This window comes from Thauera sp. ZXT1-4 (genome assembly GCF_052598215.2).
Genome location: NZ_JBQWSN020000009.1, coordinates 57,130 through 113,942 on the forward strand (window position 1 = coordinate 57,130; position 56,813 = coordinate 113,942).

General features: G+C 66.9%; 49 protein-coding genes and 1 riboswitch (2 of these 50 only partly in view). Of the genes, 28 read left to right on the top strand and 21 right to left on the bottom strand.

Annotation, left to right across the window (positions count from 1 at the left end; translation table 11 throughout):
* Positions 1 to 355: the 5' end (the start) of a penicillin-binding protein 1A gene (locus ACUH78_RS09170; protein ID WP_418364316.1), read on the bottom strand. Its footprint begins 2,063 nt before the window's first position; 355 of the gene's 2,418 nt are visible here — the first part of the coding sequence; it begins with the start codon at positions 353 to 355; its stop codon lies off the left edge, out of view.
* A 189-nt stretch (positions 356 to 544) separates the two neighbouring features.
* Between ACUH78_RS09170 and ACUH78_RS09175 the strand changes: the two genes are divergently transcribed.
* The 10 genes from ACUH78_RS09175 to ACUH78_RS09220 all read left to right on the top strand — a co-directional run bounded on the left by ACUH78_RS09175 (position 545) and on the right by ACUH78_RS09220 (position 10,356).
* On the top strand, positions 545 to 1,621 hold the full coding sequence (locus ACUH78_RS09175; RefSeq protein WP_445333286.1) for a pilus assembly protein PilM: 1,077 nt from the start codon (positions 545 to 547) through the stop codon (positions 1,619 to 1,621).
* A complete protein-coding gene (locus ACUH78_RS09180; RefSeq protein ID WP_418364314.1) occupies positions 1,618 to 2,211 on the top strand; it encodes a PilN domain-containing protein in 594 nt (197 codons plus the stop codon). Before ACUH78_RS09175 ends, ACUH78_RS09180 begins: the two co-directional genes overlap by 4 nt.
* Complete coding sequence (locus ACUH78_RS09185) at positions 2,208 to 2,888, top strand: type IV pilus inner membrane component PilO (RefSeq protein ID WP_445333287.1); 681 nt, start codon at positions 2,208 to 2,210, stop codon at positions 2,886 to 2,888. The genes ACUH78_RS09180 and ACUH78_RS09185 overlap by 4 nt, the downstream gene beginning before the upstream one ends.
* A complete protein-coding gene (locus ACUH78_RS09190) occupies positions 2,888 to 3,409 on the top strand; it encodes a pilus assembly protein PilP (protein WP_445333288.1) in 522 nt (173 codons plus the stop codon). The genes ACUH78_RS09185 and ACUH78_RS09190 overlap by 1 nt, the downstream gene beginning before the upstream one ends.
* Entirely contained in the window at positions 3,406 to 5,574 is a 2,169-nt protein-coding gene (locus tag ACUH78_RS09195) for a type IV pilus secretin PilQ (RefSeq protein WP_445333289.1), read from the top strand. Before ACUH78_RS09190 ends, ACUH78_RS09195 begins: the two co-directional genes overlap by 4 nt.
* An 88-nt stretch (positions 5,575 to 5,662) precedes the next feature.
* On the top strand, positions 5,663 to 6,193 hold the full coding sequence (locus tag ACUH78_RS09200; protein ID WP_445333290.1) for a shikimate kinase: 531 nt from the start codon (positions 5,663 to 5,665) through the stop codon (positions 6,191 to 6,193).
* Positions 6,181 to 7,263 (top strand): 3-dehydroquinate synthase, encoded by a 1,083-nt coding sequence (aroB, locus tag ACUH78_RS09205; protein WP_445333291.1) that lies wholly within the window; start codon positions 6,181 to 6,183, stop codon positions 7,261 to 7,263. The genes ACUH78_RS09200 and aroB overlap by 13 nt, the downstream gene beginning before the upstream one ends.
* 36 nt (positions 7,264 to 7,299) lie before the next feature.
* On the top strand, positions 7,300 to 8,424 hold the full coding sequence (locus tag ACUH78_RS09210) for a deoxyguanosinetriphosphate triphosphohydrolase (RefSeq protein ID WP_445333292.1): 1,125 nt from the start codon (positions 7,300 to 7,302) through the stop codon (positions 8,422 to 8,424).
* 66 nt (positions 8,425 to 8,490) lie between these two features.
* The gene (ampD, locus tag ACUH78_RS09215; protein WP_445333293.1) at positions 8,491 to 9,054 is read left to right on the top strand and encodes a 1,6-anhydro-N-acetylmuramyl-L-alanine amidase AmpD; all 564 of its coding nucleotides are present in this window, start codon (positions 8,491 to 8,493) and stop codon (positions 9,052 to 9,054) included.
* 456 nt (positions 9,055 to 9,510) lie between these two features.
* A complete protein-coding gene (locus tag ACUH78_RS09220; RefSeq protein ID WP_445333294.1) occupies positions 9,511 to 10,356 on the top strand; it encodes a transglycosylase SLT domain-containing protein in 846 nt (281 codons plus the stop codon).
* 91 nt (positions 10,357 to 10,447) lie between these two features.
* On the opposite strand, the gene ACUH78_RS09225 is transcribed toward ACUH78_RS09220, so the two are convergent.
* Positions 10,448 to 11,623, bottom strand: coding sequence for a pyridoxal phosphate-dependent aminotransferase (locus ACUH78_RS09225; protein WP_445333295.1), 1,176 nt, complete (start codon positions 11,621 to 11,623; stop codon positions 10,448 to 10,450).
* A 100-nt stretch (positions 11,624 to 11,723) separates the two neighbouring features.
* Positions 11,724 to 13,571, bottom strand: a complete 1,848-nt coding sequence (locus ACUH78_RS09230; RefSeq protein WP_418364304.1) for a phosphoenolpyruvate carboxykinase (GTP) — start codon at positions 13,569 to 13,571, stop codon at positions 11,724 to 11,726.
* 441 nt (positions 13,572 to 14,012) lie between these two features.
* Here ACUH78_RS09230 and ACUH78_RS09235 point away from each other — a divergent pair, with 441 nt between their 5' ends.
* The 3 genes from ACUH78_RS09235 (at position 14,013) to pbpG (ending at position 18,770) form a co-directional block, all read left to right on the top strand.
* Positions 14,013 to 16,286: an NADP-dependent malic enzyme gene (locus ACUH78_RS09235; RefSeq protein WP_445333296.1), complete on the top strand. Its 2,274-nt coding sequence runs from the start codon at positions 14,013 to 14,015 to the stop codon at positions 16,284 to 16,286.
* 100 nt (positions 16,287 to 16,386) lie between these two features.
* The gene (locus tag ACUH78_RS09240; RefSeq protein WP_418364372.1) at positions 16,387 to 17,526 is read left to right on the top strand and encodes a patatin-like phospholipase family protein; all 1,140 of its coding nucleotides are present in this window, start codon (positions 16,387 to 16,389) and stop codon (positions 17,524 to 17,526) included.
* A gap of 164 nt (positions 17,527 to 17,690) precedes the next feature.
* A complete protein-coding gene (gene pbpG, locus ACUH78_RS09245) occupies positions 17,691 to 18,770 on the top strand; it encodes a D-alanyl-D-alanine endopeptidase (RefSeq protein ID WP_418364302.1) in 1,080 nt (359 codons plus the stop codon).
* Between the two features lie 18 nt (positions 18,771 to 18,788).
* On the opposite strand, the gene ACUH78_RS09250 is transcribed toward pbpG, so the two are convergent.
* Positions 18,789 to 19,520: an IclR family transcriptional regulator gene (locus tag ACUH78_RS09250; RefSeq protein WP_418364371.1), complete on the bottom strand. Its 732-nt coding sequence runs from the start codon at positions 19,518 to 19,520 to the stop codon at positions 18,789 to 18,791.
* Positions 19,521 to 19,862: 342 nt separating this feature from the next.
* On the opposite strand from ACUH78_RS09250, the gene ACUH78_RS09255 reads away from it, so the two are divergent.
* The 7 genes from ACUH78_RS09255 to ACUH78_RS09285 all read left to right on the top strand — a co-directional run bounded on the left by ACUH78_RS09255 (position 19,863) and on the right by ACUH78_RS09285 (position 27,068).
* Positions 19,863 to 22,724 (top strand): monovalent cation/H+ antiporter subunit A, encoded by a 2,862-nt coding sequence (locus ACUH78_RS09255; RefSeq protein WP_445333297.1) that lies wholly within the window; start codon positions 19,863 to 19,865, stop codon positions 22,722 to 22,724.
* Positions 22,724 to 23,158, top strand: coding sequence for a Na+/H+ antiporter subunit C (locus ACUH78_RS09260; protein ID WP_435750254.1), 435 nt, complete (start codon positions 22,724 to 22,726; stop codon positions 23,156 to 23,158). The genes ACUH78_RS09255 and ACUH78_RS09260 overlap by 1 nt, the downstream gene beginning before the upstream one ends.
* Positions 23,155 to 24,678: a monovalent cation/H+ antiporter subunit D gene (locus ACUH78_RS09265; RefSeq protein WP_418364300.1), complete on the top strand. Its 1,524-nt coding sequence runs from the start codon at positions 23,155 to 23,157 to the stop codon at positions 24,676 to 24,678. The genes ACUH78_RS09260 and ACUH78_RS09265 overlap by 4 nt, the downstream gene beginning before the upstream one ends.
* Complete coding sequence (locus ACUH78_RS09270) at positions 24,678 to 25,205, top strand: Na+/H+ antiporter subunit E (protein ID WP_445333298.1); 528 nt, start codon at positions 24,678 to 24,680, stop codon at positions 25,203 to 25,205. The genes ACUH78_RS09265 and ACUH78_RS09270 overlap by 1 nt, the downstream gene beginning before the upstream one ends.
* Entirely contained in the window at positions 25,202 to 25,471 is a 270-nt protein-coding gene (locus tag ACUH78_RS09275; RefSeq protein WP_418364298.1) for a K+/H+ antiporter subunit F, read from the top strand. The genes ACUH78_RS09270 and ACUH78_RS09275 overlap by 4 nt, the downstream gene beginning before the upstream one ends.
* Positions 25,472 to 25,481: 10 nt before the next feature.
* Complete coding sequence (locus ACUH78_RS09280) at positions 25,482 to 25,895, top strand: Na+/H+ antiporter subunit G (protein ID WP_445333299.1); 414 nt, start codon at positions 25,482 to 25,484, stop codon at positions 25,893 to 25,895.
* Between the two features lie 84 nt (positions 25,896 to 25,979).
* Complete coding sequence (locus ACUH78_RS09285) at positions 25,980 to 27,068, top strand: pseudouridine synthase (protein ID WP_445333300.1); 1,089 nt, start codon at positions 25,980 to 25,982, stop codon at positions 27,066 to 27,068.
* Between the two features lie 5 nt (positions 27,069 to 27,073).
* Here ACUH78_RS09285 and mnhG read toward each other — a convergent pair whose 3' ends face one another.
* From mnhG to ACUH78_RS09355, 14 genes are all read right to left on the bottom strand, one after another.
* Positions 27,074 to 27,466 (bottom strand): monovalent cation/H(+) antiporter subunit G, encoded by a 393-nt coding sequence (gene mnhG / locus ACUH78_RS09290; protein WP_445333301.1) that lies wholly within the window; start codon positions 27,464 to 27,466, stop codon positions 27,074 to 27,076.
* Positions 27,463 to 27,831 carry an MrpF/PhaF family protein gene (locus ACUH78_RS09295; protein ID WP_435750256.1) on the bottom strand — a complete coding sequence of 123 codons (369 nt, stop codon included), beginning with the start codon at positions 27,829 to 27,831 and terminating at the stop codon, positions 27,463 to 27,465. The genes mnhG and ACUH78_RS09295 overlap by 4 nt, the downstream gene beginning before the upstream one ends.
* Complete coding sequence (locus ACUH78_RS09300; RefSeq protein WP_435750257.1) at positions 27,828 to 28,367, bottom strand: Na+/H+ antiporter subunit E; 540 nt, start codon at positions 28,365 to 28,367, stop codon at positions 27,828 to 27,830. Before ACUH78_RS09300 ends, ACUH78_RS09295 begins: the two co-directional genes overlap by 4 nt.
* Before the next feature lie 2 nt (positions 28,368 to 28,369).
* Complete coding sequence (locus ACUH78_RS09305; protein ID WP_435750258.1) at positions 28,370 to 29,863, bottom strand: proton-conducting transporter transmembrane domain-containing protein; 1,494 nt, start codon at positions 29,861 to 29,863, stop codon at positions 28,370 to 28,372.
* Complete coding sequence (locus ACUH78_RS09310) at positions 29,860 to 30,270, bottom strand: sodium:proton antiporter (RefSeq protein ID WP_435750259.1); 411 nt, start codon at positions 30,268 to 30,270, stop codon at positions 29,860 to 29,862. Before ACUH78_RS09310 ends, ACUH78_RS09305 begins: the two co-directional genes overlap by 4 nt.
* Position 30,271: 1 nt before the next feature.
* Entirely contained in the window at positions 30,272 to 32,998 is a 2,727-nt protein-coding gene (gene mbhE, locus ACUH78_RS09315; protein ID WP_435750260.1) for a hydrogen gas-evolving membrane-bound hydrogenase subunit E, read from the bottom strand.
* Positions 32,999 to 33,178: 180 nt separating this feature from the next.
* A complete protein-coding gene (locus tag ACUH78_RS09320; protein WP_418364289.1) occupies positions 33,179 to 33,391 on the bottom strand; it encodes a hypothetical protein in 213 nt (70 codons plus the stop codon).
* Positions 33,392 to 33,578: 187 nt separating this feature from the next.
* Entirely contained in the window at positions 33,579 to 34,778 is a 1,200-nt protein-coding gene (locus ACUH78_RS09325; protein ID WP_418364288.1) for an ABC transporter permease, read from the bottom strand.
* A gap of 11 nt (positions 34,779 to 34,789) precedes the next feature.
* Positions 34,790 to 35,998 (bottom strand): ABC transporter permease, encoded by a 1,209-nt coding sequence (locus ACUH78_RS09330; RefSeq protein WP_445333302.1) that lies wholly within the window; start codon positions 35,996 to 35,998, stop codon positions 34,790 to 34,792.
* Positions 35,995 to 36,714 carry an ABC transporter ATP-binding protein gene (locus ACUH78_RS09335; protein ID WP_418364286.1) on the bottom strand — a complete coding sequence of 240 codons (720 nt, stop codon included), beginning with the start codon at positions 36,712 to 36,714 and terminating at the stop codon, positions 35,995 to 35,997. Before ACUH78_RS09335 ends, ACUH78_RS09330 begins: the two co-directional genes overlap by 4 nt.
* A 25-nt stretch (positions 36,715 to 36,739) precedes the next feature.
* Entirely contained in the window at positions 36,740 to 37,888 is a 1,149-nt protein-coding gene (locus ACUH78_RS09340; RefSeq protein WP_445333303.1) for an efflux RND transporter periplasmic adaptor subunit, read from the bottom strand.
* A gap of 13 nt (positions 37,889 to 37,901) precedes the next feature.
* Positions 37,902 to 38,792 (bottom strand): restriction endonuclease, encoded by an 891-nt coding sequence (locus ACUH78_RS09345; protein ID WP_445333304.1) that lies wholly within the window; start codon positions 38,790 to 38,792, stop codon positions 37,902 to 37,904.
* A gap of 12 nt (positions 38,793 to 38,804) precedes the next feature.
* Positions 38,805 to 38,948: a hypothetical protein gene (locus tag ACUH78_RS09350; protein WP_445333305.1), complete on the bottom strand. Its 144-nt coding sequence runs from the start codon at positions 38,946 to 38,948 to the stop codon at positions 38,805 to 38,807.
* A gap of 273 nt (positions 38,949 to 39,221) precedes the next feature.
* Positions 39,222 to 40,955, bottom strand: a complete 1,734-nt coding sequence (locus ACUH78_RS09355) for a glutamine--tRNA ligase/YqeY domain fusion protein (RefSeq protein WP_445333306.1) — start codon at positions 40,953 to 40,955, stop codon at positions 39,222 to 39,224.
* Between the two features lie 157 nt (positions 40,956 to 41,112).
* On the opposite strand from ACUH78_RS09355, the gene crcB reads away from it, so the two are divergent.
* Both crcB and ACUH78_RS09365 read left to right on the top strand, forming a co-directional pair.
* Positions 41,113 to 41,496, top strand: a complete 384-nt coding sequence (gene crcB, locus ACUH78_RS09360; RefSeq protein WP_418364283.1) for a fluoride efflux transporter CrcB — start codon at positions 41,113 to 41,115, stop codon at positions 41,494 to 41,496.
* Positions 41,497 to 41,607: 111 nt separating this feature from the next.
* Positions 41,608 to 42,273 (top strand): YiaD family glycine zipper/OmpA-like lipoprotein, encoded by a 666-nt coding sequence (locus tag ACUH78_RS09365; RefSeq protein WP_418364282.1) that lies wholly within the window; start codon positions 41,608 to 41,610, stop codon positions 42,271 to 42,273.
* A 130-nt stretch (positions 42,274 to 42,403) separates the two neighbouring features.
* On the opposite strand, the gene ACUH78_RS09370 is transcribed toward ACUH78_RS09365, so the two are convergent.
* The 3 genes from ACUH78_RS09370 to thiD all read right to left on the bottom strand — a co-directional run bounded on the left by ACUH78_RS09370 (position 42,404) and on the right by thiD (position 48,757).
* Positions 42,404 to 45,706, bottom strand: a complete 3,303-nt coding sequence (locus ACUH78_RS09370) for a DEAD/DEAH box helicase (RefSeq protein WP_418364281.1) — start codon at positions 45,704 to 45,706, stop codon at positions 42,404 to 42,406.
* Between the two features lie 143 nt (positions 45,707 to 45,849).
* The gene (gene thiC, locus ACUH78_RS09375; protein WP_445333307.1) at positions 45,850 to 47,781 is read right to left on the bottom strand and encodes a phosphomethylpyrimidine synthase ThiC; all 1,932 of its coding nucleotides are present in this window, start codon (positions 47,779 to 47,781) and stop codon (positions 45,850 to 45,852) included.
* An 82-nt stretch (positions 47,782 to 47,863) separates the two neighbouring features.
* A complete protein-coding gene (gene thiD, locus ACUH78_RS09380; RefSeq protein WP_445333308.1) occupies positions 47,864 to 48,757 on the bottom strand; it encodes a bifunctional hydroxymethylpyrimidine kinase/phosphomethylpyrimidine kinase in 894 nt (297 codons plus the stop codon).
* Positions 48,751 to 48,846, bottom strand: a riboswitch (TPP riboswitch). Its footprint overlaps the gene before it by 7 nt.
* Before the next feature lie 66 nt (positions 48,847 to 48,912).
* Between thiD and ACUH78_RS09385 the strand changes: the two genes are divergently transcribed.
* The 6 genes from ACUH78_RS09385 to ACUH78_RS09410 all read left to right on the top strand — a co-directional run.
* Positions 48,913 to 50,730, top strand: coding sequence for a carbonic anhydrase (locus tag ACUH78_RS09385; RefSeq protein WP_445333309.1), 1,818 nt, complete (start codon positions 48,913 to 48,915; stop codon positions 50,728 to 50,730).
* A gap of 192 nt (positions 50,731 to 50,922) precedes the next feature.
* The gene (locus tag ACUH78_RS09390; RefSeq protein WP_418364277.1) at positions 50,923 to 51,930 is read left to right on the top strand and encodes an efflux RND transporter periplasmic adaptor subunit; all 1,008 of its coding nucleotides are present in this window, start codon (positions 50,923 to 50,925) and stop codon (positions 51,928 to 51,930) included.
* Positions 51,927 to 55,151, top strand: coding sequence for an efflux RND transporter permease subunit (locus tag ACUH78_RS09395; protein ID WP_445333310.1), 3,225 nt, complete (start codon positions 51,927 to 51,929; stop codon positions 55,149 to 55,151). Before ACUH78_RS09390 ends, ACUH78_RS09395 begins: the two co-directional genes overlap by 4 nt.
* A gap of 65 nt (positions 55,152 to 55,216) precedes the next feature.
* On the top strand, positions 55,217 to 55,870 hold the full coding sequence (locus ACUH78_RS09400) for a protein-L-isoaspartate O-methyltransferase family protein (protein ID WP_418364275.1): 654 nt from the start codon (positions 55,217 to 55,219) through the stop codon (positions 55,868 to 55,870).
* 7 nt (positions 55,871 to 55,877) lie between these two features.
* A complete protein-coding gene (locus tag ACUH78_RS09405; RefSeq protein ID WP_445333311.1) occupies positions 55,878 to 56,201 on the top strand; it encodes a rhodanese-like domain-containing protein in 324 nt (107 codons plus the stop codon).
* 33 nt (positions 56,202 to 56,234) lie between these two features.
* Positions 56,235 to 56,813 carry the beginning of a TolC family outer membrane protein gene (locus ACUH78_RS09410; RefSeq protein WP_445333312.1) on the top strand. It continues 726 nt past the right edge of the window, so only the first 579 of its 1,305 coding nucleotides appear in the window; the start codon lies at positions 56,235 to 56,237; its stop codon lies beyond the right edge, outside the window.

Genomic DNA, 56,813 nt, shown 5'->3' on the forward strand with positions numbered 1-56,813 from the left:
AGGCACCCTGTCCCCGTCCACCGCTGGAGAGGTTCGCGAGCGCTGCGCGCGCCAATCCTACCGGGTCTATGCCGCTGTGCTCGTAGAAGCGTTCATCCTCTGCTGCCAGAATCGCGTGCTTGAGGTGGGAAGGAACCTCGGCGATGCGCACTACGTCACGCCGTTCTTCACCGAACTCGCCGATGAGGTGGCCATCCGCCGTATATACTCGCAGCGGAATGCGAGGACGATAGTCCGTAAGCGAGTCAAGTGCCGGCAGGTTCGGCCAGGCGAGCGTGGCCATCGCGGCAAGGGTGGCGAGGCCGAGGATGACAAGCGCAATCAGCGCTGCGATCGGATACAGGACCCAGCGCATGGGCAGTCCAGAAGTGGTTTCGAACGGGTGGGCATTATACGGGATGCGGGCGCGGCGCCATCGGGCCGCCTTGTTAGCAGGCGTTAAGCGTGAACAAGTTCCCTTTACAGCGCGGGGGACTTGGCGTTAGCATGCGAGAGCATGACTGAGCAATAGCGCGTAACATAAAGAAATGTAAGGACTTTCTTTGTGATTGACCTCCCCTTTTTGAAGTCGGCGACGCGTCAACTCGCCGGACTCGACATCTCTTCTTCATCCGTCAAGCTCGTCGAGCTTTCCGGGGGAGACAAGGGCGCTTACAAAGTCGAGCGATATGCCATCGAGCCTCTGCCGCGCGATGCGGTGGTGGATGGCAACATCGCCAGCCTCGAACCTGTAACGGAAGCCATCAAGCGCGCTCTCCGGCGATTTGGCGGTGGCGTGAAGAACGTTGCGGTGGCGCTGCCCTCCTCGTCGGTCATCACGAAGAAAGTCATCCTTCCGGCGGGTATGCGCGAAACCGAGATGGAGTTCGCAGTCGAGGGCGAAGCAAATCAGTACATTCCCTTCGCGCTGGACGAGGTTAACCTGGATTTTCAGGAGATCGGCCCCGCGGCGAGCAGCCCTGGTGATGTCGAGGTGCTGATCGCCGCCTCGCGCAAGGACAAGGTCGAGGACCGAGTCGCCGTGGCACAGGCTGCCGGGCTCAAGGCGGTGATCGTCGATGTCGAGTCGCTCGCCACCGAATCCGCACTGGAGCTCGTTTCGGCCCAGCTTCCGCAGCGGGGGCGTGACCAGGTGATCGCGCTGGTCGACGTCGGCGCGACGGTTCTGACCGTAACCATGTTCCGCAACGGGCAGTCGATCTACTCGCGGGAGCAGGCGTTCGGCGGAAACCAACTCACGCAGGACATCTCTCGTCAGTACGGGATGAGCTTCGAGGAGGCCGAAGCCGCCAAGCGCACCGGGTCGCTGCCGGACAACTACGCACGCGATCTCATGCGGCCGTTCATGGACAGCCTTGCGCTTGAGGTGTCTCGGGCACTGCAGTTCTTCTTCACATCGACGCCCTATAACCAGGTCGACCATGTGGTGCTTGCCGGAGGCTGTGCGGTGATGCCCGGCCTCGGTGAAATCGTCGGCGCGCGCACCCAGGTTGACACGATCATCGCCAATCCGTTTGCCAGCATGACGCTCGGGAGCAAGCTGCGGCCGAAGGCCCTGCTTGCCGATGCGCCGTCCCTGATGGTCGCCTGCGGCCTGGCGCTGAGGAGGTTCGACGCATGATCCGCATCAACCTTCTTCCGCATCGCGCCGAGAAGCGCCGCTTGCGGAAACAGCAGTTCCTCGTTTTGTTCGTGCTGTCGATCCTCCTGGGCGCCCTGATTGGCTTCGGCGTGCGCGCAGTATATGTCGGCCAGATCGAAGCTCAGGAGGCGCGCAACACCCAACTCAAGACCGAGATCGCAAAGCTGGATCGTGAGATTGCTGAAATACGCCGGCTTGGCGAGCAGATCGATGCCTTGCTCGCACGCAAGCAGGTCATCGAATCCCTGCAGAGCGTGCGCGCCGAGACGGTTCATCTTTTCAACGAGCTCGCGCAGCGCATGCCTGAGGGCGTCTATCTGAAATCGATCAAGCAGAGCGGAAAGCGGGTGACGCTTCAGGGCTACGCCCAATCGAACGCGCGCGTGTCGCATTTGATGCGCAACGTGGAGGCTTCGCCCTTCCTTGAACTGCCGATCCTGATCGAAGCCAAGGCAAGCACGGTCGATTCCCGTCGTGTAAGCGAATTCACGCTAGGCATCGGCATCCGTCAGCCGCAGGCCGAAGAAACGGCCGCCGGGGCGGTTGTAGCCAAGGGAGCTGCCAGATGAGCGCAACCCGAACGACGGCAAACAAAGGCCGGGGCATCGACCTTCAGCGTCTGGCGCAGGATTTTCGCGGGCTGGATCCGAATGATCCCGGCCTCTGGCCGGCTGCGCCGCAGGTGGCTGTTTACCTGGCGGTGCTGGTGCTGACCGTGGCGGCTTTCTGGTGGTTCGACTGGCAGGACCAGGCGTTGACACTGGAGGCCCGTCGTGCGGAAGAGACCCAGCTCCGCGATAGCTGGGTGGCAAAGAAGCGTCAGGCAGTCAATCTTGAAGAATATCGTCGCCAGTTGGAGGAGATCGACCGCCAGTTCGGTGCGCTGCTGAAGCAGTTGCCTAACCGGGCCGAAATGGACTCCCTGCTGTCGGATATCAACCAGGCCGGCTTGGGGCGCGGCCTGCAGTTCGAGCTGTTCAAGCCAGGCGCGGACGTGGTGAAGGAGTTCTACGCCGAGATGCCGATCGAAGTGCGCCTCTCGGGTGGCTACCATGACCTCGGCGAGTTCGTGTCGGACGTGGCGAGCATGCCGCGTGTCGTGACCCTCAACGACGTCGGGCTCACGGCGGACAAGGACGGCATCCTGAAGATGGATGCCAAGGCGACGACCTATCGTTACCTGGACGAAGAAGAACTCGCCCGGCAGCGCCAGGCGGCGCAGGCAGCGAAGAAGGGGAACAAGTAATGAAGGCCTTCCTCATTCTCGGCGCTTGCGCCTTGCTTGCCGGCTGCGCGGGGGGCAATCAGGATGATCTTCAGGCCTGGATGGCTGGCCAGGCGAAGAACCTGCGCGGACAGGTGAAGCCCACGCCCGAACTGAAGCCGTTTCCGGTGGTGGCTTATGCGGGTGCGCAGGGCGATGATCCTTTCCGGGCGGCACGCATGGAGCCGGACCGGACGGCTTCGTCCGGTGCGCTCGGTCCCGACATGGATCGCCGTCGGGAGCCCCTCGAATCCTATCCGCTGGAGTCGTTGCATATGGTCGGCGTGCTCATGCAGGGTGTCACCATCCACGCCTTGATCAGCGTGAACAATGCGCTTCACCAGGTGAAGGTCGGAAACTACATGGGACAGAATTTCGGCGTGGTGACGAAGATTACCGAGCACGAGTTGAGCTTGCGCGAACTCGTGGAAGACGCTTACGGAGACTGGGTGGAGCGCACAAGCACGCTGACACTGCAGGAGCGGCAGGAGGCCGGAAAATGAAACATCGAATCGGAACGCTGCTGCTGGCAGCCGCTTTTGCCGGAATCGCTCCGGCGCCTGGCGTCCTTGCGCAGGAAGTCGGGCAGGCCCAGGTGCTCGCCAACCAGATCGAAGGATTCGAGGTGGCCGAGCAGGGTGGCACGGTGTACGTGCGCATGACGCTGCGTGAGCCGCTCTCCGCGCCGCCGCCGAGCTTCTCGGTTGCCAATCCTGCACGAATCGCTTTCGATTTCTCCGGAACGGGGAATGCGCTCGGACGTAGTACACAAAGTATCGAGCAGGGTGACCTGCGCAGCGCGAACATTGTTCAGGTCGGGGACCGGACCCGGGTGGTGCTGAACCTCGTGAAGATGAATCCCTACGAAGCGAGGATTCAGGGTCGTGACCTGATCATCGCGATCTCCCCTGCAGCTGCGCAGGCGGTTCGCAGCACGGTGGTCAGCGAGTCTCAGGGTAATTTCGCAGGCCCCGGCAGCGCCCTGACGAGCGGCCTCGCAGTGCGCGACATCAACTTCCGGCGAGGCACGGAAGGAGAGGGGCGCGTCATCGTCGATCTGTCCGCTTCCGACGCGGGCGTCGACATTCGTCGTCAGGGTGCGAATCTGGTCGTGGATTTCCTGAAGACGTCGTTGCCTGAGCATCTTCGTCGTCGCTCGGACGTCACTGATTTCGCGACTCCAGTAAGTGCGATGACTGCCCAGCAGGTCGGCGACCGCGTGCGACTGACCGTTTCGCCAAACGGCTTGTGGCAGCACAACGCCTATCAGAGCGAGAATCGGTTCGTGCTTGAAGTCAAGCGTGTGGTCGAGGACCCAACCAAGCTTGGGCGGGGGCGGAACGAATTCCAGGGCGAGAAGCTGTCACTGAATTTCCAGGATGTGGACGTTCGCTCCGTACTGCAGGTCATTGCTGATTTCACCGACTTCAACATCATCACGTCGGACTCCGTGCAGGGCAATGTCACCCTGCGCTTGAAGGATGTGCCCTGGGATCAGGCGCTGGACATCATCCTCAACGCCAAGCAGCTCGGTTATCGGAAGTCCGGAAACGTGATCTGGGTTGCTCCGGATGTGGAACTGCGCGAGCGGGACAAGGCGGAACTTGAGGCTTCCGCACTCAGGGCTGATCTTGAGCCGCTTCAGACGGAGAACATCCAGGTCAATTATCACAAGTCCAAAGATGTCGCTGCCTTGCTCGAAAGCAACACTGACAGCACGAAGGGCTTCCTCTCCAAGAGGGGTAAGGTTTCCTTCGATGAACGAAGCAATATGGTTTTCGTCACCGACATCTCTTCACGGCTTGAAGCCGCGCGGCGGCTTGTCCAGGAGATTGACCGAGCACCACAACAGGTTCTGATCGAGGCACGAATCGTTGAGGCGAACAAGACCTTCGCGCGCGATCTCGGGGTCCGCCTCGGCTTTGGCAGTCGCGGTACGGCCTCGCTCGGTAATGGCGCGAAGGTCGGCTTTGGGTTGTCCGAGTTCGCTGCCATCAAGGATGGAAAGATCGATACCTCCAGCGATTCCTTGGTTACAACCATGATTCAACGCGTCGGTGAATCGGCCACGTCGGGTAACGGTATAGACAAGACGCCTTATGGCGCACTCAGCATGACCCTGTTCAACAGCGGGCTCACCCGCTTCCTGAATCTTGAGTTGCAGGCGCTTGAGTCCGATGGGCGAGGAAGGGTCGTTTCCAGCCCGCGAGTCCTGACTGCCAACCAAGGCAACGCGACCATCAAGCAGGGGGCCAAGGTGCCTATTCGTGACTGCTCAGGAACGGGGGCAGATCGTGAATGCGACGTGAATTACGTCGACGCGCTTCTCAAGCTTGATGTTGTTCCTTCCATCACGCCGGACGGTCGAGTCCAGCTCACGGTCCGGATCAACAAGGACAGACCTGATTTCAGCTTCACGGTGGATGGGGTTCCGCTGATCGAGACCAAGGAAGCCGTCACGACCATCACTGTCGAAAACGGTGGAACCGTGTTGCTGGGCGGCGTCTATGAGGAAGTGTCGACGGAAGGCGTTGATCGAGTCCCCGTGCTGGGCGACGTACCCGTGCTGGGCGCATTGTTCCGCACGAAATCGGTTGTCGCCGACAGAAAAGAGTTGTTGGTCTTCATCACGCCGAGGCTTGTTTCGGGTTCGCTAACATTGCGCTGAGTCAGGTGTGCTCCTGTTAGAATCGGCGGGGCGGGCATCCCGAAAGGGTGCCCGCCCCTTTTTCATCTGGATTTCCGGCGAGTCACGCGTGAGCTGTCTGATACTGATCGGCATGATGGGTGCCGGCAAGACCACGGTCGGCAAGGAGTTGGCGCGGCGGCGAAAGATACGCTTCGCCGACTGCGACCATGAGATTGTCGCGCGCACGGGCGTGAGCATTCCGACCATCTTCGAAATCGAGGGTGAGGCCGGCTTTCGCCGTCGCGAAACGCAGATGATCGATGAACTGACCCACGCGTCCGACATCGTCATCGCAACCGGCGGCGGTGTCGTGATTGCAGCGGAGAACCGTGCGCTGATGCGCGAGCGCGGCGTGGTGATCTATCTCAATGTGGCGCCGCAGATCCTTTTCGAGCGCACCCGGCACGACCGCAACCGTCCCTTGCTTCAGGTCGAGAATCCGCGTCAGCGCATCGAGGAACTCCATCGCCAGCGCGACCCGCTGTACCGCGAGGTCGCGCACATCATCGTCGACGGCGGGCGTACCAACCCGGGCGCCATGGTGCGCGCCATCGAGGAGGCGCTGCGCAAACACGAGGTCAGACCATGCACTCCCTGAATGTCGCACTCGGCGACCGTGCTTACGCCATCCACATCGGGCGTGGCCTGCTGGAGCAGGCAGGGCGGATCCTGCCTTGCCTGAAAACGCAGCGTGTTGCCATCGTCACCAACGACGTGGTCGGGCCGCTGTATCTCGAGCGTCTGCGCAGTGCGCTAGAAAATGCAGGGGTGGCGGTGTCGACGGTGGTGCTGCCCGATGGCGAGGCGCATAAGGATTGGCAGACGCTCAATCGGATCTTCGACATGTTGCTTGCCGAGCGCTGCGAACGTTCGACCACGTTGATCGCGCTCGGTGGCGGTGTGGTGGGCGACATGGGGGGCTTCGCTGCCGCATGCTACCAGCGCGGCATGCCCTTCATCCAGATCCCGACCACGCTGCTGGCCCAGGTGGACTCCTCGGTCGGCGGCAAAACCGCAATCAACCACCCGCTCGGCAAGAACATGATCGGCGCCTTCTACCAGCCCAGGCTGGTGCTCGCCGACATCGATACCCTGGATACGCTGCCGGATCGTGAGCTTTCCGCGGGGTTGGCGGAGGTGATCAAGTACGGGCTGATCCGCGATCCGGAGTTCCTTGCCTGGATCGAGACCCACCTCGATCGCCTGTTGGCGCGCGACACCGCGGCACTTGCGTTTGCCATCGAGCGCTCCTGCCGCAACAAGGCCGAGGTGGTGGCTGCCGATGAGACGGAGCAGGGCGAGCGCGCGCTGCTCAATCTCGGTCATACTTTCGGGCATGCGATCGAAACCGGCATGGGCTACGGTCAATGGCTGCACGGTGAGGCGGTCGCAGCGGGGACGATGATGGCTGCAGAGCTGTCGCGCGCGCTCGGCTGGATCGGGAAGGAGGACGTGGCCCGGGTCGAGGCGCTGTTCGAGCGCGCCCGCCTGCCTGTCTGGGGGCCGAGGCTCGGCGTGGAGCGTTATCTCGAGTTCATGTCGCATGACAAGAAGGTCGAGGCGGGCCGCCTGCGCCTGGTCCTGCTGCGCGCGCTTGGACGCGCGGTGATTCACGGCGATGCAACGCAGGGTGAGATCGCCGCTGCGATTGAGGCGCGCTGCCGCTGAAAGCCGCTTCGGCAAGCCTGCAATGAGGACAATCTGATGCTGCAACTCGCAAGCTACGCCGTCACCGAAGCAAACTCCCTGGGGCGCACGCATGATGAGGCAGCCCCGGTCGCGCGCGGCCAGTTTCAGCGCGACCGCGACCGGATCGTGCATTCGACCGCCTTCCGCCGCCTGGAGTACAAGACCCAGGTGTTTGTGAATCATGAGGGCGACCTGTTCCGCACGCGCCTCACCCACAGCATCGAGGTCGCGCAGATTACGCGCGGAATCGCCCGCCAGCTCGGTCTGAACGAGGATCTGGCCGAGGCGATCGCACTCGCGCACGACCTTGGCCATACACCCTTCGGCCATGCCGGGCAGGAGGCGCTCAATGCGTGCATGAAGGATTACGGCGGTTTCGAGCACAACCTGCAGTCCTTGCGCACCGTGGATGTGCTCGAGGACCGTTATGCCGGTTTCGATGGATTGAATCTGATGTTCGAAACGCGCGAGGGCATCCTGAAGCACTGCTCGCGCATTCACGCCGAGCGCCTGGGCGCCGTCGGGCAGCGTTTCCTCGAGGGCACCCAGCCTTCGCTCGAGGCCCAGCTCGCGAACCTCGCCGACGAGATTGCATACAACAATCACGACGTAGACGATGGCCTGCGTTCGGGCTTGATCACGCTCGAGCAACTCGAAGCGGTGCCGCTGTTCTCGACCCAGCGTCGCGAAGTGGAGGCGCGCTGGCCAGGACTGTCCGGGCGCAAGCTGATCCACGAAACGGTGCGACGCATGATCCACCTGATGGTGATCGATCTTATCGACCAGACCCGCGCGAACATCGAGGCGGCTGGCGTCAGAACGCTCGAGGATGTCCGCAACGCCCCGCGCCTGGTGGCCTATTCCGCAGCGCTGCAGTCGCCGCTGCGGGAATTGAAGTGCTTCCTGCGCGACAAGCTGTACCGCCACTACCAGGTGCTGCGCATGACCAACAAGGCACGCCGGATCGTCGGCGACCTGTTTGCCGCCTTCATGGAAGACCCGCAGATCCTGCCGCCGCAGTACCAGGCGATGGCGCGCGAGGACAAGCCGCGTGCCATCGCTGACTACATTGCCGGCATGACTGACCGCTACGCGATGAAGGAGCATCGACGGCTCTTTGCCGTGGGTGAGATTCATTGAGCGCGGGCGGCGCAATGGGCTTGCCTGAGGGCTGACCATACCGTGATACGGGATCTTCTTGCGTGCGTGGCGCCCTTGCCCTCTGCGCCCGATGCCCTCAGGGTGCGGGTGTGCGCATCGCCCAATCAGGATGAACGACCTCCCGGCCTGCCAGTCAGCCTGATCGTCGTTCATGCGATCAGCCTGCCGCCGGACTCCTTTGGCGGGCCCGGGGTGGAGCAGCTATTCACCAACACGCTCGATCCCGCGGAGCATCCCTACTACGCGGAGATCCATCACCTGCGCGTGTCCGCACATTATCTCGTGCGGCGGGACGGCGAGGTCCTCCAGTTCGTCGAGCCCGCGCAGCGCGCGTGGCACGCTGGCGTCTCAAGCTGGAATGGGCGTGCGCGCTGCAACGACTTCTCGATCGGTATCGAGCTCGAGGGGTGCGACAGTCTTCCGTTCGAACCCGTGCAGTACGCGCGCCTGGCCGACCTGGTCCGCGCCTTGCAAGGGCGCTTCCCGATCGAGGCGGTGGTCGGGCACTCCGACATCGCGCCCGGACGCAAGACCGATCCCGGACCATGCTTCGACTGGATGCGCTTGAGCGCAGAGCTCGGGCGGGGGCGGATCGCCAGCGAGGCTTGAGCGCAGCGGTTGCCGAGGCGGCGATTCCGGCCTCCTTTCAGGTCGAAGAATGGAGAAACGGCTGTGAAGTGCGTCGGGTTACGGGTTCCAGAGACCGTTTCGGGGCGGCTCCGGTAGATCGAGTGCCCGGGTCTGGCGGCCACTCTGGCGGTCAACTTTTGACAAAATGGATGGCGACGAATAGAATCCGCCGGCTGTTGCGATGCAACATCTGTTTTGCTCGGTGCGGGGCTGTTCCCATTGGGGGGATGGCTGCAGTTTCATGGACGCTCGCACCGCGGGGTCCGTCGTCTGGTTGCGGCGGCGGGCTTGATACCCACTGGCGACCGAGTTCACTTGTCCGTCTTGCGGCCCACTCGCCGCAGGGCGCAGGCGTTGCCCCACGCGGCGGCGCCGGCGAGGCCCGTACCCGGGCGTAGCCGCGGCAAGGACTCCGGCCACAGCACGGAGGACACCATGAAACACGCAACTCGATTCAAGGCGCTCGCGCGTCAGGCGGGCGGTGTTGTGCGCAGTATTGCGCAGGGTGCGGTGCTCACCGCGGGCATCATGGGCGTGTCCCATCTCGGCGGCAACATGGCCAACGTCTCGGGCATCGGGTTCGATGACCTCGTGGGGCAGGCCGAAGCCGGTCCTACCTCTGCCGAACTGGCGATGGTGGCGAGCGATTTCGAGCGCTTCGCGCTTCGCATCGGCCGCCCGGAATCGGACACGATGAGTCTGCGCGCGGGTTTTGCAGAGAAGTCCGCTGGTGCCGGTCTGAAATCCGCGCTCGATGAGCTCGCAGGCGTGGCCGAAGACCCCTTCGCGGAAGACGAGGGCGCGCTCTCTGCAGAAATGGCACGCGTGCGGGACTGGATTGCCGATACCTATCGTGTTTCCGAAACTGCGCTCGAGCCGGCGCTGGCTGCGGCCGAGACCTCGGCACAGGAGCTTGGTTTCGACCCCCTGTTGATCGTTGCCATCATGGGCGTCGAGTCTAGCTTCAATTCCCGCGCCGTCAGCCACATGGGGGCGCAGGGGCTGATGCAGGTGATTCCGCGCTATCACAAGGACAAGATCGGTCCGGACGCAGGGCGTAATGCGCTCTTCGATCCCCAGACCAACGTCCGGGTCGGCGCGCTCGTTCTGCACGAGGGCCTGCAACGCTACGGGACCATGCAGCGCGCACTGCAGTATTACAACGGCTCGCTCAAGGATCCGAACGCGCGTTACACGCGCAAGGTTCTGGCGCTCAAGAAGCGCTTGATGCTGGTGGCGGGGCGCGAAGCAGCGCCCATGCTGGTCGGCCAGGCCGGCTGAGCACGGTGCCTGCTTGATCTGGCGGCACACGCGGGCGGAAGCCTCGTGTGCCGCGCTGCGTTGACGAGGCCCGAGTTCAGGCACAGCAGATTCAGGCGGTACGCAGCAGGCGCTGCATACGTTCGACCGCGTCGAGCAGACGCTCGCGTCGAGTGGTGTAGGCGATGCGAAGGTGATGGCGCGCCAGATGGTGGCCGAAATCCAGCCCCGGTGTTGCAGCGACGCCAGCCTCTTCGATGAGGCGACGGGCAAAGGCTTCGGCGTCGTCCGAAATGCGCAAGAGATCGGCGTAGATGTAGAACGCACCCTGTGGCTCGGCGGTGATGCCAAAGCCGAGTTCGCGTAGCGCAGGCAGCAGTGCATCGCGCCGCTCGGCGAAGGTGTTACGGCGCTCCTCCAGGATGTCCAGCGTGGCGGGTGCAAACGCGGCAAGTGCCGCGTACTGTGCGGGTGTGGAAGGCGAAATGAAAAAGTGCTGCGCCAACTTCTCGATCTCACGCGCATAGCCCTGCGGTACCACCAGCCAGCCCAGGCGCCAGCCCGTCATGCCGAAGTACTTCGAGAAGCTGTTCACGACGAAGACGTCGTCGGCCCGATTAAGCACGGGGTCGGCGAGGGCCGCGCAGGCCGCGACACCGTAGCTCAGCCCCTGGTAGATTTCGTCCACCAGGAATACGCCGCCGTGCGCCCGCGTGCGCTGGTGCAGGGCTGCGACTTCGCTTGATTCGAGCAGGGTGCCGGTCGGATTGGAAGGCGTGGCGATCATGAGGCCGCGTGTGCGCGCCTGCCAGGCGTCATCGACCTGCATCGGCGTGGGCTGGTAACGCGTGGCGGCGTCGACAGGCAGTGCCCGGGCTACGCCTTCGAAGGCGCGCACCAGGTGGCGGTTGGATGGATAGCCGGGGTCGGGCAGCAGCCACTCGTCCCCCGGGTCGGTCGTTGCGGCGAGTGCCAGCATCAGCGCACCCGAGGCGCCGGCGGTGATGACGATGCGCTCCGGCGGCACATCGGCGCCGAAGCGCGTGTGATAAAAGCTCGCGATGGCTTCGCGTAATGCGGGTAGACCGAGACCGGGCGTGTAATGCACGTCGCCGCCGGCCAGGAATGTCTGTGCCGCCTCGATGATGGGCTGCGGGGTCGGGAAGTCCGGTTCCCCAACCTCCATGTGGATGATGTCCCGACCCTGCGCCTCAAGTTCCCGTGCTCGGCGCAGCAGCTCCATGACGTGGAAGGGCTGGATGTCCTGGAGGCGGTGGGAGCAGTACATGGGGAGGGTCCTCGGAAGGGTTAGGGAGGCTGAAAAGGAAAAAGCGCCGGAGGCGCTTTTTCCTGGTCCGGGAAGGTCGCGGCGGGGGCCGCGGCGGTCCTCAGTCGGCGTTGAGCGCCAGTTCGAACAGCTCGCGCTTGAGTACCAGTTGGCGCGGCAGGCGGTCCTGCAGCTTGTCGAACCACTCCTTGTGGGAGTTCAGCTCGGCGCGCCAGGCTTCGGCGTCCACCTGGGTCAAGGCCTCGAATTCTTCGCGGCTGACGTCGGCGCCGCTCCAGTCCAGATCCTCGAAGCGCGGCATCCAGCCGAGCGCGGTCTCCTTGGCGGCGATCTTGCCCTTGCAGCGGTCGACGATCCACTTGAGCACGCGCATGTTGTCGCCGAAGCCCGGCCACATGAACTCGCCCTTCTCATTCATGCGGAACCAGTTCACGCAGAAGATCTTGGGGGTGTCCTCGACCACGTGGCCCATCCGCAGCCAGTGGTTGAAGTAGTCGCCCATGTGGTAGCCGCAGAAGGGCAGCATCGCGAACGGGTCGCGGCGCACCACGCCCTGTGCGCCGAAGGCGGCGGCGGTGGTTTCGGAGCCGAGCGTCGAAGCCATGTAGACGCCGAAATTCCAGTTGAACGCCTGGTACACCAGCGGAACCGTGGTGGCGCGGCGGCCGCCGAAGATGAAGGCCGAGATCGGCACGCCGGCAGGGTCTTCCCAGGCGGGGTCGACCGAAGGGCACTGGCTGGCCGGTGCGGTGAAGCGCGCGTTCGGGTGCGCGGCCTTGCGGCCGGTTTCCTTGGCGATCTCGGGCGTCCAGTCCTTGCCCTGCCAGTCGACCAGGTGAGCCGGTGCCTCCTTGGTCATGCCCTCCCACCACACGTCGCCATCGTCGGTCAGTGCGACGTTGGTGAAGATGATGTTTTCCTTCAGCGTGGCCATCGCGTTGAAGTTGGTCTTCTCGGAGGTGCCGGGGGCGACGCCGAAGTAGCCGAACTCGGGGTTGATGGCGCGGAACTTGCCGTCGGGGCCGGGCTTGATCCAGGCGATGTCGTCACCGACGGTGGTGATCTTCCAGCCGTCGAAGGACTTCGGCGGGATCAGCATGGCGAAATTGGTCTTGCCGCAGGCCGACGGGAAGGCGGCGGCGACGTAGGACTTCTCGCCCTCGGGGGACTCGACGCCGAGGATCAGCATGTGCTCGGCCAGCCAGCCTTCGTCACGCGCCATGGTGGAGGCGATGCGCAGCGCGAAGCACTTCTTGCCGAGCAGGGCGTTGCCGCCGTAGCCCGAGCCGTAGGACCAGATCTCGCGGGTTTCGGGGTAGTGCACGATGTACTTGGTCGTGGGGTTGCACGGCCAGCGGCTGTCCTTCTCGCCCTGGGCGAGCGGGGCGCCGACGGTGTGCACGCAGGGCACGAACTCGCCTTCGGTGCCGAGCACCTCGATCGCGCCCTTGCCCATGCGGGTCATGATGCGCATGTTGGTGACGACGTAGGGGCTGTCGGAGATCTCGACGCCGATGTGGGCGATCGGGCTACCGAGCGGACCCATGGAGAACGGGATCACGTACATGGTGCGGCCATGCATCGAGCCCTTGAACAGGCCGTTCAGCGTGTCGCGCATCACCGCCGGGTCTTCCCAGTTGTTGGTCGGGCCGGCATCTTCCTTCTTCTGCGAGCAGATGAAGGTGCGGTCTTCGACACGGGCGACGTCCGAAGGGTCGGACCAGGCGAGGAAGGAGTTCTTGCGTTTCTCCGGATTCAGCTTGATGAGCATGCCGGATTCGACCATCTCGGCGCACAGGCGGTCGTATTCTTCCTGCGAGCCGTCGCACCAGACCACGCGGTCGGGTTCGGTGAGCGCGGCGATTTCGCCGACCCACTGCTTCAGGCCTTCGTGGCGGACGTATTCAGGGGCAGCGGCGATTGCCGCCTGGGCGTGGTTCTGAGACATGTAAACAGCTCTCCCGTGCTGTGATGCGAAACCATTCCCGTCGGTCGGCCATCTGAAACGCAGGCTGCTGCCTGGCCGGCGGGCTGCTCGGGCTCCCCGCCAGGGGCGCCCCGACCTCCGCTTGCGACGTCCCGCGACAAATCGCAATCGGTGAAAGCCCGTAATTATGCCACGGCACAGGGGGGCTTTTGAACGTGGTCGAGAGGATTGTTGCAGTCGAGCGAAGCGGCCGCCGCTCGGCAGGCGGGCGGCGGCCCTTGGCGTCGACAGAGCGGGGGGTGTGATTTTCCACGATGTAGTTATTAATTTCGTAATGCGGTATAAACGGTTTCGCGCTATGCTTCGTAGGCTCGCGCGAGGCCGAGGTGGAGCGTGCCGAAAAGGCTGAAGCCCCGCTTGCCTGCATTCCGATCGACGTGTTGAAGAGACAGGACAAAGACAATGGATGAGCTGATCCGCAACGCCGCCCTCGACTATCACCGCTATCCGCGTCCGGGCAAGATCTCGGTGACGCCTACCAAGGTGCTGTCCAACCAGCGCGACCTGTCGCTGGCCTATTCGCCCGGCGTGGCTGCGGCCTGCGACGCGATCGTCGAAGACCCGGCGCAGGCGGCCGAGCTCACCGCGCGCTCCAACCTGATCGGTGTGGTCACCAATGGTACCGCCGTGCTTGGCCTGGGCAACATTGGCCCGCTCGCCGCCAAGCCGGTGATGGAAGGCAAGGGTGTGCTGTTCAAGAAGTTCGCCGGCATCGACGTCTTCGACCTCGAGATCGACGAGCCCGACGCCGACAAGCTGATCGACATGATCGCCGCGCTTGAACCCACCTTCGGCGGCATCAACCTCGAGGACATCAAGGCGCCCGAGTGTTTCTACATCGAGGCCAAGCTGCGCGAGCGCATGAAGATCCCGGTCTTCCACGACGATCAGCACGGTACGGCGATCGTGGTGGGCGCCGCGGTGCTGAACGGCCTGCACCTGCAGGGCAAGGACCTCAAGAAGGTCAAGCTGGTGACCTCCGGCGCTGGCGCCGCGGCGCTCGCCTGCCTGGGCCTGCTGGTCAAGCTCGGCGTGCCGGTGGAGAACATCTGGGTCACCGACATCGAGGGCGTGGTCTATGAGGGGCGCACCGTGCTGATGGACCCGATCAAGGCGCGCTACGCCAAGCACACGGATGCAAGGAAGCTCGCCGAGGTCATCGAAGGCGCGGACGTGTTCCTCGGGCTGTCGGCGGGTGGTGTGCTCAAGGGCGATATGGTGGCGAAGATGGCGGCCAACCCGCTCATCCTTGCGCTCGCCAACCCGACTCCGGAGATCCTCCCCGACGAGGTCAAGGCGGTGCGCAGCGACGCGATCATCGCCACGGGGCGTTCGGACTACCCGAACCAGGTCAACAACGTGCTGTGCTTCCCCTTCATCTTCCGCGGTGCGCTCGATGTCGGCGCGACCACCATCACCGACGAGATGCAACTCGCCGCGGTGAAGGCGATCGCCGAGCTGGCGCGCGTGGAGCAGAGCGACATCGTTGCCGCCGCATATGGCGAGAAGGTCGGCGGTTTCGGCCCCGAATACATCATCCCGCGCCCCTTCGATCCGCGCCTGATCGTAAAGATCGCGCCCGCGGTCGCCGAGGCAGGTATGAGCTCGGGCGTGGCCACCCGGCCGATCAGCGACTGGAACGCCTATCGCAGCCAGCTCAACAATTTCGTGTGGCACTCCGGCCTGATCATGAAGCCGGTGTTCGCCGCCGCGCACAAGAATCCGAAGCGCATCATCTTCTCCGAGGGCGAGTCCGAGAAGGTGCTGCGCGCCGTGCAGCAGGTGGTGGACGAGGGCCTGGCGCGCCCGATCCTCATCGGTCGCCCGGACGTGGTGAAGCACAACATCGAGCGCTTTGGCCTGCGCATGGCCGTGGAGCGCGACTATGAGCTGGTGAATCCGGATTCCGATCCGCGCTTCAACGAACTGTGGCAGCACTACCACGCGTTGATGGAGCGCCGTGGCGTGTCGGTCGAATACGCCAAGAAGGAGGTTCGCCGCCGCACCACGCTGATCGGTACGCTGCTGCTCAAGTTCGGCTACGGCGACGGCCTCATCTGCGGCACCTATGGCATGCATCGCCTGCACCGCGAGTTCGTCGAGACCGTGCTCGGTCGTCGCGAAGGGGTGGATAACCTGTACACGGTGAACCTGCTCAGCCTGCCCGGCCGCACCTTGTTCCTCGCTGACACCTACGTCAATTACGACCCCACGCCAGAGCAGGTGGTCGAGATGACGCTGCTTGCCGCAGAAGAGATGCAGCGCTTCGGTGTCGAGCCGCGGGTGGCGCTGCTGTCGCACTCGTCCTTCGGTTCGGCCGATTCGCCCACTGCCGAAAAGATGCGTGCGGCGATGCGCATGCTGCACGAGCGGCATCCGGAGCTGCAGGTCGAGGGTGAGATGCACGGAGACTCCGCGCTGGACGCGAACCACCGCCTGCAGATCTTCCCCAACGCAAAGATGCGGGAGGACGCAAACCTGCTGATCTTCCCGACCCTGGATGCAGCCAACATCGCCTTCAACCTGCTGAAGAACGCTGCCGGCAGTGGCATGACCGTGGGCCCGATCCTGCTCGGTGCTGCCAAGCCGGTGCACATCCTCACCCCCTCGGCGACTGTGCGCCGCATCATCAACATGACGGCCCTGACCGTGGTCGAGGCCGGCCAGGCAGGCTGAGGGCCGCAGATCGTTTCATGCCGGAGCGTGCGCCTTGGCGCTTGCCTCCGGCAGGCCGCCTGCGCGATGCTTCCCTCCGTGGAGCGCAATGGGAGCGGTGATGGCGGAGGGGACGGGGCGTGCGGCACTGGTGCTGACGGGAGGCGGGGCGCGCGCGGCCTATCAGGTCGGCGTGCTGCATGCCATTCGTGAGTTGCGTGGCAAGCGTTCTGGCAACCCCTTCCCGATCCTGTGCGGCACTTCTGCAGGTGCGATCAATGCGGTGGCGCTCGCCACCCACGCCGGCGACTTCAACCGTGCGGTGCGGCACATCACCCGGATCTGGCGTGGGCTGCATGTGGCCGACGTTTACCGTGTCGACCCACCGGCTCTGCTCGGCAGCGGCTTGCGTTGGGGGTCGGCGCTGTTCGGGGGCTGGCTGTTGCGGCAGACCCCGCGCTCGCTGCTCGACAATGCACCGCTGCGCGCCCTGCTGCAGCACGCGCTCGACTTCGGGGCAATCGATCGTGCGATTGCGTCAGGTGATCTGTATGCGGTGAGCGTCACGGCGTCTGGCTACTCCAGTGGCGAGAGCCTCGCCTTTTATCAGGGCGCCTGCGATATCCAGCCCTGGCGTCGGGCGAAGCGCCTGGGCGTGCGAGGCAGCCTGGAGGTGGATCACCTCCTCGCGAGCGCGGCCCTTCCGTTCGTCTTTCCCGCAGTGAAGATCCATCGTGAGTATTTCGGTGACGGCTCCATGCGTCAGCTCGCGCCGGTCAGCCCCGCGGTTCATCTCGGGGCTGACCGCATCCTGGTGATCGGCGCTGGCCGCACTGCGGAGGAAGGTCGGGTGCGTAGCGATCAGTACCCGTCGCCGGCGCAGATTGCCGGTCACGCCTTGTCGAGCATCTTTCTCGACACGCTGGAGGTGGATCTGGAGCGGCTGGCGCGGATCAACGACACGGTGAGCCGCCTGGACCCTGCGCAGCGCGAGGTGGCCGGGATCGGGCTGCGACCGATCGAAGCCCTCGTCATCCAGCCCTCGCAGCGGCTCGACACCATCGCAGCGCGTCATGCGCGCAGCCTTCCGCCCCTGCTGCGCGTGGTGCTGCGCGGCCTGGGTACGCTGCGCCGCGAAGGCTCCACGCTGCTGTCCTACCTCCTTTTCGAGCCGGGATTCACACGTGCGTTGATCGAACTCGGCTACCATGACGCGCTTGCGCAGTCGGGCGCGATACGCCGCTTTCTGCGCATCGAGTGAGGCAATGGTGCGTGCAAGGGCGGGCAGGGCCGCGGCGAAAGTCACATTTCAAGAGGAAATTCCGGCCTGTGTCTAGAAATGACTTGAAATCATTTCTGTATCTGCTTATTTTTGAAACAAAACGCAGGTTCAAGCAATCTCCCTCTCAAGCACGCTTCCAAACCATGAAAGCAAAAGCCCTCGTTGCCGTGCTTGCCGCACTGTTCGCACTGCAGTCCGGCGTGGCCATTGCCGCCTCCTCGGCATCGCGCACATCTGCAAAGCCGGCGGCAGCAAGCGCCAAGCCGGCGGCCAGAAAGGCCGCGGCCAAGAAGCCTGCGGTGACGAAGAAGGCGTCGGGGAAGAAGGCAGGCAGCAAGAAGGTGGTGGCGAAGAAGTCCCCTGCCAAGAAGGCTGCTGCTGCGGCACTCCCCGCGGCGGCGGGCGCGGTCGAGCCCGACACGCCGCTCGTGCTCGATGCCAGCGGCCGTCCGGTACTCGGCTCCAGCGCCTTTTATGTGGTGAACCAGAACACCGGCGAGGTGCTTCTCGAACAGAACGCGATGGCCGTGCTGCCGATCGCCTCCATCACCAAGCTCATGACCGCGATGGTCGTGCTCGACGCAGGCCAGTCCCTCTCCGAGGCGCTCGCCATCACCGAGGGCGACATCGACCGGCTGAAGGGCACGGGGTCGCGCCTTGGCATCGGGACGCGACTGACACGCGAGGACATGCTGCATCTGGCGCTGATGTCTTCCGAGAATCGCGCAGCCTCCGCGCTCGCACGCAATTATCCCGGCGGGGAGAAGGCCTTCGTGCAGGCCATGAACGTCAAGGCCCGTCTGCTCGGTCTGTGGGACACTCGCTTCCACGACAGCACCGGGCTGGATCCGGCCAACGTTTCCAGTCCGCGCGACCTCGCCAGGCTCGTCGCTGCTTCGGCTTCGTATCCACTCATCCGTGCGTTCTCGACCTCGCACGAGCGCCATGTCGCAGTGGGCGGGCGCATGCTGCGGTTCGGCAACACCAACAGTCTGGTGAAGAGCCCTGAATGGGCGATCAGCGTGTCGAAGACGGGCTACATCTCCGAGGCGGGGCGTTGCCTCGTTATGCAGACCTGGCTGCACCAGCAACCTGTGGTGATGGTGCTGATGGACTCGACCGGACGCTACACGCGCACCGCCGACGCAAAGCGTGTGCGCCGGTGGCTCGAGGAGCATTCCGTGCAGCGCCTCGCCGCTGCACCGCAAAAAGTGGGGCTGTAAGCGGCAGGCGCGGCCCGCTCAAGCTGCGCGCGGCGCGACGTAGCCGAGCGCGTGCGAGATCTCGTTCGCCGTTTCACGTACCAGTGGCGCCCAGTCGGGGTTGAAGCGCTCGGATGGCGTCGATAGTGACAGGCCCGCGATCAGCTCTCCTGCGTCATCGCGAATCCCCGCTGCGATGCAGCGCACCCCGGCTTCCACCTCGTCCAGGTCGAATGCGACGTCGTGCCTGCGCACACGCTCGAGTTCCTTTTCCAGCGCGGGGAGGGCGGTGATCGACGTCGGGGTCGACGCGGGCAGACCCGTGCGGCGCGCATAGTCGCGAATGCGCTCAGGCCCGTCCTCGGCGAGGAAGAGCTTGCCGGTGGCTGTGGTGTGCAGCGGCGCGCGGGCACCGACGATGTGTACCACGCGCACCGATGCCCGGCCGCTCGAGCTGCGTTCTACATAGACGATCTCGTCTCCCGCGCGCACCCCGAGGTTAACGCTCTCGCCGGTGGCCGCATGCAGTTTGACCATGTAGGGCATGGCCGTTTCACGCAAGGAGATGCGCGACTTGACCAGGCTCCCCAGTTCCAGCAGGCGGATACCGAGACGGTAGGCGCCCGCGTCCGAGCGCTCGACGAAGCCGCTGTGCGTCATCGCGCCCAGAATCCGGTGGGCGGTGGAGGGGTGGAGTCCGGTTTCTGCGGCAAGTTGCTTCAGCGGAATGGGATCGGCATGCTCGGCAAGTACGTCGAGCAGTTTCATCATGCGCTCGATGACCTGGATCGAGGCCTTGCCTTCGGTGCCTGGGGCGGGGTCGGTCTTGGCGATGGGCGTTCTGGAGGCGGACACGGTGGGAGAGGTTCGGAAGGCGGGAAGGGGCGGATCTGGCCCGGTGAGGGGGGACGTCAGGCATGGTAAACGCGTGTTTGAATTTCGCCTAGTGAAACAGGCTTCCGTGCGGAGCCATCAGTGCTTGCGTATATACTTTGGGCGCAACAAAGATGCCGGAGCCACGGCGTGCGGCCATTTTGCCGCCGCGCTCGAATGCGCTGCAGGCCAGCGCGCACGGCGTGAATTCGTACCTCGTCCCCTAGTCGAGATGCCCCGATGAGCCTCGTCCTGATCGTGTTGTTACCCTTCATCGGTGCGCTGTTTCCCGCGCTGATGATTCGTGCCGGGCGCAACGCGTGCGCCACGAGCGCCTTCTTTTTCAGCCTGCTCGCCTTCGCATTGCTGCTCTCGCATGCGCCGGCGGTGTTCCGCGGCGAAACGCTTACCGCGAGTTGGGACTGGCTGCCCGCGCTCGGCCTGCAGGCGAGCTTCTTCCTCGACGGGCTGGGCCTGTTCTTTGCCGGGCTGATCCTGGGCATCGGCCTGCTCATCATCGTCTACGCGCGCTATTACCTCGCCAAGGAAGACCCGATGGGGGTGTTCTACACCTATCTGCTGCTCTTCCAGGGCGCGATGGTGGGCGTGGTGCTGTCGGACAACATCCTGCTGCTGCTGGTGTTCTGGGAGCTCACCAGCCTGTCGTCCTTCCTGCTGATCGGCTACTGGAAGCACCTGCCCGAAGGCCGCCAGGGCGCGCGCATGGCGCTCACCGTCACCGGCGCCGGCGGGCTGGCGATGATCGCCGGCATGCTGATCCTGGGCGACATCGCCGGCTCGTACAACCTCACCGAGATCCTGCAGAAGCGGGAGGCGATCCAGGCCTCGCCGCTGTACCTGCCCGCGCTGGTGCTGATCCTCGCCGGCTGCTTCACCAAGAGCGCGCAGTTCCCTTTCCATTTCTGGCTGCCGCACGCGATGGCGGCGCCCACGCCGGTGTCGGCCTACCTGCACTCGGCGACCATGGTGAAGGCGGGGCTCTTTCTGATGGCGCGCATGTGGCCGGTGCTCGCCGGCACGCCCGAATGGTTCTACATCGTCGCCACCACCGGCCTGGTGACCATGCTGGTGGCGGCCGGGATCGCGCTATTCAAGGACGACCTCAAGGGTCTGCTCGCCTACTCCACCGTGAGCCACCTCGGCCTGGTGACCATGCTGCTCGGCTTCGGTACGCCGATGGCGGCAGTGGCGGCGGTATTCCACATCCTGAATCACGCCAGCTTCAAGGCGGCGCTGTTCATGAACGCCGGCGTCGTCGACCACGAGGCCGGTACGCGCGACATCAAGCGCCTCGGCGGGCTGCTGCAGCTGATGCCGATCACCGCCACGCTGGCGATGGTGGCGGGGGCGTCGATGGCCGGCCTGCCGCCCTTCAACGGCTTCATCTCCAAGGAAATGATGCTGCACGAGGCGGTGCACACCTCCTGGCTCGGCAGCGACTGGGCGATCCCCGCGCTGGCGGCGCTGGCGGCCTGCTTCTCGGTTGCGTACTCGTTCCGCTACATCGTGCATGTGTTCTTCGGCGCGAAGCGCGACGACTATCCGCATACGCCGCACGATCCGCCCGCGGGCATGTGGCTGCCTCCGGCGGTCCTGGTGGCGCTGGTGGTGGCGATCGGGCTGTTCCCGCACACCCTGGCCGGGCCGCTGGTGGCCGTGGTGTCGGGGGCGGTGATCGGTGCGCCCGCGCCCGAGCATCATCTGGCCCTGTGGCATGGCTTCAACCCGGCGCTGGCGCTGTCGGCGATCGCGGTGGTGGTCGGCCTGGCCGCGCTCGCCGCCTATCGCCGCGTGCGCGCGGTGTGGCAGGCCGGCCCGCATCCCGAGGCGAAGGCGATGTTCGACGCTCTCATCGACGCGGCGGTGCACCTGGCGGCGTGGATCACGCACCGCTTGCACAACGGTTCGCTGCAGCGCTACCTGGCCTTCGCGGTGAGCGCCTTCGTGTTCGCGGGCTTCGTCGCCTTCTTCGCCGCGCCGCATGCGGCGGGGACGCGCGCGCTGCTGCCAGCCAATCCGGTGGCGGTCGTGGCCTGGTTGCTGCTCGTGGCGGGTTGTCTGCTCACCGTCGCGCTGTTCCGCCGCCGCGTGTTGTCAGTGCTGATCGTGGGCACGGTAGGCTTGATCGTGTGCGTCGCGTTCATCTACCTGTCCGCGCCCGATCTGGCGCTCACGCAGATCTCGGTCGAGGTCACCACGGTGATCCTGATCCTGCTCGCGCTGTACTTCCTGCCCAAGTACGGGCCGCCGAGCTCGGCGGTGCAGGCCGATCCGGTGCGCCACACCCGGGATGCAGTGCTGGCTGGCCTGGCCGGCCTGGGTATGGCGGGGGCGAGTTGGGCGATGATGACGCGCGATGTCGAGTCGCTGTCCGGGTACTACCTCGATAACGCGGTGTCGGGTGGCGGCGGTACCAACGTGGTGAACGTGATCCTGGTGGACTTCCGCGGCTTCGACACCTTTGGCGAGATCACGGTGCTCGGCATTGCGGCGCTGGCCATCTACGCGCTGCTCGACGGCTCGCTGTTCGGCCGCGTCGGGCGTCGCCTGAGCGCCTGGTCGCCGGACCTGCCGCAGTCGGCCGACCGCCATCCGATGATCATGGTGGTGGCCACGCGCGTGATGTTGCCGCTGGCGATGCTGGTGGGCGCGTACATTTTCCTGCGTGGCCACAACCAGCCCGGCGGCGGTTTCATCGCAGCGCTGGTGGTGTCGATCGCGCTCATCATGCAGTACATGGCGAGCGGTTTCGGTTGGGCCGCGCAGCGGGTGCGCATCAATTACCACGCCATGATCGGTACCGGCGTGCTGGTCGCGGCGGCGACCGGTATCGCGGCGATGGTCATGGAGCAACCCTTCCTGACCTCCGCCTTCGCGCATGTGCATCTGCCGCTGGTGGGCGAGTTCGAGGTGGCGAGCGCGATGGCCTTCGATACCGGCGTGTTTCTCACCGTGGTGGGTGCGGTGATGCTGGCGCTCGCGAATCTGTCGCGCATGGGCCGGTGGACGGCGCCCCGGGGCGTCAACGAGGCGGCCATGGATGTCGATCCGAGCGTCACCGCCGCAGGAGGCCGTAGCTGATGGAATTTCTCGTTGCCAGTGCGATTGGCGTGATGACGGCCACCGGGCTCTACCTGGTGCTGCGCACGCGCACCTTCCCGGTGGTGATGGGCCTGTCGCTGCTCACCTATGCCACCAACCTGTTTCTCTTCGCCACCGGCCGGCTCGACATCAACCGTCCGCCGGTGATCGGCGCAAGCCTCAATGGCTACATCGATCCGCTGCCGCAGGCGCTCGTGCTCACTGCGATCGTGATCTCCTTCGGCATGACCGCGGTGGTCGTGGTCATGGCGCTGCGTGCTTATCTCGAAACCGGCAACGACCACGTCGACCTGCCCGGCGACGCCTCGCCCGAGGCACAGGAGGACGACTGGAAGCTGCGTGCCAGCCGGCCGTCCGCGCCCACGCCTGCGCCACAGACTGGTGCGAACGGCAAGCGTGGGGGCGCAGCATGAATCACACGCTGATCCTCCCCATCCTGATACCGGCGGTGGTCGGCGCGCTGCTGGTCATCGCGGCGCGCCATGACCGCGTGCTGGCGAGGGTGTTCTCGCTCGCGTCGATGGTGCTGATGCTGGGCGTCGCGGTCACGCTGCTGGTGATGGCCAGCGACGGCCAGGTGCGCTCGTACGCGCTCGGCGCCTGGCCCGCGCCCTTCGGCATCGTCATCGTGCTCGATCGCCTTTCGGCGCTGATGCTGGTGCTCACCGGACTGCTCGGGCTCGGAGTGCTGTTGTATGCGATCACTGGCTGGGACATGCGTGGCAAGCATTTCCATCCGCTGTATCAGTTTCAACTGATGGGTATCAACGGCGCCTTCCTCACCGGCGACTTCTTCAACCTGTTCGTGTTCTTCGAGATCCTGCTGATCGCCTCGTATGGCCTGATGGTGCACGGCGGTGGCGGACTGCGGGTGAAGGCGGGCGTGCAGTACGTGGTGACCAACCTGGTCGGCTCCTCGGTGTTCCTGATCGCGGCGGGCCTGATGTACAGCGTTACGGGCACGCTCAATATGGCGGATCTGGCGGTGAAGGTGCCGCAGGTGCCGGCCGCCGACCAGGCGTTGCTGCAGACCGGCGCGGTGCTGCTGCTGCTGGTGTTCGCGGTTAAGGCGGCGCTGGTGCCGCTGCATTTCTGGTTGCCGGGCACGTACGCCAATGCGCCGGGGCCGGTGGCCGCGCTGTTCGCGATTCTCACCAAGGTCGGGGCCTACTCGATCATCCGGCTCTATGTGTTGGCCTTTGGCGCCGATGCGGGCGATGCGGCCTGGCTGGCTGCGCCGTGGTTGCTCCCGGCCGGGCTGGTGACGCTGGTGCTGGGCATGACCGGCGTGCTCGCGGCGCGCAGCCTCGGCCAGATTGCGAGCTTCGCGGTTGTTGGTTCGATGGGCATGCTGCTCGCCACGGTGGGGGTGTTCACCGAACAGGCCACCAGCGCCGCGCTGTACTACCTGATCCACTCCACGTTCGCGGCGGCTGCTCTGTTCCTGATCGCCGACCTCGTCGCCGAACGCCGCGGCGTGCAGCGCGACCGCCTGGCCGTGGGGCCGCGCTTTACACAGATCGGGCTGATCTCGGCGTTGTTCTTCGTCGCCGCCATCGGTATCACCGGCATGCCACCGCTGTCGGGTTTCATCGGCAAGCTGCTGGTGCTCGACGGCGTGCGCAGCTCCACCCATGCTGGCTGGTTCTGGGCGCTGATCCTGTCGACCTCGCTGATCGCCATCGTCGGCTTCTCGCGCGGCGGCAGCATGCTGTTCTGGAAGACGCGTCCGATGCCGGCGGCGCAGTCGGGCACGCGCGGTGCGCCGGCGGCGCTACCCTTCGTTGCGGTGGGTGGGCTGCTCGCCTGCCTGCTGCTGCTCACCGTGTTCGCGGGCGCGATCCACGGCTGGCTGGATCTGGTCGCCGCGCAGCTGTATGCGCCGGCGGGATACATCGAAGCGGTGCTGGGCGCCGCGCAAGGGGGGCGCTGATGGGCGTGCATCAGGAACCGAAGCCGCAGCGCAGCCTGCGCGAGCGCTGGTTGCCGCACCCGGTGCTCACCGTGGTGCTGGTGCTGCTGTGGATGCTGTTGCTCAACAACTTCAGCATTGGCGGGCTGGTGATGGGCGTGTTGCTCGCCCTGATCATCACCCGCGTGACGAGCAACTTCTGGCCCGAGCGCCCGCCCGTGAAGTCCTGGCGGAAGGCCTTCTCCTATCTCGGCCTGGTGGCTTGGGACGTGGTGGTGGCCAACCTCGAGGTGTCGCGCCTGATCCTCTTCCGTCCTGCCTCGCAATTGCGCACGCGCTGGGTCACGGTGCCGCTCGAGTTGTGCTCGCCGGAGGCCATCACCGTGCTCGCGGGCACCATCACGATGACGCCCGGCACCGTGTCGTGCGATCTTTCGGCCGATGGCCGCAGCCTGCTCGTGCATTGCCTGGATGCGCAGGACGCCGAGGAAACGGTGCGCCAGATGAAGGGCCGCTACGAGACCCGCCTGAAGGAGATTTTCCCGTGATCGAATACGCGCTTGCCTTCGGTTTCCTCGCGCTGTCGCTGGCGGTGCTGCTCAATCTGTGGCGTCTGTTCAAGGGGCCCTCGCTGATGGACCGCGTGCTTGCGGTCGACACCATGGTGATCAACGCCATCGCGCTGATCATCCTGTTCGGCATCCAGCAGCGCACCACCATCTTCTTCGAGGCCGCGCTGCTGTTCGCGATGTTCGGCTTCATTTCCACCGTCGCCTACTGCCGCTTCACGCTGCGCGGCGACGTCATCGAGTGAGAGGGGCTGCATGGACTTCATCGTCGAACTTGTGGTGTCGGTGCTGATCGTGCTGGGGGGCATCTTCGCCCTCGTTGGCTCGGTCGGCATGGTCAAGCTGCCTGACCTGCTCACCCGCCTGCACGCGCCGACCAAGGCCACCACCCTGGGTGTGGGGGGGGCGCTGGTGGCGTCGATGGTCTTCTTCGCCGGCCTCGAGGGCAGGTTGTCGATCCACGAGGTGCTGATCACCGCCTTTCTGTTCCTGACCGCGCCGATCAGCGCGCACTTCATCGCCAAGGCCCATCTGCACGAATACCCCGAGCTGCGCGAGGATCTCCCGGATACCGGGCGGCCGCTGGGCTGGAGCACCTTCGAACGCATGCCTGACGAAGACGAGGTGGCAGAGGAGACGGAGGACGACCGCCACGCGGCGCATCACTGAAATTGAACACGCGCCCCGGGGCGGGCGTGTGTAGCGTTGAATGCGCGATAATGACGGCTCGCACATGCCCGTCCGGGGATCATCTTGAGCACCCAACGCAGAAAACCACCCCAGCCCGTACCCACCCGCGTCTCCGGCACGCTCGGATTGCCCGCGCGCAAGCCTGCCGAAAGCGATGTGACCACGCCCCCCGCGCGCCAGCCCGGCGCGGGTGAGGCGCAGGGCGGGCCGGCACGCAAGCCCGCGCGCCCGCGCGACGAAGCGCCGCCGCGGCCACGTGACACAAAGCCGGCCCGCCCGCGAGAAGAGGTGCAGCCCCGCGCACGCGACGGGAAGCCCGCCCGTCCTGTGCAAGCGCGGGGAAGCCGCCCACCGGCCCAAGTGGCCTCGGTGCCCGCCCGCGAGGCGGCCGCTCCGCAGCCGCGCGCTACCACCGACGTCGCCGAAGGCGTGCGCCTGTCCAAGGTCATGGCCGAACGCGGTATCTGCTCGCGTCGCGAGGCGGACGAATTCATCGCACGCGGCTGGGTCTTCGTCGATGGCCGCCGCGTGTCCGAGCTCGGCACCCGCATCGACCCGGACGCCCGCGTCACGCTCGCCCCCGAGGCCACGCGCACCCAGCAGCAGCGCGTCACCATCCTGCTGCACAAGCCGGTAGGGTACGTGTCCGGTCAGCCCGAACCCGGCTACGCCCCGGCGGCGAGCCTGATCGGCCCTGACAACCAGTTCGACCGCGACACCGCACAGCGCTTCCACCCCAGCCATCTGAAGAACCTCGCGCCGGCCGGCCGGCTCGACATCGACTCCACCGGCCTGCTCGTGCTGACCCAGGATGGGCGCGTGGCTCGTCAGCTGATCGGTGACCATTCGAGCGTGGACAAGGAGTACCTGGTGCGCGTCGAGGGGCAGCTGGCCCCGGATGGACTGGCGCTGCTCAACCACGGTCTTTCGCTGGACGACCGCCCGCTGCGCCCGGCCCAGGTCGAGTGGCTCAACGCGGATCAGTTGCGCTTCGTGCTGCGTGAGGGGCGCAAGCGTCAGATCCGGCGCATGTGCGAGCTCGTGGGCCTGAAGGTCGTCGGGTTGAAGCGGGTGCGCATCGGCTGCGTGAAGCTCGGCGACCTTCCGGTCGGCCAGTGGCGCTTCCTGCGCGACGACGAGCGCTTTGCCTGAGGCGCTCAGCGCTTGCCCGCCGTCGGCGGCGCTGAAGCGCCCGGGTTTCCTTCGGTGTGTCCGCTACCATCCTCGGCGGCCAGCGCATCCCCCAAGGGGCCCGTCGCCGGAGTGATTCCCGCGCGATGCGCAGCGCGCGCCATCGCGTGCGCGGCCAGCGGTGCGGTGGCGAGCAGGATCGCCATCGCGAACAGCGCCGCGAGCGCGAAGGCGCCTTCGCTCGCGGCTGCCACGCCGGCCAGGATCAGTGCCGTGCCCAGTGCGCCGGCCTTGCTCGCCGCATGCATCCGCGTGTAGCTGTCGGGCAGGCGCAGCACCCCGATCGCCCCGATCAGGCCGATCAGAGCACCCAGCAGCAGCAGGACCGACGACAGCCAGGGCAGGAATCCGTTGCTCATCGCATCCTCTCCCGGTCGGGGGGCGCAGCGACGGTCTCGTCTGCCGCGGGTTTGCGGTCGTTCCAGGTCACCACCTCGTCCGGCCCGCGGCCGCGTCGGCGGAAGAGCAGGATGAAAGCCGCCGTGCCCAGGAAGGACATCAGCGCCAGTACCACCGCTGCATCGAGCAGCATCGGCTGGCCTGTGGCAAGGGCGAAGAGCGCGATTGCGGCGATCGCGAGCATGGTCAGTGCATCGATCGCCACCACCCGGTCGGCGGCGCGTGGGCCGCGGATCAGGCGCACCAGCACCAGCGCCGCACTCAACGCCAGCAACGTGAAGCTCAGCGGCAGCATCCAGACCGCACCGGCAATGATCGTGCTCATCTCGGGCCTCTCATCGCCTGATCCTCGTCTTTTTTCCGCTCCGTGTGACGTTCCACTGCAGGTACCTCACCGGCCTCGAGCCAGCGCAGAAGGCGGCGCTCGATCTCGCGTACGCCTGCTTCGACCTCGGTGGCGCTGCGTGCGTCGAGCGCGTGGATGAACATGTGACCGGTGTCGGGACGGTACTCCAGCGCCATCGTCCCCGGCGTGAGCGTGAGCAGGCAGCCGAGCAGGGTGGCGAAGCGCTCGTCCTGGCGTGCGAGCACCATCGATACCACGGCGGGCTGTGGCGTCACGCTGCGCGCGAACACGATGCGCGCCACACCGAGGCTTGCGCGGAAGACTTCGCCGATGAACCAGAACACGAAGGCCGTGCCGATCTCGAGCCGGCGCAGATAGTGCCGCAGCCCGAGGAGGTCGATCGCGAGCCGCAGCGCCACGTAGATGACGAGGAATGCTGCACAGACCCCCAGCGGGCTCAGCGCGTCAGCGTAGGCAGCGAGACCTGCGGCAAGCAGAAGATGAAGGCCGAGCATGGTCATCGCCCTCCCGCGCGGATCACGGCGTCGATGTAGCCCAACGGCGTGCTGAGCTGTTCGGCCGCGGCCACCGCGTAGTCCATCACCGGCCCCGCGGCCAGGCCGATCAGCACGGTCATGGCTGCCAGCACACTCACCGCCCACACCGCGGGCTGCAGCCCGGCAGCGCTGCGTTCGCCTTCCCGGCCCGCTGGATGTGGTTTGAGGAAGGCCTCGTTCCAGATCTTGCTCATCGACAGCAGTGTGAAGATGCCGGTGACCAGCGCCACCGCGGCGGCGATCCACGCGCTCGTCTCCAGGCTCGCCTTGACCAGCACGAACTTGGCCCAGAAGCCCGACAGCGGCGGGATGCCGGCGAGCGATAGCGCGGGAATCGCGAACAGCAGCGCCAGCCACGGCGCGCGTGCGTACAGCCCGCCCATCGCCGCGAGCCGCTCCGAGCCGGTCAGGCGCGCGGCGATGCCGCCGATGAAGAACAGGTTGGCCTTCACCACGATATGGTGGATGAGGTAGAACACCGCCCCGGCGAGCGCGAGCGGGGTGGCCAGCGCCAGGCCCAGGATCATGTAGCCGACCTGGCTGACGATGTGGAAGGACAGGATGCGCCGCACCTCGGTCTGAGCTGCGGCGCCAAGCACGCCGATCAGCATGGTTGCGCACGCTACCCACAGCAGCACCTCGTGGGCGACGCCTGCGTCCGGCCAGAACAAGGTCACGATGCGGATCAGCGCATACACGCCAACCTTGGTGAGCAGGCCGGCGAACAGCGCCGATACCGGCGTCCATGCCACGTGGTAGGACGCCGGCAGCCAGCCGAACACTGGGAACAGCGCGGCCTTGATCGAGAACGCCGTCAGCATCAGCACCACCGCTGCATGCGCTGTGATCGGTACCTCTCCGGCCGCAAAGGCCCGCGCCAGCAGCGCCATGTTGAGACTGCCGGTGGCGCCGTAGAGTATGCCGGCCGCGAGCAGGAACATCATCGTCGCTACCAGGTTGAGCACCACGTACACCACCGTGCCCGACAACCTGCGCTTGCCGCCGCCCAGCACCAGCAGCGCGAAGGAGCCGACCAGCAGTACCTCGAACCATACGTACAGGTTGAACACGTCGCCGGTGATGAAGGCGCCGCACACGCCCACCAGCAGACCATGTACCAACGGGTGGAAGTCGCGGCAGCGCGCCGGGTCTTCGTCGTGCGCGAGCGCAAACACCAGCGTCGCCAGACCGACGATGCCGGTGATCGCCACCATCACCGCCGAGAGGCGGTCAACCACGAGGGTGATGCCGTACGGCGCCGCCCAATCGCCCGCCTGGGTGGCGAGGATGTGGCCCTGCGCGGCGAACCACACCAGGGCAAGACCGGCAGCGGTGAGCGCCACCGCCCCGGTCAGGCTCAGCGCCTTGACCAGCGCCGGCGCGCGGCGCGCGAGCAGGGTCGCGACCAGGGTGGCGAGCGGGATCAGCAGCGGCGAGACGATCAGCGCGTTCATCGCTCGCCTCCATGGTCCGGTACCGAACCCCGGTCGGATTTCGGCACGGGCAGGTCGGGCGCCGTCTCCTCGGCGACGGCGGTGATGCGATCGGTCTCGACCTTGTCGTGCTCCTCCCAGCTACGCTTGAGCACGGCGAGCGCGAACACGAAGAGCGCGAAGCCGATCACGATCGCGGTGAGCACCAGCGCCTGTGGCAGCGGGTTGGCCGCGAGCGCGGGCGCGCCCGCCTCGGTGACGAATGCGGCGGCGCGGCCGTCGAGCCGGCCGGTGGAGAACACCGCCAGGTTCACCCCGTTGCCCAGCACCACGATGCCCAGCACCACGCGCAGCAGCCCGCGGTCGAGCAGCATCCACACCCCGATGGCAACGAGCAGGCCGGCGGTGAACGCAGCGACGATTTCCATCTCAGGCCTCCCGCTCGAGCAGACGGAGCAGCATGTGCAGCACCGCGCCGAGCACGGTGAGATACACGCCGACATCGAACAGCAGCGGCGTGCCCAGCGGCAGCCCGCCCGGGAACACCCAGTTGCCGGTGAGGAAGGGCTGGCCCTGTGTGAGCGCGATCACCCCTGCGCCTGCGGCCACCGCAAGGCCTCCTGCCAGCAGCGCCACCGGCGCCACGCGCAGCAGCGCGCGCGCACGGTCCACGCCGAAGGCCAGCGCCAGCATCACGACCGCACCTGCCGCCACCAGCCCGCCGATGAAGCCGCCGCCCGGCAGGTTGTGGCCGCGCCACAGCAGCATCAGCGACACCAGCGCGAGCACCGCCGACAGGGGCAGAATGCCCTGCCGCAACAGCACCGAACCGAACTCGGCGCTGCCTTCGCGCGCCCCGGCGCCGGGTTTGCCCGCGCCGAGCAGGCTGGCCGCCGCCAGCGCCGCAAGACCCACGACGAGGATCTCGCCGAGTGTGTCGAGCGCGCGGAAGTCGACCAGGATCACGTTCACCACATTGGCACCCTGCCCAGCGGGCAGGCTGTTGGCCAGATACCACTGCGCGATGTCGCCGGGCAGGGGTTGACTCATGGTCATCAGCATCATGGCCGTGACCACGCTGCCGAACACGATCGCGATCACCGCATGGAAGCGCTTCGCTGCCGGCTTGCGAGAGCCCACCAGGCGGGTCGGCGGCAGGCGGCGCAGGACGAAGGCGAGGAAGATCACCGTCAGCGTCTCCACCATGAGCTGGGTGATGGCCACGTCTGGCGCACGCGCGGCGAGGAAGAACATCGCCATGCCGAGGCCGCTCGCGCCCAGCGTGGCGACCAGGGCCACGCGGCCTGACATCACCGCCGCGGCTCCGGCGCCGGCGACCGCGAGCACGCAGCCGACGAGGGCGGCGGGGTTGATCGGGCTCGTGGCCTGTGGCCACGCGAACAGACCGTCGGTCGAGGCCGATAGGCCGATGAGCGCGAAGCCTGTGGTCGCGACCACCAGCACAGCCACATGTTGCCGCAGCGAGCCGTGCTGGAAGCGGTCGGCCACGCCGCTGGCGAAGACGAAGACGCGCTTGAGCAGTCGGTCCCACACCATGTCGCCACTCACCCGCCACAGCACCCGCCACAGCGACAGGCGCCGGCGCAGCCGGGTACGCTGCAGGTAGAAGAACACCCCGAGCGCCACCGTGACCAGGCTCGCCAGCAGGGCCGGCGTGACGCCGCCCCACAGGTACAGCTTCACCGGCACCGCTGCGCTCGACACCGCCTGCACCGCGGCGTCGATCAGCCACACCTCGGCGAGGTTGTTGAAGGCACCGAACACGAAGCCGCCCACCGCGAGCAGCATCGGCCCGAGCCACATCGGCAGGCTGGCTTCGTGTGGCGTATGCGGATAGTTGCCCTCCTTGCCCAGGAAGGTGCGCACGAAGACGACGCCGGCTGCGGTGAGCAGCAACGCATTGGTGAGGATCATCACCGCGGTGGTGATCCAGCCCGCGAGCCCGAGCTCGATCAGCCCCGCGTACTTGAACTCCTTGGCGATGAAACCGAAGAAAGGCGGCAGGCCCGCATTCGAGAACGCCGCCAGCGCAACCGCGAAGCCGGTGAGCGGCATGTAGCGCATCAGGCCACCCAGGCGGGCGATCTGCCGTGTGCCGGTGGCGTGATCCACCGCGCCCACCGCCATGAACAACGCCGCCTTGTAGAAGGCGTGCGCCACCAGGTAGATCGCGAAGGCCTGCAGGCCATAATGCGTGTTGGTGCCGAGCAGCATCGTGAGCTGGCCGAGCACGGTGACCGTGGTATAGGCGAGCACGCGCTTGAGGTCGGTCTGGCGGATCGCCAGCACCGCGCCCACGAGCGCGGTGGCGGCGCCGACGGTGATCAGGATCGTGCTCCACGCGATCGAGTCGCCCAGGGTCGGGTTCAGGCGCGCGAGCAGATACACCCCGGCCTTGACCATGGTCGCCGAGTGCAGGAAGGCCGACACCGGCGTGGGTGCCGCCATGGCGTTGGGCAGCCAGAGGTGGAAGGGCAACTGCGCCGACTTGGTGAAGGCGCCGAGCAGCACCAGCGCGAGGATCGCCGGGTAGAGCGCATGGCCGGCGATGGCCTCGCCCGACAGCCCCGAGAACTGCCAGCTGCCGCCGGCGATGCCGAGCAGCACCAGGCCGGCGAGCAGTGCGAGGCCGCCGCCCCCGGTAATCAGCAGCGCCTGCAGGGCCGCTCGGCGCGACTCGCCCTTGTCGTGCTGGAAGGCGATGAGCAGGAAGGAGGTGACGCTGGTCAGCTCCCAGAACACGAACATCGCGATGAGGTCGTCCGAGAGCACCAGGCCCAGCATGGCCGCCATGAAGGCGAGCAGATAGGCGTGGAAGCGGCCGAGATGATGATGGTCCGACAGGTAGGCGCCGGCGTAGAGGACGATCAGGGTGCCGATGCCGGTGATCAGCAGGGCGAAGAGCAGGGACAGGCCGTCGAGCCGGAAGGAGAGTTCGACGCCGAGCGCCGGCACCCAGGGCAGCGTCTGTTCGAGCACGCCGCCACCAGCGACGTCCCCCATCAGGACGAGGAAATGGACGAAGCAGGCAAGGGGCGCAATCGCCAACACCCACGCCGCCCGGCTCTGCAGGCGCGCGGTGAAGGCTGGTGCGAGTAGCGCGGCCAGGCCGATCAGGCCTATGCTCGCGAGCACGTCTCACCCCCGCGGATCGGCGTCATGTCATGGTCCCCTTGCGAAAAGGGCGTCGTCACGCTGCGTGCGACGCCCGATTGTGCTTTTGGGAGTAATGACCGGCGCGGGGACTTTCAGGTTCCGTCAAGGTTTTCCCGAAGTGCGATCAGTGGATCACTGCGTGGTCGATCACGTCGGCGATCAATGCACCGGCGCGTGACGTGGCTGGCCGTCGCGGCGGATCTCGGGGTGCGTTTCGTACAGGCCGCTCTGGCGTGCGAAGCAGGCGGCGAGCGGACATGCCTGACCCGGCGGGCAGCCGTGTTCGCAGGCGCATTCGCGGCGGGTTTCGTCCAGCAACACCATCTGGTGCATGGTTTCGCAACGGGCGATGGGGGCGTCGAATGTACACATGATGGTCTCCTGTCCTGGCGCACGGTCTCATGGGCTGTTTCCCTGAAGAACCGTGACTTATTTCACGGATTGCTCGCTTCCAATCTAGATGGCCGCGCCGCTTGATGCGCCTGGAATCTGAAGAAAGCTTGACCAAAGTCAACGAGTCGCAAGGTTTGCGCCGATGCATCGTTTGCGCGGCGCGCGCTCACTCGGCCCGCAACGCCTCCACTGCGTCCAGCCGGGCCGCGCGTCGCGCCGGCAGCACGCCCGCCGCGAGCCCCACCACCAGCGCCACCACTTCGGCGGCGAGCGCGAACTGCCAGGGCGTTGCCACCGGCATTGCCGGCACTGCGAGGCCGACGAGTTGCGCCAGCCCCGCCCCGGCAGCCAGCCCCAGCAGGCCGCCGATGCCGGAGAGCACCACCGCCTCGCCGAGGAACAGCGTGAGGATGGTGCGTCGCCGCGCCCCCAGGGCCACGAGCAGGCCGATCTCGCTGGTGCGTTCGGTGACGGCGATGCTCATGATGGTCACGATGCCTACGCCGCCCACCAGCAGCGAGATCCCGCCCAGCGCGCCCACCGCCGCGGTGAGGATGTCGAGGATGTTCGACAGCGTCGCGAGCATGTCCTCCTGGGTGATGATGGTGAAGTCCTCCAGGCCGTGGCGCGCGGTCATGAGTCGGCGAACAGACTCCGCCACCCGCGCCGCGGGTATGGCCTCCTCGTAGGTGAGCGCGATCTCCATGACGCCGTCGCGGCGGAACAGCGACATGCCGCGCGCCACCGGGATGTAGGCTGCGTCGTCCAGGTCGATGCCGAGGAACTGACCCTTCTCTTCCATGATGCCGATCACGCGGAAGCGCTCGTCGCCGATCTGCACGCGCTCGCCGAGCGCATTGGCGTTTCCGAACAGTTCGCGCTTGAGCTTGGCGCCCAGCACCACGAAAGCGCGCGCCGTGGCCGCATCGTCCGCGGGCAGGAACTGGCCGACGCGGGCGCGCATGGTGTAGACCTCCTGCATCTGCGGCCCCACGCCGAGCACCATGGTGCGCCGCACCCGACCCTGCGCGCGCACCTCGGCGTTGCCGCTGACCGAGGCGGTGACGTGGCGCACGTTGGGCAGGCGGGCGAGCGCGTCGGCATCGTCGAGAGTGAGCTCGCGCGCGGTCGAGGGCAGGCCGGGTGGTCCGCCGCGTGCACCCTGGCGCCCTGGGTTGATACTGAGCACGTTGGTGCCGAACTGGCTGAACTCCGCCAGCACGAAGCGGTGCAGGCCCTCGCCGATCGACGTGAGCAAGATCACTGCCGCGATGCCGACGCCGATCCCGAGCAGGGTCAGGAAGCTGCGCAACTGGTGCGCGGTGAGCGCACGCAGCGCAAGGTGGAGGGCGTCCTGCCAGCGCATCGTCGTCGGCCTCAGCGCTTGGACAAGGCCTGCACGGGGTCGAGCCCGGCGGCGCGGCGCGCCGGCAGCACGCCGAACAGCGCACCGGTGATGAGCGCCGTCGCCAGCGCCGCCGCCACCGCCCAGTCGGGCGGCCACGCGGGCAGCATCGGCCACGCCGTGCGCACGCCCCAGGCGCCCGCGTGGCCGAGCGCAAAGCCGCTGACGGCGCCCGCGAGCGACAGCAGCACCGCCTCGGCCAGGAAGGCGTGGCGGATGGTTGTCGTGCGCGCGCCCAGCGCCTTCAGCAGGCCGATCTCTGCGGTGCGCTGGGTGACGGCGACCAGCATCACGTTCATGACCAGGATGCCCGCCACTGCGAGGCTGATCCCTGCGATGCCGGCGATCGCGAGCGTGAGCGCGCCGAGGATGCGGTCGAAGGTGCCGAGCATGGCGTCCTGCGTGATCACGGTGATGTCGAGCTCGCCGTCGCGGCGCGTGCGCAGCAGTTCCTCGATCTGGTCCTGGGCGGGCGCGAGGGCGCTGCGCTCGGTGGTCTCGACGAAGATGCGGAACAGGCCGCTGGTGTCGAACATGGCCTGTGCGGTGGCGACCGGCACCAGCACGAGCTCGTCGGTGCTCATCCCCAGTCCGCGGCCGGCGGGCGCGAGCACGCCGATCACGCGCAGGCGGTTGTCGCCGATGCGGATCATGCGTCCGACAGCGGCCTGGTGGCCGAAGATCTCTGCGCGGATGGCGTCGCCGATCACGGCGACCGCCCCCGCACGGTCGAAATCGGTGCGCGGCAGGAAGCTCCCCTGCGCGAGCGCCAGCCCGCGCAGGTCGAGAAAGTCCGCGCTCGTGCCGAGCACCATCACCTCGCGCAGCCGTCCTGCGGCGGCGATCTCGGAGTTGCCCACCGCGAGCGGCGCCACGCGGCGCACCAGCGGCAGGCGGGCGAGGGCGGCAGCGTCGTCGTTGGTGAGGTCGCGCGGGGTGCTGGTGACGAAGCTGCCGGCGCTGACGCCGCCGGTCTCGGTGCGCCCGGGAAGCACAATGAGCAGGTTCGCCCCGAGCGCGGCGAACTCGTCGACGACGTAGCGGCGCGCGCCTTCACCCAGCGCGGTGAGCACCACCACCGCGGCCACGCCGATGGACATCGCGAGCATCATCAGCGCAGTGCGCAGCGGGTAGGCGGTGGCCGCGCGGGTGGCGAAGCGCAGGGTGTCGGCGGGGCTCATGCGGGACGCCCGTCGCGCCTGTCGTGCCCGTCATGCTCCTCGCGCTCGTCGTGGACCAGGGCGCCGTCCTCCATCATCAGCCGTCGTCGCGCGCGCTCGCCCATCGTGGGGTCGTGGGTGACGACGATGAGCGTGGTGCCGGCGGCGTTGAGCGATTCGAGCAGGGCGGTGACTTCCTGCCCGGTGGCGCGGTCGAGGTTGCCGGTGGGTTCGTCGGCGAGCAGCAGCGCCGGGCGCATGATGGTGGCGCGCGCGATGGCGACGCGCTGGCGCTGGCCGCCGGAGAGTTCGTCGGGCCGGTGGTGGGCGCGCCCTTCGAGGCCGAAGTCGCTGACGGCCTGCGAGACGCGCACCCCGCGCTCGACGGCGGGCACGCCGGCGAGCACCAGCGGCAGGCCGATGTTCTCGGCGGCGGTGAGGCGGGGGACGAGGTGGAAGCTCTGGAACACGAAGCCGATGCGCGCGCTGCGCACGGCAGCCTGTTCGTCGGCCGAGAGCGTGGTGACGTCGCGGCCTTCGAGCCGGTAGGCGCCGGCGTTGGGGCGGTCGAGCAAACCGAGCAGGTTCAGCAGGGTGGACTTGCCCGAGCCGGATGGGCCCATGACCGAGACGTACTCGCCGGCCTCGATGCGCAGCGTGAGGTCGCGCAGGGCATGAACCTCGCTGTCGCCGAGCTTGAAGATGCGGTCGATGTGGTCGAGTTCGATCTGGGGCATGGGCTCGGGCCGTTGGCGTTCGTCGTCACCCTGCCGGTGCGGCGCGAACGACCACCCTGGCGCCAGTGATCACCCCCTCGCGCTCCAGTGAAGTCACCACGCGTTCTCCCTCGGCGATTCCCGACACCACCTCGGTGAACGCCCAGTTCGACACGCCCGTCTCCACGGTGCGCTCCGCCAGCACGTCGCCCTCCACCACCAGCACCCTGCCACCCTCGCGCAAGGCCCCGGTCGGAATCCGCAGCACGTCCGAGCGCGTCGCCAGCACGATCTCCACGTCCGTGCTGTAACCGACCAGCAGCCCGCGCGCCTCGTCCGGATTCACGAAATCCACATCCACCGCCACCGTGCGCGCCTGCTTTTCCACCGCGGTGATGTAGGGCGCCACGCGCCGCACCGTGCCCGCGAACACCTTGTCGGGCATGGCCTCGAGGGTGATGCGCACCGGGAGCCCGGGCTGGATCTTCGGGGCGTCGATCTCGTCCATCGGCGCCTTCACGTACAGGCAGGAATCGTCGATCAGGTCGATCGCCGGCGGCATCGGCACGCCGGGGGGCGAGGGCGTGGCGTATTCGCCGAGCTCGCCACTGATGTTCGCGACCGTGCCGGCGAAGGGGGCGACCAGCACCAGGCGCTGGCGTTCGGTCTCGGTGGCGGTGAGCTGGGCCTCGGCGGTGGCGACGTCGGCCTGTGCGGTGTCGCAGGCGGCGCGGCGGGCGCGGGCTTCGGTGCGCGCCATGTCCTCGGCGCTCGCCGAGACGAAGCCACGCTTGCGCAGCTGCGCCTGGCGCACCGCCTCGCGCGCTGCGTTGGCCGCCATCGTGCAGACCTCCTGCACGCGTTGGCGCGTGGTAGCCAGTTGCGCGCGGGCGACCGCGGCACGCGCGTCGAGGTCACCGTGCCACAGTCGCATCAGCACCTGTCCCGCTTCGACCCGATCGCCTTCCTGGACCCCCAGCCACTCGATCCGCCCGCCGGCGATGGTCGCCATCTTCGCGCGCTGGCAGGACTCCACCTCGCCCGCGCGGGTGTTGGTCAGCGTGGCCTCGACCGTGCCGCGGGCCACCGCGTGCACCACCACCTCGACGGGCTTGGGGCGGGTCATCCACCACCCCCCGGCGCCCACCAGTGCGGCGAGGAGTGCGAGCAGGAGGAGGCGGCGCAGGGCTTTCATCGAGAAGGTGGGTTCAGAGGTCGTCGAAGAAGTCGGTGTCGAAACGCTTCAGCTCGATTCTGCGCTTCACCGATACCCCGACGTTGTGTTCGACGGCGAGCCGGGCGAGCTCCTCGCCGTCGATCAGCACCAGTCGGAGGTGAGGCAGCTCGACTGCACGCCTCGCGTCCTGGGTGAATCGACTTGTGGTGACGAAAACGCCGCGGTTCGCACCGTGCTTGGCGAGGGCGCCGAGGAACCCGTTGATGTCCGGCCCGCCCACTGGTGCGTCTGCCCATCGCTTCGCCTGCAGGTAAATCCGGTCGAGCTTGAGTCGATCCTCGTAGATCACGCCGTCGATGCCTCCGTCGCCGGAGCGCCCGGTCACTTCGCCGACGCCATAACCCATCGCAGCCAGGAGGCGCACCACGAAGCGCTCGAAACTCGCCGGGTTGATCGAGCGAAGCTGCGTGAGAACTTCCTGCTCGAGTGACTCCTGGATCTCTGCCAGCGTTTCGTCGATCCGCTCTTCCGGGGTCAGTGCCTCGTCTGCTCTCGCATCGACCGCCTCTGTCGCGTTGGGTGCAGTGGCGGCCTTCCAGCTCCCCATCCCGCGTGCTTCGAAGTATTTCCGATCGAGCTGGAGGGGGAGCTCAGGTAGCTGGTTGCGGCCCTTGTCCGAAATCCTGAACAAGCCGCGACCGCAGCTTTCGATGAGCCCTGTCTTGTTGAGATCGCTTTTCGCCCAGCCGACCCGGTTCAGGTAGCGCGGATAGCCGCTGGGGAGGGTTTCAGCCAGATCCTCGTCGCTGAGCTGCAACTGTTCTGCCAGCTCTTGTGACGCTTCTCGCAGGTTGCGAGGATGTCCGTCGGCGACGAGGTCGAGCAGGGGGCGAATGAGTTCGTGGTACTTCGGGACGGTCATTGTGGGGATGCCTCAAGCCTGCGCGAGGGATGCGAGCGTGGAGTTCCTTGCGAGGCTGCGGAACTCGCTGCGCTCGGACAGTCCTCGCCTCTCCAGGAACACCACGCACGCATCCAGGAACCGCTTTCGCCGTCCGATCGGAAGGAAAGGTTTCATCAGGATCCTGTTATGGGCCGATGGAACCCCATGGCGTGAGCCGGGGATGTGTGGGGTGTTCCTGGCGCAGGCGAGGACTGTCCGAGCCCGAAGGGCGAGTTCCGCAGCCTGCAGAAGGAATGCCCCGCGCAGCCCCGGTGGGTTCTTCGCGCCGGGCGTGGTCAAGGCAGTCTGCCCGACCCGCGCAAGGTTGCTGACACGACCCGCGCGCGAGGTGGCTATCGTATCGGTCGAACCCTTTGTCGCCATCCTCGCTCTCCTCCCGGGCCTGATTTACTTCCCGCCCTTGGCCCACGAATCCTTCAGCGTCACCGTGCGGTTGAACACCGGCGCGCCGGGTTTCGAATCCACCCGGTCGGCTACGAAGTAGCCGTGGCGCTCGAACTGGAAGTGCTCCTCGGGCTGGGCATCCTTGAGCGCCGGTTCCAGATACGCGGTGATGACGCGCTTGCTGTCGGGGTTGATGTCGGTGAGGAAGTCGCGCTCGAAGTCGGGCGCGTCGCCCTCGCGGCGCTGGCCGGGGTGCGGGTGGGCGAAGAGGCGGTCGTAGATGCGTACCTCGGCCTCGTAGCCGTGCGCCGCCGACACCCAGTGCAGGTTGCCCTTGACCTTGTAGTTGTCGGCGCCCGGGGTGCCGGACTTGGAGTCGGGCATGTACTCGGCGAGCACCGCGGTGATGTTGCCGTCGGCGTCCTTCTCGCAGCCGGTGCATTTGACGACGAAGCCGTAGCGCAGGCGCACCATGTTGCCCGGGTAGAGGCGGTGGAAGCCCTTGACCGGCTCTTCCATGAAGTCCTCGCGCTCGATCCACAGCTCGCGCGAGAACGGCATGTCGCGCTTGCCCAGTTCGGGCTTGAGCGGGTGGTTGGGCGCCTGGCACAGCTCGGATGCACCTTCTTCATAGTTCGTGATGACCAGTTGCAGCGGGTCGAGCACCGCCACCCGGCGCTCGGCGGCTTCGTTGAGGTCGTCGCGCATGCATTCTTCGAGCACGCTCATGTCGATCCACGAGTCGGCCTTCGACACCCCGATGCGCTCTGCGAAGCGGCGGAAGCCGGCGGCGGTGAAGCCGCGGCGGCGGGCGCCGACGAGCGTGGGTAGCCGGGGGTCGTCCCAGCCGGCGACGTGGCCTTCATTCACGAGCTGGATCAGCTTGCGCTTGGAGAGCACCACGTAGGTGAGGTTGAGGCGGGCGAACTCGATCTGCTGCGGCAGCGGGCGTGGGAAGTGGCCTGCGCTGGCGAGCGCGTCGAGCAGCCAGTCGTAGAAGGGGCGCTGGTCCTCGAACTCGAGCGTGCACACCGAGTGGGTGATGTTCTCGATCGCGTCCTCGATCGGGTGGGCGAAGGCGTACATCGGGTAGATGCACCACGCGTCGCCGGTGCGATGGTGGGTGGCGTGGCGGATGCGGTAGATCGCCGGGTCGCGCAGGTTGATGTTGGGGCTGGCCATGTCGATCTTGGCGCGCAGGATGTGCGTGCCTTCAGCGAACTCGCCGGCGCGCATGCGCGCGAAGAGATCGAGATTCTCCTCGACGCTGCGCTCGCGGTAGGGGCTGTCCTTGCCCGCCTCGGTCAGCGTGCCTCGGTTGGCGCGCATCTCCTCGGCCGACTGCGAGTCCACATAGGCCTTGCCAGCCTGGATCAGGCTGATCGCGCAGTCGTGCATGCGGTCGAAGTAGTCCGAGGCGAAGTACAGGTGTTCGCCCCACTCGAAACCCAGCCATTGCACCGCCTCGAGGATGGCGTCGACGTACTCCTGCTCTTCCTTCTCGGGGTTGGTGTCGTCGAAGCGCATGTGGCAGGCGCCGCCGTAGGCCTCGGCGAGGCCGAAGTTCAGGCAGATCGACTTGGCGTGGCCGTAGTGCAAGTAGCCGTTGGGTTCGGGCGGGAAGCGCGTCTCGACGCGGCCGCCCCATTTCGCCGTACGGATGTCCTCGTCGATGATGTTGCGGATGAAATTGGACACGACGGGCGCTTCGGCAGCAGGGTTCTTTTCGGGTTTCATCGGGGTGTGCGGGAAGGAGGAAAGATCGGCCTGGGGCCGGTTTCGGGCATGCGCTGATTGTAGCCGATCGACCGTTCGTGTTCCGGCGGTGCGTTCCGGACTGGTTAGAATCGCAAGGTGCGGGCGCATGGCCTGCGTGCTTTGGGGAGGGCGGGTGATGAATCTCGCGGCATTCGCTGCGGTGGGGGTGGGTGCGGCCTGCGGCGCGTGGCTGCGCTGGGGACTCGGGCTGTGGCTCAATCCGGTGTTCGCACTGGTGCCGCTCGGCACACTGGCGGCGAACCTGTTGGGCGGCTTGCTGATGGGGCTTGCGCTGGCGGCGGTGCAGGCCTGGCCGACGATGACGCCGGCGTTGAAGCTATTGCTTACGACCGGGTTGCTCGGCGGACTGACGACCTTCTCGACCTTCTCGGCAGAGGCCTTTCATCTCTTGCAGCGCGGCGCGCTCGGCTGGCTGGGTGCGCACCTGCTGCTGCATGTGCTCGGCTCGGTGCTGATGACCTGGGTCGGTTTTTCGCTGTTCAACGCGCTGCGCGCCTGAGCCGCTCGCATCCAGGCGCTGCCGTCATGTTCTGTTGCATTCGGATGGGCTAGAGTGAAAGCGCGAAGCGGCCATAATTCGTATTCCCGCAGCTCAACGGAGGCAAACAACATGAAAAAAGTCATCATCACCTTTTCCGCAATCACGCTCGCCATGGGCGGGCTGTCGGGTTGCGCGAACATGACGGAAACCCAGCGTGACGCCAGCGTTGGCGCAGGCATCGGGGCGGTGACGGGTGCGATCATCGGACGTGCCACTGCGGGTGGCAACAAGAGCAAGAGCACGGCGACCGGCGCAGCCGTTGGCGCGGCGATCGGGGCCGCGGGCGGCTACCTGTGGTCGCAGAACATGCAGAAGCAGCGTGCCGAGATGGAGCAGGCCACCGCGGGTACCGGTATCGGCATCAGCCAGACGGCCGACAACCAGCTCAAGGTGGATATCCCCTCGGATGTCTCTTTCGACGTGGGCCGGTATGACATCAAGCCGAACATGCGTCCGGTGCTTGACCGCCTGGCCGCTACGTTGAATCAGCACCCCGTGACCACGGTGTCCATCATCGGTCACACCGACAGCACCGGCTCCGACGCCATCAACAACCCGCTTTCGGTGAATCGTGCCGCGGCGACCCGTGACTATCTGGTCATGCGCGGCGTTTCGGCGCAGCGCATCGCGGTCGATGGCCGGGGCTCCTACCAGCCCGTGGCCGACAATGCGACCGCAGCAGGGCGGGCGATGAACCGCCGCGTGGAGATCTTCATCGCAGAACCGGCGCGCTAAGCGTTCGGGACGCGACGAGCCCGGCCTGGGCCCGCCCGGCCGGGTTTTTTGCGTCTGTGCCAGCGAATCGTCGGGAGTGGGCCGCGGGGCCGGGCTGTCCGCTCGTCATGAACGGGCGGCATGCGCCCTGTCAGCGGGCCGGGGCTGGCAGCGGCGCAAGCAGGGCGGCGATATCCGACTCGCCGAACTTTGCCAGCGCATTCGCATCCTCCGAGAGCACGCCCTCGGCCAGCGCGGCCTTCTTCTCCTGCAGGGCGAGGATCTTCTCCTCGATGCTGCCCGCGCACACCAGCTTGAACACGAACACCGGCTTGTCCTGTCCGATGCGATGGGCGCGGTCGGTGGCCTGGTTTTCCGCCGCCGGATTCCACCACGGATCGTAGTGGATCACGGTGTCGGCGGCGGTCAGGTTGAGTCCCACGCCGCCCGCCTTCAGGCTGATCAGGAACACCGGCACGCGGCCCTTCTGGAAGTCTTCGACCGGAATGCGGCGGTCGCGGGTGTCCCCGGTCAGTGCGACCCAGCCGATCTTCGCCTTGTCGAGCTCGGTGGCGATCAGGCTCAGCATGGTGGTGAACTGCGAGAACACCAGAATGCGTCGGCCCTCGTCGATCAGTTCGGGCAGCATGTCCATCAGCAGGTCGAGCTTGGCCCGCTCCTTGACGCGTGCGGCGGCGGGGGACTTGAGGAGGCGCGGGTCGCAGCACACCTGGCGCAACTTCAGTAGTGCATCGAGGATCACGATCTGGCTGCGCGCAAAGCCCTTGCCCGTGATCTCGGCGCGCACCTTCTCGTCCATGGCTGCGCGTACCGTCTCGTACAGGTCGCGCTGGCCGCCCTCCAGGCCCACGCTGCGCACGATGATGGTCTTGGGCGGAAGCTCCGTGGCGACGTCTTCCTTGCGCCGGCGCAGGATGAACGGGCGCAGGCGGGCGGCGAGCAGGTCGCGGCGCACGGTGTCGCCGTGCTTCTCGATCGGCGTGCGCCAGGTCTGGGTGAACTGCTTGTGCGTGCCGAGGAAACCCGGCAGCAGGAAGTCGAACTGCGCCCACAGTTCGCCGAGGTGATTCTCCAGCGGCGTGCCGGTGAGGCCCAGGCGATGGCGGGCCTTGAGCTGGCGGATGACTTGCGCGCCCTTGCTGGCGGCGTTCTTCACCGTTTGTGCCTCGTCGAGGATCAGCAGGCTCCACTCGCGCGCCTGCAACTGCTCGGCGTCGCGCCACAGTAGCGGGTAGGTGGTGAGCGCGATGTCGATCTTCTCGCTGTCCTTGCCGTCCGCGTCCAGTTCGTCGAAGCGTGCGTGGCGGTCGGCGCCGTGCAGGTTCAGCACGTTCAGCTCTGGGGCGAAGCGCTCGGCTTCGGCCTGCCAGTTGAACACCAGCGAGGTCGGCAGGATCACCAGTGCGGGTGCGTCGAGTCGGCCGGCGTGCTTCTCGGTGAGCAGGTGGGCGAGCGTCTGTGCGGTCTTGCCCAGGCCCATGTCGTCGGCAAGGATGCCGGCGAGGTCGTGGCGCACCAGGTGCTGCAGCCAAGCCAGGCCCTCGAGCTGGTAGGGGCGCAGTTCGGCGCGGAAGCCTTTCGGCGGATTCACCGCCTCGATGCCCGCGGCGTCGCGCAGGCGGCTGGTGAGCCTGGAAACCAGATCGTGGCCGCGGCCGGGCAGGTCGAGGTCGGCCAGGCGTGTGGCATCGAGCTTCGAGAGCCGCCAGTCGTGGTCTGGCCGGTCGAAGAGGTCGACCAGCGCGCGCACCAGCGGCTTTACCCGCCCGGCGCGGATGCGCAGGCGGCCGAGCGTCTCGTCCTCGAGGATCAGCGCCTCGTGGTCGTCGATGTCGTCCAGCCTGCCTGAGAGCCAGCGTGGGTCGTGGGCGAACAGGCCGGCGAGCAGCGGTGCAAGCGGCAGGGATTTGCCGTCCACCTCGATGCCGGGCGACAGGCCCAGCCAGCCGTCCTCGTGCTCGTCGATGTCGAGCATCAGTGCGTCGATGTCGATGGCGTTGTGGCGGAAGTCGGCTGGGAACGCGATCTCCCAGCCTTCTGCGCGCAGCGTCGGCACGGCGCCGGCCATGAAGGTCGACCATTCCGCCTCGCTTGCCAGGCCGAGTGCATCGGCCGGCAGGGGGCCGAAGCTGGCCTGCACCGCGCCGGGCGGAATGCGGGTGAAACCGGCCGCCGCAAGCCGCTGTGCGGCGGTGCGCTCGGCGGCCTCGTCGCGAGTGAGGCGGGCGCTGCGGCCGTCGGGCAAGGGGTGGAAGAGGCGGGCGTCGCCTGCTTCCACCGTCAACGGTCCGTAGCGGAAGGCGAGCAGCGCGAGATCGAGCACATAGGTACCGTAGGCGGCGTAGCTGCGATAGCGCACCTGGAGCACCGGGCGCGATTCCAGGCGCAGCACCGGCACCGGCACACCGCCGAGCTCGATTGGCGGCTCGCCGCGCAGGGTCGGTACGGGCAGGGCAGGGGCCACGTCGGCAAGCGTTTCGGCAACCAGCTCGGATTCAGCCTGGGTCAGCGGCGGCAGCCACAGCATGCGCTGCACCAGTTCGGCAGGCACTTCGAGCGTGACCGGGCCGGCGCTTGCCGTGGCGACGTCCACGTACCAGAGTGGCAGCAGCGGCAGGACGTGGTCGGCAGCGGGCTCGATCTTGAGCGTTGGGGCGCGCAGGCCGTCGGCGGTGAGCGTCCAGTCGGGTGTGCCCGGGCGCGGCTCGCCCGCGCTCAGTACCGGGCCAGCGAGGCGGTCGTAGTGTGCGCGACCGCTGGCGAGCAAGGCCGCCATCAGCTCGGCGCTGTGCTTGCCGTCCAGCATCACACCTTCATTGAGCATCGGGCGGCCGCGCGGACGGTGTGCCCACAGCAGGCGCAGAACCTCATGGTCGTCCTCCGCGACGAAGGCGGGCGGAGCCTGCAGCGCGCGCTCGATGTTGCTCCAGCGCTCGTGCTGGCGGATCTGTCCCTGCTGGTCGAGGCGCACCTTGTAGCAGAGGACGCGGTAGTCGCTGCTGTAGGCATCGGGCTCGATGACGTAGTGCAGCGCGTGTAGCGTCTTGTTCGTCCTGGTCGTGTCCGTGCCTCCGGGGCCCAGCGCGCGGGCCGCCTGGCGAAAGCCTTCGACCCAGGCCCGCACCTGCTCCCGCGGGCGCTCGGGGCGGCCGCGCTGGTGCAGCCACACCAGCATCATTGCCGCCACGTGCTTGCAGTCGTAGCCCATCGGACAGGTGCATGTGCTGGTGAGCGCGGGGCGCCCGTCTTCCTCGAGGACGTTCGCATACACGTTGTAAGGCGTGCGCTGCCGGCCCTTCACCAGCGCCGACACCTCGCCGCCCTCGGCCGAAAGCGCACTCACCCGGCTCAGGTAGCCCAGCCCCTTGGCCACGGTTTCCATGCCGAGCTGGGCGATCAGATCATCCTGGGTGAAACGGTCGAGCGGGGTCATCGGCGAAGGGCAGGCCCGAGGCGGGCGCGAGCGGAAAACCCGTCAGTTTACACGCCGGATGCAGATGCTGGCGCTTGATGCACGGCAAAACCCGACGGGCCGCATGTTGCGGGCCGTCGATGCTCAAACGGCGGCGAGCGGCATCACACGTTGCGATACACCTCGGCCCCGCCCTTCACGAACTCGATCGACTTCTCCTCCATGCCCTTCTTGAGCGCCTCGGCCTCGTCGATGCCCTGCTGGGCGGCGAAGTCGCGCACGTCCTGGGTGATCTTCATCGAGCAGAAGTGCGGGCCGCACATCGAGCAGAAGTGCGCCACCTTGGCCGAGTCCTTGGGCAGGGTCTCGTCGTGGAACTCCTTCGCCTTGTCGGGGTCGAGGCCGAGGTTGAACTGGTCCTCCCAGCGGAACTCGAAGCGCGCCTTGCTCAAGGCGTTGTCGCGGATCTGCGCGCCCGGGTGGCCCTTGGCGAGATCGGCGGCATGCGCAGCCAGCTTGTAGGTGATGATGCCTTCCTTGACGTCCTGCTTGTTGGGCAGGCCGAGGTGCTCCTTGGGCGTCACGTAGCACAGCATCGCGGTGCCGTACCAGCCGATGGTGGCCGCGCCGATGCCGCTGGTGATGTGGTCGTAGCCCGGGGCGATGTCGGTGGTGAGCGGGCCCAGGGTGTAGAAGGGCGCTTCCTTGCACCACTCGAGCTGCAGATCCATGTTCTCCTTGATGAGCTGCAGCGGCACGTGGCCGGGGCCCTCGATCATGACCTGCACGTCGTGGCGCCAGGCGAGCTCGGTGAGCTCGCCCAGGGTCTTGAGCTCGCCCAGCTGCGCCTCGTCGTTGGCATCGTAGATCGAGCCCGGGCGCAGGCCGTCGCCGAGGCTGAAGGCCACGTCGTAGGCCTTCATGATCTCGCAGATGTCCTCGAAGTGGGTGTAGAGGAAACTCTCCTTGTGATGCGCCAGGCACCACTTGGCCATGATCGAGCCGCCGCGCGACACGATGCCGGTCATGCGGTTGGCGGTCAGCGGCACGTAGCGCAGCAGCACGCCGGCGTGGATGGTGAAGTAGTCCACGCCCTGCTCGGCCTGCTCGATCAGGGTGTCGCGGAAGATCTCCCAGGTGAGGTCTTCGGCCTTGCCGTTGACCTTCTCCAGGGCCTGGTAGATCGGCACCGTGCCGATCGGCACCGGGCTGTTGCGGATGATCCACTCGCGGGTCTCGTGGATGTTCTTGCCGGTGGAGAGATCCATCACCGTGTCGCCGCCCCAGCGGATCGACCAGGTCATCTTGTCGACCTCTTCGGCGATGCTCGAGGTGACCGCCGAGTTGCCGATGTTGGCGTTGATCTTGGTGAGGAAGTTGCGGCCGATGATCATCGGCTCGGACTCGGGGTGGTTGATGTTGTTCGGGATGATGGCGCGCCCGCGGGCGATCTCGTCGCGCACGAACTCGGGGGTGATCGTCGCCGGCAGGCTGGCGCCGAAGTTCTGGCCCGGGTGCTGGCGCAGCATCATTTCGGCCATCTTCTGGCCCTTGAGGCCGCCGCTGGCACGCAGCGAGGCGATGTACTGCTCGCGGTTGAGGTTCTCGCGGATGGCGACGTATTCCATCTCGGGGGTGATGATGCCGCGGCGGGCGTAGTGCATCTGCGTGACATTGCCACTGAGATTGGCCCCCGCCTTGGCGCGGCGCGGCTTGCGATGCAGGCCGGGGAAGCGCAACTCGTCCAGGCTCTTGTCGGCGGCGCGCTGGCGGCCGAATTCGGACGAAAGATCGGGCAGCAGCTCGGTGTCGGCACGCTCCTCGATCCACTGCTGGCGCAGCGCGGGCAGGCCGGAGCGGATGTCGATCTTCGCGGCCGGGTCGGAGTAGGGGCCCGAACAGTCATAGACGAAGATCGGCGGGTTCTGCTCGGCGCCGAAGGAGGCCGGGGTGTCGGCCTGCGAGATCTCGCGCATCGGCACGCGGATGTCGGGGCGCGAGCCCTCGACGTAGATCTTGCGCGAGTTGGGCAGCGGGGCGATCGCGGCCTCGTCGACATGGGCCTTGGCGGCGATGAATTTCTCGTTGGCGTTCATGCGGTCTCCTGGGGAGGGGGGAGCGTTGGTTATGTGCTGCATGGGATGCATGCCGGCGGGCAGGCGCCGGTGGTGGATGCGCTCACCGCTTCCACAGTGCGTGGAAGTGATGCACCGGTCCATGGCCGCTGCCGACCGCCAGCTCGCCCGCATGCGCGATCGCACCGAGCAACCATTGGCGTGCATGGCGCACCGCGGCTTCGACGGGACGGAACTGGCCCTCGGCCTGCGGCAGCAGTGCAGCGATCGCCGAGCTGAGCGTGCAGCCGGTGCCGTGCGTGTTCTTGGTGTCGATGCGCTGCGCCGGCAGCTCGACCATACGGTCGCCGTCGAAGAGCAGGTCGACCAGCTCGTTGCCGGGCAGGTGGCCGCCCTTCAGCAGCACCCAGCGCTCGGAGGACAGCGGCAGCAGCTCGCGCAGGCGCTCGGCGGCGCGGTACATCTCCTTGACCGTGTCGGGCGCGCGCTGCTCGAGCAGCACGCCGGCCTCGGGCAGGTTGGGGGTGATCAGGAAGGCCTGCGGGAAGAGCGCCTCGCGCAGCGCCGAGATTGCGCTCTTCGCCAGCAGGCTGTCGCCGCTCTTGGCCACCATGACGGGGTCGAGCACCACGCGGGCGGCCTTCCAGTGCGCGAGGCGGTCGGCCACCGTGGCGGTGACCTCCGCACTGCCGAGCATGCCGATCTTGGTGGCGTGGATTGCGACGTCGGCGAACAGGGTGTCGATCTGCAGGCGCAGGAAATCGGTGGGCGGTACATGCACGCCGGTGACCGCCTGCGTGTTCTGCGCCGTGAGGGCGGCAACCACGCCGCAGCCGTAGGCGCCGAGCGCGGAGAAGGTCTTGAGGTCGGCGAATACGCCAGCGCCGCCACTTGGATCAACCCCGGCGATGGAGACGACGTTGGGGATGTGCGATCGGACGGCGGAAGAAGCGGGCGACGCGCTGCCGGTGGCAGCGGATGTGGCGGACGAGCTCATGAATTACGTTTCCCTACGCCGGTGCGAGCCGGATCAGGTTCCAAGGGTGTTTCTCAGCCCGTGCGCGGCGGGCACCCCTAACGAGAGCTGGGACGATACTGGATGCTCCCGGGCGTGGCAAGGTGCTCAAGATTTTGTGGAGAAGGTCGATTAGCATGATGAACATTCCGCATCCGCCTACGACGATGAGACCTTTCCGCTCGATCCTTGCCGCATTGCTGCTCGCCCAGGCTGCCGGAGCCGTGCAGGCTGCCGACTGGCAACTCGTGCTGAGCGACCGCAATCGCCGCGTCGAGATCGACCGTGGCAGCATCCTGACCTCGGATGGGGGCACGAAGATTTCCTGGGGACGGGTGGTGCTGACCACCGAAGAGGCGCGCGCCTCGGGGTACGCGATGATCAAGGCCCTGAATCGCTACGACTGTCGTAAGCGCAGCTTCACCACCATCAAGCGCGTGTATGTCGATGCCTTCGACAACATCGTGCGCGAGGAGTCGGTTGTGGACCAGACTTTCCTGGAGGTCGCGCGCGGTTCGGTCGATGAGCGGATGTGGCGCGAGGTTTGCGATCCGCCCTCCGCAGCCGACCTGCAGAAGCTCGCCAGCGAGGCTGCAAGCGCCGCTGCCGCCCGGCAGGACGGGGCCGCCACGGCCGTGGCGCCTGTGGCGAAGCCTGAAGTGCCCGCTCAAGCGAAGCCGCCGGTCGCGGACGAGGGGGGCGCTGCGGGGCGCGAGCGTGCAGGCAGCATCGCAGCGGCGCCCGAGACCCCGCCGGCCGCCTTGAAAACCGCAGCCGTGCCGACGGACCGGGGCGAGGTGGTGCCTGCCTTCGAAACCCATGTGGAGATTCCTGCCAAGTTCCTGCCCGGGGGGCAGGGCGCCGCTGCCGACAGTGCTCCGCGCACATCCATCCTCCCCCCGATCCCCACGCTCGCAGCCAAAGCGGAACGGCCACCCGAGCCTCCGGCCACGCAGGCGGTCCGCCCCCAGCCGCAGGTGGCCACTCCTTCGAAGGAATCGGGTCCGGTGACGGCGGTTTCAGTGGTCTCGCCGGCCGAAACCCGCAAGCCGCCCGCGCCGCCCCCGGCAGGTGCCCCTTCTGCGCCTGCGCGCAAGGCCGTGGCTGTGTCCCGTCAGGGTAGTCCGGCGCTCAGCGCGCGTGCGCGCGACGTGGCCCTGGCGGCGCCGCGCTCGCCGGCGGTGCGTCGAGATGCAGCGGCCGTCCCGGCAGAGCAGGATGCGATCGCCGACCTGCTCGCGCGGCAGGCCATCCGTCTTAGCGCGGTGGGCGAAGGCCAGCCGGGTTGGAGCTATGCAGGCGAGACCGGGCCCGAGCACTGGGGGCGCTTGCGGCCCGAGTGGCGCGTCTGCGAAGAGGGCAGGCGGCAGTCGCCGATCGACCTGCGTGACGGGCTTGCGGTGGATCTGGAGCCGGTCAGGTTCCACTACCATCGCAGCGGGTTCCGCATCCGCGACACCGGAAACCTGCTGCAGGTGGATGTTGGCAACGGCATGGGCGTGATCGTGCGTGGCGTGCGCTATGAGCTTGAGCGCTTCACGCTGCATCGCCCCTCGCAGGACCGGGTCGGTGGCATGGCGCACGGCATGGCGGCCTATCTCGAGCATCGCAGCGCCGACGGGCGGCAGATGATCCTCTCGGTGCTGCTGTCCGCTGGGGGGGAGGAGCACCCCCTGTTTCGCACCTTGTGGGCCAACCTGCCGCTGGACCGCGGGCGTGCGTTCACGCCCGAGGCGGTGATCGACCTGGCGACGATGGTGCCGCAGGACCCCGGGCACTTCCTCTACACGGGCTCGTTGCCCACGCCGCCGTGCACGGAGGACGTGCTGTGGGTGGTAATGAAGACGCCGGTGCGGATCTCTGACGCCCAGCTCGACGTTTTTGCGCGACTCTATCCGCGCAACGGCCGTCCGATCCAGCCGGATAACGGCCGCCTCGTGCTCGAGTCGCGCTGAACGGGCCTTTGCGGCGTTACACTAACGCCGCTTCGTCGCGCAGGCCGGCCGCGGTGCCCATGCGGCATGCCTGCCTTGCATAGAGATCGATCCCCGATGCGCTCCCGTCTTGCCCCGATTTTTCTGGGCGGCTGCTGCTTGCTTGCCGCCTGCTCTGCGCCCGCACCCGAAACGCCGCCGCTCCGCGCCGTCATGGTGCGCACCGTAGACGGCGCCGCGGCGCCGCAGGCTATCCAGCACTATGCAGGCGAGGTGCGTGCGCGCATCGAGGTCGACGTCGGCTTCCGGATCGGTGGCAAGCTCGTCGAGCGCAGGGTCGATGTGGGGTCGGAGGTGGCAGCAGGTGCGACGCTTGCGCTGCTCGATCCCGAGGATGCGCGCCTTGCGGCCGATGCCGCGGGCGCTGCGGCGATGGCTGCGGAGGCGGATCTGGCGCTGGCGTGGGCCGAATACGCGCGGGCGCAGGAGTTGGCTGCGCGCAAGTTCGTTTCGCCCGCGGCGCTGGATGCGCGCCGCACGGCGCTGCAGGCCGCCGAGGCGCGCTTGCGGCAGTTGCGGGCGCAGGCCGAGGGCGCGGCCAACCAGGCTGGCTATACCCGCCTGGAGGCCCCCGCAGCCGGGGTGATCACGGCCGTACTGGCCGAGCCGGGGCAGGTGGTGGGCGCGGGGCAGCCGGTGTTCCGTCTCGCCCGCCCGGAAGCGCGTGAGGTGCTCATCCATGTGCCAGAGGGGCGCGCCGGCGCGTTGCGCCAGGGCATGCCCGCGGTGGTGCGGGCCTGGGCGGCTCCCGAGCGCGAGTATGCGGCACAGGTGCGCGAGATCGCGCCGGCGGCCGATGCCTCAACCCGGACCTTTGCGGTGCGCGTGGCGCTGGCTGAGGCCGATGCAGGCTTGCCGCTGGGGGCTACGGCAGGGGTGCGGTTTGCCATGCCCGAGGCGGGCGATGCGTTGCTGCTGCCGCTGGCAGCGCTCACCCGGCTGGACGATGCTGCGGCCACCGTATGGCTGGTTGATACCGACGGCAGGCTGGCGCCGCATGCGGTCGAGGTTGCGGCCTGGCGCGAGGATGGCGCCCTGGTTCGCGGCGGCTTGCCGTCACGGGCGAGGGTGGTGGTGGCCGGCGTGCATACCCTGGTCGAGGGCGAGCAGGTGCGCGCAGTGGAAGAGGGCGCGCCCGTGCTGCTGGACGTTGCACGATGAGCCTGCCCGAGCCCAGCCCGATCGGGAGCGGGCGCTTCAATCTCTCCGAGTGGGGGCTCAAGCACCGCGCTCTGGTGCTGTATTTCCTCATCGTGTCGACCCTGCTCGGGCTGTTTTCCTATGCCCGCCTGGGCCAGTCCGAGGACCCTCCGTTCACCTTCAAGGTGATGGTGATCCGCGCCGAGTGGCCCGGGGCGAGTGCGCTCGAAATGGCCGAGCAGGTCACCGACAGGATCGAGAAGAAGCTGCAGGAAATCGCACAGGCCGACGTCATCCGCAGCTACTCCAAGCCGGGCGAGACGATGGTGTTCTTCATCGTCAAGGACGCGACCCTTTCGCGCGACGTGCCCGACATCTGGTACCAGGTGCGCAAGAAGATCGGCGACATTGCCGGCACTTTCCCAGCAGGCGTGCGCGGGCCCTTCTTCAACGACGAGTTCGGTGATACCTATGGCAACCTCTTCGCGCTGGTCGGAGAGGACGTCAGCCATGCGGAGCTGAAGCGCCACGCCGATGCGATCCGCAGCGAGCTGCTGCGGGTGAAGGACGTTGCCAAGGTGAGCTTCTTCGCCGAGCAGCCGCAGCGCGTGTTCGTCGAGATCTCCAATGCCAAGCTCGCGACCTTCGGCCTGCGCCTGGACGACATCGTGGGCGCGCTTGCCCAGCAGAACGCGGAGACGGGTGCGGGTTTCTTCGAGACGGATGAGGAGCGCGTCTGGCTGCGCCCCTCGGGCCAGTTCGAGGATCTCGACGCGATCCGCGATACGGTGATCCGTGCCGCCGGGCGCAGCTTCCGGCTCGGTGATGTCGCGGAGGTGCGGCGCGGGTACGCCGACCCGCCGGGCGAGCGGCTGCGCTACATGGGGCAGGAGGCGCTCGGTATCGGCGTGTCGATGCGCAGTGGCGGTGACATCGTGGCGCTCGGTCGTCACCTCGACGAGGCGGTGGAGAAGATCGACGCCCAGTTGCCGGCGGGCATCCGGCTCGAACGTGTCGCCGATCAGCCACGCGCGGTCACGCGGGCGGTGAACGAGTTCGTCAAGGTGCTGGCCGAAGCGGTGATCATCGTCATGGCAGTGAGCCTGCTGTCGCTCGGCTTCCGCACCGGGGTGGTGGTGCTGGTGATCATTCCGGTGGTGCTGGCGATCACGTTCATGTTCATGCACCTATTGGACATCGGCCTGCACAAGATCTCCCTCGGCGCGCTGATCATCGCGCTTGGCCTGTTGGTGGACGACGCCATCATCGCGGTCGAGATGATGGCGAGCAAGATGGAGCAGGGCTGGGGCCGGGTGAGGGCGGCGAGCTACGCCTGGACCTCGACCGCGATGCCGATGCTCTCGGGCACACTGGTGACGGCGGCGGGCTTCCTGCCGGTGGCGCTGGCTGCCTCATCGGTGGGCGAGTTCACCCGCTCGATCTTCCAGGTCACGGTGACCGCGCTGCTGGTTTCGTGGATCGCGGCGGTGATCTTCGTGCCCTATCTCGGCTACTACCTGCTCCCCGACTTCAGCAAGCGCGCAGGCAAGCCCTCCTGGCTGGCGCGCCTGGTCGGCAAGTTGTGGCCGGCGATCGGGCGCCGCATGGCGGAGCACGACCTCCATGCCCACGAGCAGCACGACGAGTTTGCGATCTACCACACCGCCTTCTATAACCGCCTGCGCAGGCTGGTCGACGCCTGCGTGCGCCTGCGCTGGGTGGTGATCGTGCTCACGGTGGCGATCTTCGCAGCATCGCTGTTTGCGTTTGGGCGCTTCGTGCCGCAGCAGTTCTTCCCGGATTCGACCCGGCCCGAGCTGCTCGTCGATCTGCGCATGGCCGAGGGCGTCTCGCATCAGGCGACCGAGGCGGCGGTGCTGCGGCTGGAGGCCTTCCTGAGCGAGCAGGACGGTATCGAGAACTACGTGTCCTGGGTTGGCAGCGGCAGCCCGCGCTTCTACCTGCCGCTGGACCAGCAGTTGCCGCAGACCAGTTTCGCGCAGGTCGTCATCCTGACCGCCGGGCTGGCCGAGCGGGAGGCGTTGCGCGAGAAGCTGATCCGCCTGTTCCAGGATGAGCCCTGGCCCTTGCGCGGCATTGTCAACCGGCTCGAGAACGGGCCGCCGGTCGGCTTCCCGGTGCAGTACCGGGTGAGCGGGCCGGATCTTGGCGAGCTGCGCCGTCAGGCGCACGCCGTGGCCGAGGCGATGCGCGGCAATCCTCACCTGTCCAACGTGCATCTGGACTGGGAAGAGCCGTCCAAGGTGGTGCGCCTGGCCATTGATCAGGACAAGGCCCGCCTGCTCGGGGTGAGCACCCAGGACATTTCGAACCTGCTCGCAACCTCGCTGCAGGGCATGACCGTGACCCAGTTCCGCGAGGGCACCGAGACCATCGGCGTGGTGTTGCGCGGGGCGGAATCCGAGCGCGTTCACCTGTCCCAGCTGTCCGATCTGGCCTTGCCGGTGGCGGGCGGACGCAGTGTGCCGCTGGCGCAGATCGCGCGTCTGGAACACGACTTCGAGCCGGGCGTGATCTGGCGCCGCAACCGCATCCCCACCGTCACCGTGCGCGCCTCGCTCTACGGCGGCACGCAGCCTGCCGTCGTGGTGGGACAGCTGGCCGGGCAGATGCAGGGCATCCGCGACGCCTTGCCACTCGGTTACCGGCTTGATGTCGGCGGCTCTGTGGAGGAGAGCGCCAAGGGCACCACATCGGTCGGCGCCGGCATGCCAATCTTCGTGCTCGTCGTGCTCACGGTGCTGATGCTGCAGCTGCAGAGCTTCTCGCTCACCTTCATGGTCGTGCTGACGGCGCCGCTGGGCCTGATCGGCGTGACGGCCTTCCTGCTCGCGTTCAACAAGCCCTTCGGGTTCGTCGCCATGCTCGGCTCCATTGCACTGTCGGGCATGATCATGCGCAACTCGGTGATCCTGGTGGATCAGATCCGTCAGGACATCGAGGCGGGGCGCACGCGTTGGGACGCGATCGTGGAGTCTGCGGTGCGGCGTTTCCGCCCCATCATGCTCACCGCCGCCGCTGCCATCTTCGCCATGGTGCCGCTGTCGCGCAGCACCTTCTTCGGGCCGATGGCGGTGGCGATCATGGGCGGCCTGACGGTGGCCACCGTGCTCACCATCCTTTTCCTGCCCGCGTTGTACGCCGCGTGGTTCCGGGTAAAGCCTTCGCATGTCGAGCGCGGTGGCAGCGCGGATGGGGTTGCGGCTTCTGCGCTAGAATGACGCGGTTTGCCTGTACGGGTAACGCTAACAATTAGCGTGTGCTAATATTCTGCCGGGAGTCCCTGATGAATTTCGAGAAAGCGCGCTTCAACATGGTCGAGCAACAGATCCGCCCTTGGGAGGTGCTGGATCAGGACGTGCTCGACCTCCTGATGACGGTCAAGCGCGAGGAGTTCGTGCCTGCCGAACATCGCGAACTGGCCTTCGCCGACGTCGAGATTCCGATCGGCTGCGGGCAGGTGATGCTGAAGCCGGTGATCGAAGGCAAGGTGCTGCAGGCCCTGCGTCCGGCGAAGTCGGATTCGGTGCTCGAGATCGGCTCGGGTTCGGGCTATTTCGCCGCGCTGCTGGCCGCGCGTGCCGAGTGGGTGCGCAGCATCGAGATCGAGCCGGAGCTGGTCAAGCAGGCCAGCGCCAACCTCGAGCGCAGCGGTGTGGGCAACGTCGTGGTCATGCAGGGTGACGGCATCCATGGCTTCGCCGAGCGTGCGCCTTATGATGTGATCGCCGTTTCGGGTGGGCTGTCCTCGGTGCCGCAGGCGCTGCTCGAGCAGCTCAAGGTCGGTGGCCGCCTGTTTGCGTTTGTGGGGGAGGCGCCGGTGATGAAGGCCCGCCTGATCACTTGCGAGGCCGAAGGCCGCTTCCGCACCGAGGACATCTTCGAGACCGTGGTGCCGGTGCTGCGTAACGCCCCGGCGCGCGACCCGTTCAGCTTCTGAGCGACGCATGCAGCAGATCACTCCGCGCAAGCTTGCCGAACGACTGCAGGATGAAAGCCGGCCTGCACCCTTGCTGCTCGACGTGCGAGAAGCCTGGGAACTGCAGATCTGTCAGATCCCGGGCTCGGTGGCGATGCCGATGGGCAGCGTGCCGGCGCGCTACCTGGAGCTCGATCGCGGGCGCGAGACGGTGGTGATCTGCCATCACGGCGGGCGCAGCTGGCAGGTGTGCATGTTCCTCGAGCGCCAGGGCTTCTCCAATCTGGCCAATCTGTCCGGCGGCGTCGCCGGCTGGGCCAACGAGGTCGATCTGAACATGCCGCAATATTGACTGCGGCGCAGCACAACAGCGGAGCGGAGCACGATGAAGCGAATCCTGGCAGTTCTTGTCACAGGCCTGTTTGCAGGGGGCGCCGCGGCTGCGGACCTCATGCAGGTATATCGGGACGCGGTTGCCAACGATGCGAAGTTCTCCGCAGCACGCGCGCAGTACGAGGCCGGGCAGGAGAAGGTGGTGCAGGGGCGTGCCGGTCTGCTGCCGCAGATCGGGATGTCGGCCAGTACGACCCATAACGACTCCGAGATCACCCCCGCGACCGGCCCTGGGCGGGACTACATCTACAATACCAACGGCTACGGTGTGCAACTCACCCAGCCCCTGTTCCGCTGGCAGAACTGGGTGCAGTACAAGCAGGGCGAACTGCAGACTGCGCTCGCGGAGACGCAGTTCGGTATCGCTCGCCAGGATCTCGTACTGCGGGTCGCAGAAGCCTATTTCAACGTGCTCAATGCACAGGATGCGTTGGCCGCGGTGACGCAGTTGCGTACCGCCGCCGCCGAGCAGCTCGAACTGGCGAAGACCAGCTTCGAGGTTGGTACGGTCACCATTACCGACGTGCATGAGGGGCAGTCGCGCTTCGATCTCGCCTCGGCGCAGGAGATC

Bases quoted from the DNA above. Each gene is read 5' to 3' on its own strand.
- ACUH78_RS09260 (WP_435750254.1), top strand. From the start codon at position 22,724: ATGGAATTTCTCGTTGCCAGTGCGATTGGCGTGATGACGGCCACCGGG.
- ACUH78_RS09280 (WP_445333299.1), top strand. From the start codon at position 25,482: ATGGACTTCATCGTCGAACTTGTGGTGTCGGTGCTGATCGTGCTGGGG.
- ACUH78_RS09350 (WP_445333305.1), bottom strand. From the start codon at position 38,948: ATGAAACCTTTCCTTCCGATCGGACGGCGAAAGCGGTTCCTGGATGCG.
- thiD (WP_445333308.1), bottom strand. From the start codon at position 48,757: ATGAGCTCGTCCGCCACATCCGCTGCCACCGGCAGCGCGTCGCCCGCT.
- ACUH78_RS09210 (WP_445333292.1), top strand. From the start codon at position 7,300: ATGCTGCAACTCGCAAGCTACGCCGTCACCGAAGCAAACTCCCTGGGG.
- ACUH78_RS09225 (WP_445333295.1), bottom strand. From the start codon at position 11,623: ATGTACTGCTCCCACCGCCTCCAGGACATCCAGCCCTTCCACGTCATG.
- thiC (WP_445333307.1), bottom strand. From the start codon at position 47,781: ATGAACGCCAACGAGAAATTCATCGCCGCCAAGGCCCATGTCGACGAG.
- ACUH78_RS09355 (WP_445333306.1), bottom strand. From the start codon at position 40,955: ATGAAACCCGAAAAGAACCCTGCTGCCGAAGCGCCCGTCGTGTCCAAT.
- aroB (WP_445333291.1), top strand. From the start codon at position 6,181: ATGCACTCCCTGAATGTCGCACTCGGCGACCGTGCTTACGCCATCCAC.
- ACUH78_RS09220 (WP_445333294.1), top strand. From the start codon at position 9,511: ATGAAACACGCAACTCGATTCAAGGCGCTCGCGCGTCAGGCGGGCGGT.
- ACUH78_RS09340 (WP_445333303.1), bottom strand. From the start codon at position 37,888: ATGAAAGCCCTGCGCCGCCTCCTCCTGCTCGCACTCCTCGCCGCACTG.
- ACUH78_RS09270 (WP_445333298.1), top strand. From the start codon at position 24,678: ATGGGCGTGCATCAGGAACCGAAGCCGCAGCGCAGCCTGCGCGAGCGC.
- ACUH78_RS09395 (WP_445333310.1), top strand. From the start codon at position 51,927: ATGAGCCTGCCCGAGCCCAGCCCGATCGGGAGCGGGCGCTTCAATCTC.
- ACUH78_RS09305 (WP_435750258.1), bottom strand. From the start codon at position 29,863: ATGAACGCGCTGATCGTCTCGCCGCTGCTGATCCCGCTCGCCACCCTG.
- crcB (WP_418364283.1), top strand. From the start codon at position 41,113: ATGAATCTCGCGGCATTCGCTGCGGTGGGGGTGGGTGCGGCCTGCGGC.
- ACUH78_RS09185 (WP_445333287.1), top strand. From the start codon at position 2,208: ATGAGCGCAACCCGAACGACGGCAAACAAAGGCCGGGGCATCGACCTT.
- ACUH78_RS09195 (WP_445333289.1), top strand. From the start codon at position 3,406: ATGAAACATCGAATCGGAACGCTGCTGCTGGCAGCCGCTTTTGCCGGA.
- ACUH78_RS09250 (WP_418364371.1), bottom strand. From the start codon at position 19,520: ATGATGAAACTGCTCGACGTACTTGCCGAGCATGCCGATCCCATTCCG.
- mnhG (WP_445333301.1), bottom strand. From the start codon at position 27,466: ATGAGCAACGGATTCCTGCCCTGGCTGTCGTCGGTCCTGCTGCTGCTG.
- ACUH78_RS09310 (WP_435750259.1), bottom strand. From the start codon at position 30,270: ATGGAAATCGTCGCTGCGTTCACCGCCGGCCTGCTCGTTGCCATCGGG.
- ACUH78_RS09385 (WP_445333309.1), top strand. From the start codon at position 48,913: ATGATGAACATTCCGCATCCGCCTACGACGATGAGACCTTTCCGCTCG.
- ACUH78_RS09265 (WP_418364300.1), top strand. From the start codon at position 23,155: ATGAATCACACGCTGATCCTCCCCATCCTGATACCGGCGGTGGTCGGC.
- ACUH78_RS09255 (WP_445333297.1), top strand. From the start codon at position 19,863: ATGAGCCTCGTCCTGATCGTGTTGTTACCCTTCATCGGTGCGCTGTTT.
- ACUH78_RS09180 (WP_418364314.1), top strand. From the start codon at position 1,618: ATGATCCGCATCAACCTTCTTCCGCATCGCGCCGAGAAGCGCCGCTTG.
- ACUH78_RS09335 (WP_418364286.1), bottom strand. From the start codon at position 36,714: ATGCCCCAGATCGAACTCGACCACATCGACCGCATCTTCAAGCTCGGC.
- ACUH78_RS09405 (WP_445333311.1), top strand. From the start codon at position 55,878: ATGCAGCAGATCACTCCGCGCAAGCTTGCCGAACGACTGCAGGATGAA.
- ACUH78_RS09190 (WP_445333288.1), top strand. From the start codon at position 2,888: ATGAAGGCCTTCCTCATTCTCGGCGCTTGCGCCTTGCTTGCCGGCTGC.
- ACUH78_RS09300 (WP_435750257.1), bottom strand. From the start codon at position 28,367: ATGCTCGGCCTTCATCTTCTGCTTGCCGCAGGTCTCGCTGCCTACGCT.
- ACUH78_RS09345 (WP_445333304.1), bottom strand. From the start codon at position 38,792: ATGACCGTCCCGAAGTACCACGAACTCATTCGCCCCCTGCTCGACCTC.
- pbpG (WP_418364302.1), top strand. From the start codon at position 17,691: ATGAAAGCAAAAGCCCTCGTTGCCGTGCTTGCCGCACTGTTCGCACTG.
- ACUH78_RS09295 (WP_435750256.1), bottom strand. From the start codon at position 27,831: ATGAGCACGATCATTGCCGGTGCGGTCTGGATGCTGCCGCTGAGCTTC.
- ACUH78_RS09230 (WP_418364304.1), bottom strand. From the start codon at position 13,571: ATGTCTCAGAACCACGCCCAGGCGGCAATCGCCGCTGCCCCTGAATAC.
- ACUH78_RS09240 (WP_418364372.1), top strand. From the start codon at position 16,387: ATGGCGGAGGGGACGGGGCGTGCGGCACTGGTGCTGACGGGAGGCGGG.
- ACUH78_RS09235 (WP_445333296.1), top strand. From the start codon at position 14,013: ATGGATGAGCTGATCCGCAACGCCGCCCTCGACTATCACCGCTATCCG.
- ACUH78_RS09370 (WP_418364281.1), bottom strand. From the start codon at position 45,706: ATGACCCCGCTCGACCGTTTCACCCAGGATGATCTGATCGCCCAGCTC.
- ACUH78_RS09365 (WP_418364282.1), top strand. From the start codon at position 41,608: ATGAAAAAAGTCATCATCACCTTTTCCGCAATCACGCTCGCCATGGGC.
- ACUH78_RS09320 (WP_418364289.1), bottom strand. From the start codon at position 33,391: ATGTGTACATTCGACGCCCCCATCGCCCGTTGCGAAACCATGCACCAG.
- ACUH78_RS09400 (WP_418364275.1), top strand. From the start codon at position 55,217: ATGAATTTCGAGAAAGCGCGCTTCAACATGGTCGAGCAACAGATCCGC.
- ACUH78_RS09325 (WP_418364288.1), bottom strand. From the start codon at position 34,778: ATGCGCTGGCAGGACGCCCTCCACCTTGCGCTGCGTGCGCTCACCGCG.
- ACUH78_RS09330 (WP_445333302.1), bottom strand. From the start codon at position 35,998: ATGAGCCCCGCCGACACCCTGCGCTTCGCCACCCGCGCGGCCACCGCC.
- ACUH78_RS09390 (WP_418364277.1), top strand. From the start codon at position 50,923: ATGGTGCGCACCGTAGACGGCGCCGCGGCGCCGCAGGCTATCCAGCAC.